This is a genomic window from Neisseria sp. MVDL19-042950, from assembly GCF_030504625.1.
Taxonomy (GTDB): domain Bacteria; phylum Pseudomonadota; class Gammaproteobacteria; order Burkholderiales; family Neisseriaceae; genus Neisseria.
Genome location: NZ_JAUKWH010000010.1, coordinates 1 through 57671 on the forward strand (window position 1 = coordinate 1; position 57671 = coordinate 57671).

Sequence of the window (57671 nt, forward strand, 5' to 3'; positions counted from 1 at the left end):
AACCCGAACCGGATCCTTGTCCTGATCCCGAACCAGAACCTGACCCCTGCCCATGGCCTGAACCAGAGCCTGAGCCAGATCCTTGCCCACCATGCTCGGAACCTGATTGGGATTGTATTATCGGCTATCATAGCGATGTAGATGGAGCGGCAGATAGCTACGGTTATGCTGCGGGCACAGCCGGCCAAGACAGTGATAACGGTTCTTACCAACTTTGGAGCAGTGCCGATTTATCCGGATCGGATAATGGTATGGGTGGTGTAGGTGTAGACTTGCAAAGTAGCGGAAGTCAAGATAACGATATCGTTATCAACGATATATTTGCAGTAGACTCATACAATATCGGAGATCTTGTTTTCACCGAAAGCGATACTACTTGGGATAACGTAGCCGCTGATCTTACTGCAAGCGGTTATGGCGTTGACAGCGGTTATGCCGCCGGCCAAGATCAAATCCAACAACAAACTCAAAATCAAGGCATCATCTGATAAATAGAGTGGTGAAGGATTGAACGGAGGCCGTCTGAAAACCATGTTTTCAGACGGCCTTTGTTTGTCTGCGTTTTGCAAACAATCCGCATCCGATAGCAGAATTCGGCTAAAATGACGGCTTTAGCAAACACCGCTTAATATTCGCAAAGAGAAAGCCATGTCAGACATCAGCCTGAAGAAAATCTATTCCGGTAAAGTCCGTGATTTATACGAAATCGACAACCAACGTATGTTGATGGTTGCATCCGACCGTCTTTCCGCGTTCGACGTGATTCTCGACGACCCCATACCCGGCAAAGGCGAAATCCTTACCCAGATTTCCAATTTCTGGTTCAAAAAACTCGCCCATATCATGCCGAGCCATTTTACCGGCGACACTGTGTATGACGTATTGCCGGAAGCCGAAGCCCGCCTGTTGGAAAAGCGCGCCGTGGTTGCCAAAAAGCTCACACCGGTGAAAGTGGAAGCCATCGTGCGCGGTTATCTGGCCGGAAGCGGTTGGAAAGATTATTGCAAAACCGGCACCGTATGCGGCATCAAACTGCCCAAAGGCATGCAGGAGGCACAGCAATTGCCCGAAGTGATTTTTACCCCGTCTACCAAAGCGGCCGTGGGCGATCACGATGAAAACATCAGCTTTGAAGAGTGCGAAAACATTATCGGCAAGGAGCTTGCCGCCGAAGTGCGCAGCAAGGCCATTCGGCTTTATACCGAGGCGGCGGAATACGCCAAAACCCGCGGCATCATCATTTGCGACACCAAATTTGAATTCGGCTTGGATGAAAACGGTACGCTGACTTTGATGGACGAAGTGCTTACCCCCGATTCCAGCCGTTTTTGGCCGGCGGACCAATATCGGGTCGGCACCAATCCGCCGTCGTTCGACAAGCAGTTCGTACGCGATTGGTTGGAGCGAAGCGGCTGGAACAAACAGGCTCCCGCACCCAAAGTGCCCGACGAGGTGATTCGCAAAACCGTTGAAAAATATCGGGAAGCATTGAATCTGCTGACTCGGTGATCAGAGTTTGTTCCCGCCGATACAGTAAGAGGCCGTCTGAAAATCTGCAAACAGGATTTTCAGACGGCCTTTTCCAAAGGGATATATGTTATATTCGGCGCATTGAAAAACAGAGAAACAAGTTGCGCTGTTAACGGCCGACCGTTTATTAAAATTTCATCATGCCGGATTTTACCGTTACCGATTGGTTGTTGTTCATTTTGTTATCGCTGCCGATATTGGCAACTTTGCTGCCCTTGGTTAACCATAACCATTGGGCGTTCCGTATTTTCGATTTCCCGCGCCTGCAAATTGCCGCATTCAGTTTGCTGTGCGTGGTTTTGAATTATGCTTTGCAGGCCAACAATCATCCGGTGTTTGTTGCGTTTGAAATCCTCAACATTCTCTGTTTTTTCTACCAATTGAAAGAAATTGCCGCCTACACGCGTTTAAGCCGGCCGGAAGTGATGCGTTACCGAGGCAAAGACGACAACCGCACCGTGTCGCTGATTACCGGCAACGTGCTGACCAGCAACCGCCGTGCCGATTTGCTGTTGGCACAAGTGCGGCAATACCGACCGGATGTGGTGTTGACTTTAGAGAGCGACGAATGGTGGGAAGGGCAGCTTGCACCGTTGGAGCATGAATACGGCTATGGATACACGGTGAAGATTCCGCTTGATAACCTCTACGGCATGCATTTATACAGCCGCCTGCCGTTACGCAATGTCGAAATACGCCATTGGGTAGCCGAAGATATTCCGTCGATTGTCGCCGAAATGCAGTTGCATTCGGGCGAGTGGATACGCATTTACTGCCTCCACCCGATGCCGCCCAGCCCCACCGAGGCCGATACCTCCACTGACAGGGATGCCGAATTGCTGCTGGTGGGTAAAGAGATTGCCAAAAACAATCATTCCGTGCTGGTATTCGGCGATTTGAACGATGTGGCATGGTCGCGTACATCGCGGTTGTTCCAACAGATCAGCGGCCTGCTCGATCCGCGTAAAGGGCGTGGTTTGTACAATACCTTCCATGCCGAATATCCGCTGCTGCGCTGGCCGCTCGATCATATTTTCCACAGCAGCGATTTCATGATGAGTGAAATCAAAGTGCTGCCTTATATCGGTTCCGACCATTTCCCCGTATATGGAAAATTCCAATTCTCGCCGCCGGCCGAAGCCGTGCAGGAAAAAGAAGAAGCGGATGCAGAGGAGAAGCAGGAAGCGGAAGAGAAAATTGCTGAAGCCGAACCGATTAAAGAAGTGGTGGAAGAAAAATATAACGGCAAAAGCGAAGAATGAGAAAAAGCACGGTTGCAGGAGTGGTTTTGCCGCCGTATTCGAAAGGCAGCAAAGAGGCCGTCTGAAAAGTGTTTTCAGACGGCCTCTTTGTTATCGTACACACCTTATCTACACATTCTGTCCATAACAAATGAACTTTATTTCCGCTACGGCGTTGTTGCGCTTTAGTTTAAAAAGAATGATTTTGTAAGCTGCCGAGCGGCAACGGAATCGGTTCCGTACTATTTTGTACGGTCTGCGTCTTGCCACGTTGTAGCAAAAATAAGTTTATTTGCTATATGAAAAATAGCAAAAATATCGTTGCAGCCATCAAACTTGATCTCTCATGCCACGTTTCCTCCGTTTTAATGTGCAGATAATGATTGCAGGTTGCTGAAACAGGCATAATTTGCCGCTTGTTATGAAATTTACGCTTCGCAGTGATAACTGCCGAACGCTTCCGCCAAGTTGCCGATAATTTCCCCTGTGCTGCCGGTTTGGGCAAGCGGTGCGTTTTGTCCTGCCCATAATGATGAGAATTCATCGGATCCTTGCGTTTCGGCGGCCGCTTTTAGAGGTGCGGAAGCGGATTGGGCGAGCGGGAAAGGCGGTGCGGCATCGCTGGAGGGGCCTGCTTCGTGGATAAAGCGGTTCACGATACCGCGGGCAAAGCCGCTGCTGAACAGATTGGTTAACACGGTATCGGCGGCCTGTTCGCTTTGCAGGGCTTTGCGGTGGAAGTGCGGAGGTATCGGCTTCGTCTGCCAACATCAGAGCCGTACCGATTTGGATACCGGCGGCACCCAAAGTACGCGCCGCTCGTGCGGTGGTTGCATCGCTGATGCCGCCGGCAGCCACAACTGGCATATTCACAGCAGCACGGATTTGCGGCAACAGACTGAATAATCCTTGTTGGCGGTTTAAGTCGCGGCTGAGAAACATGCCCCGATGCCCGCCGGCTTCCAAACCTTGCGCAATGATGATGTCTGCTCCGTACGCTTCCAGCCAACGGGCTTCTTCGACGGTGGTGGCGCTCGACATTACTACGGCACCGCTGCTTTTTACTTTGTCCAACAAGGCTTGTTCCGGCAGGCCGAAATGAAAGCTGACCACGGGCGGGCGGTATTGCATAACAATTTCCGCCTGCTCGTTGCCAAACGGCTGTCGGCCGCCTTGCAGTACGTCTTGTTCCGTCAAGCCGAATTCACGGTAAAATGGCGCGAGTGCGGCAAGCCATTTTGCTTGTTGCGCTGCGTCCGCTTCAGGTTGGCGGTGGGCGAAAAAGTTGATGTTGAACGGCCGATCGGTGTGTCGGCGGATGGTTTCGATTTCGGCGCACAGTTTTTCAGACGGCAGCATGGCGGCAGGTAGCGAACCCAATGCTCCCGCTTGGCAGGCGGTAATCGCCAGGTTGCTGCTTTGAACGCCGGCCATCGGTGCTTGGATAACCGGCAGGCGGGTGCGGATAAGGCCAGCAGTTTGCTAATAGGGTTCATGATTTTTCCTCTGCGACGGATTGTGGCCGTCTGAAAAGATTCAGACGGCAGGTTGTTATATTCGCGATATAGTCTATCAGCTTAACTTTTACTACGGCGTTGTTGCCTTGTCGTACTACCTGTACTGCCTGCGGCTTGCTGCCTTGTATTAAAAATGTGTTGATTGATTACATTGGCAAATTCGGCCATCAGTATGGGCGTTTAGACTGCATAAAGCAGGCAAATTCAGGCAAAAAACAGGCTGCCGTTTAACGGGCAGCCTGTTGTGGTTAACGGCCTACATTTTCCAATGCCAACTTCTCTTGACGGTAGGCTTCGGCAGCTTCGCGCTCGCGTTTGGTGGCTTGGCGCATCATGTAGTAGTTGATGGCAATCACCAGCGTGCCGACGATGGTAATCATAATGGTTGCCAACACGTTCATCTGCGGGTCGAGGCCGAGTTTGATTTTTGAGAAAATCACCTGCGGCAGGGTGGAGGAACCCGGGCCCGACAGGAACGAAGTAATCACCAAATCATCCAGCGACAAGGTAATGCCGAGCAGGAAACCCGAAGCGATTGCCGGAGCAATCAGCGGCAGGGTAATCACGAAAAAGATTTTCAACGGCCGTGCGCCCAAATCCATAGCGGCTTCTTCGAGCGATTGGTCGAGCTCTATTAATCGTGAACGGATAATCACGGTAATGTAGGCCATGCACAATGTCGTGTGCCCCAAGAAAATCGTGAAAAAGCCGCGGTCGAAATAAAGCCAGCTCAACAATTCGCTGCTTTGCAGAAACATTTGCACCTGAATAATCAGAAGCAGCATCGACAAACCGGTAATCACATCGGGCATCACCATCGGCGCAGATACCATGCCGGCAAACAGCGTGCTGCCGCGGAAACGCTTGATGCGCGCCAGAGCGTAACCAGCCAGCGTGCCCAGTGTTACTGCAGCCAGCGAAGACACCACGGCAATGCGCAATGACAGCCATGCCGCTTCGAGAATCGTGCTGTTGTTGGCCAATGCGCCGTACCATTTGGTGGAGAATCCGCCCCAAACCGTTACCAGTTTCGATTCGTTGAAAGAATAAATAATCAAAATAACCAGCGGGATATACAGAAAGGCCAAGCCCAGCGCCAGCATCATTTTGAGAAACCAAGAAAGTTTGTATTTGGACATTATCTGGCTCCTTCTTCGATTTCACGGTTTTCATAGTGGTGGAACAGGGTAATCGGAATAACCAGCAGAATCACCATAATCACGGCAATGGCGGAAGCCAGCGGCCAGTTGTTTTGGTCGAAGAACGCCTGCCACAATACTTTACCGATCATCAGGTTATCGGAACCGCCCACCAGCTCGGGAATCACAAATTCGCCGACCGCCGGTACGAATACCAGCATCGAGCCGGCGATAATGCCGGTTTTCGATAAAGGCAGTGTAATTGAGAAAAACGCCTTAATCGGGCCGGCACCCAAGTCGGAAGCCGCTTCAAGCAGCCTGCTGTCCATTTTTACCAGTTGGGTATAGAGCGGCAGAATCATAAACGGCAGATAGGCGTAAACCATAACCAGATTCAGTGAAAAGGCATTGTAAAAAAGATCCAGCGGTTGGCTGATGATGCCGTATTTCAACAGGTAGTTGTTGATGATGCCGTTGTGCCCGAGCAATCCCATCCAAGCGTAAACGCGCAGTAGGAAAGAAGTCCAGAAAGGCAGCATGATTGCCAGCAGCAAACCGTTGCGGATAGACGGATGGGCGCGCGAAATGGCGTAGGCAATCGGGTAGCCGAGCATCAGGCAGATAAGCGTGGTGGTCAGCGCGGTTTTAATCGACAGCCAGTAAGTGAGCAGGTAGATATTGTTGCCGTTGCCGTCTGAAAACGGATTCAGCATTTGGCCCAAACTGCTCCAGAAACTTTGGAAAATATCGGCATAGTTTTGGTAATTCAATGCGATATTCAGACGGCCTAAGTCGGGATCGGTGGTAATCAGCGGCGAATAGGGTGGAATGGCCAGCTCTTGCTCGGCAAAGCTGATTTTCAGCACGATTGCAAACGGAATCAGAAACAGCACCAGCAGCCAGATATAAGGCACGGCAATCACTGCCCGCTGCCCGGGGCGGCGCAGGAGTTTGCGTTTAAACGTTTTCAGTTTCATTGCGGTTATCCTTGCGGCTTAGCTGAACAGCGGAGTGGGCTGGTTTTCGGGCCAGCTTACATATACGGTTTCGTCCCAAGTCGGCGGGGTAAGGTTGCGGACATGCCAGTAAGGGGCGGGCACTTGGCTTTTGATAACGCGGCCGTTAGCCAGTTGGACATGGTAAATGGCAAAGCTGCCCAGATAGGCAATTTCTTTAACCGTGCCTTGCTCCCAGTTGGAATCGCCGAATGCTTCCGGTTTTTCTTTGTGCAGGTCGATATCTTCGGGGCGGATGCTGATCCACAGGTTTTGTTCGGCACGACCGCCCAAACCGTGGTCGATGCGTACTTTGTTGGCCAGTTCGGGGCATTCGACGATGGAGTAGTCGGCTTGGTCTTCCAGCACGGTGCCTTCAAAGATATTGGTTTCGCCGATGAATTCGGCGGTGAAGCGGCTGTTGGGGAAGTCGTAAACGTCGCTCGGCGTGCCGACTTGTTGCAGTTGGCCTTCCGACATAATCGCCACGCGGGTAGCCATGGTCATGGCTTCTTCTTGGTCGTGCGTTACCATGATGCAGGTTACACCCACTTGCTCCAGTGTGTTGACCAATTCGAGTTGAGTTTGCTGGCGCAGTTTTTTATCGAGCGCGCCCAAGGGTTCGTCGAGCAAGAGGATTTTCGGGCGTTTGGCCAAGCTGCGGGCCAAGGCTACGCGTTGCTGTTGGCCGCCTGAAAGCTGGTGCGGTTTGCGTTTGGCAAATTTGCTCATCTGCACCAGACGCAGCATTTCTTCCACGCGCTCGATGATTTCGTCTTTGGGCATTTTGTCTTGCTTGAGGCCGAAGGCGATGTTTTGTTCCACCGTCATATGCGGGAAAAGTGCGTAGCTTTGGAACATCATGTTGATCGGACGCTCATAGGGGGCGAGTTTGGTAATGTCCTGCCCGTCGAGGATGATTTTGCCTTGGTTTGGCGTTTCCATGCCCGCCAGCATGCGCAACAGCGTGGATTTGCCGCTACCCGAGCTGCCCAAAAGGGCGAAGATTTCATGTTTTTCAATATCTAAGTCGATGTGATCGACAGCGTAATTGTCACCAAACTTTTTTACCAAGCCTTGTATTTGCAGATAGGGTTGGATGGCAGACGCAGGGGTTGCGTTCATAATGGCAATACTCCAGTTAATAACGAGTACCGGCAAAACGGATTTTCGCGGGGTGATAAAAAGCTGTTTGATTGCTGGTTTAAAGAGCGCACGGGCAGCATGAAAAATTTCTCAGGGCTGTGAGAAACCGGTGAAGGTTGCTGACAGCCCTGTTGTGAGCTCGTTATTATATTAGTCCATGTCTTGAAGGGGCAATATAAAATTGGATTTGAAGGTACATTGGGGGGAATGTGTGCGGCAAGGACAACATAAAAAGGGAGAGGCGGGCATCGAAGTGTCGGATTGTGGTGCAGATGCCGAAGTGGAGTTTATCTGCATGAATTTTCGTTATAAACACAGGCCGTCTGAAATATGTTTTCAGACGGCCTGTGTTTATAACGAAAGCTGGCGCTCAGGGGATCAGCTTGGCAATGACGTTGGCCAAAGATTTTTGCCAGTCGGCGGGGGTAATGCCTAATTCGCTGCGGATTTTATGGCAATCGAGCACGCTGTATGCGGGGCGGAGAACGGATGCGCGGTGTTCTTTCGAGGAAACGGTTTGTAATACCGGCGCTGTAAAGGAGGAATGGCCGGCAGAGGCCGTCTGAAAAATACTTTGGGTGAAATCGTACCAGCTCACGGGATGGTTGCTGCAATAGTGGTAGATGCCGCGCGGGAAGGCGGGTTTGCCGAGGATGTCGATGAGGGTTTGCGCCAGATCGCCAGCATAGGTAGGGCAGCCGGTTTGATCGTCGACGACGGATAACGATTCTTTTTCGGCGGCAAGGGTAAGCATGGTTTTGACGAAGTTGTTGCCGTATTCGCTGAATATCCATGAAGTGCGGACAATCAGGCTGTCGGGGTTGGCGGCGAGGGCAAGGAGTTCGCCGGCAAGTTTGGATTGGCCGTAGGCGTTTACCGGATCGGGCAGGGCATTTTCTTGGTAGGGCGTTTTGCTTTTTCCGTCGAATACATAATCGGTGGAAATGTGGATGAAACGGGCTTTAACCGCATGGGCGGCGGCGGCGAGATTGTGCACGGCGCTGCCGTTGACGGCAAAGGCCGTGCCGCGTTCGCGTTCGGCTTTTTCAACCGCCGTATAGGCAGCGGCATTGAGAATGGCATCGGGTTGGAAACTTTTGGCCATATTCAATACGGCTTCTGCGTCGGTAATGTCGAGTGTGGCGGAATCGGCTGCGATCAGCTCCCAGTTTTCGGGCAGGCGGTCTTTGAAACAGCGTCCGAGCTGGCCTTTGGAACCGGTTAGTAAGATTCTCATTTGTATAGTTCCTCCAGAGTTTTTCCTTGTTGGTCTTTGGCTGACAAAAGAGGATGGCTTACCGGCCAGTCGATGCCGACTGCAGGGTCGTTCCAGATCAGGCAGCCTTCGGCCTTGGGGTTATAAAAATCGGTGCATTTGTATTCGACATCGGCCACATCGCTCAAAACGGCGAAGCCGTGGGCGAAGCCGGGGGGAATCCAGCATTGTATTTGGTTGTCGTCATTGAGAACAATGCTTGTCCACCGGCCGAATGTGGGCGAATGCGGGCGGATGTCGACCACCACGTCGAATATTTCGCCGCGCACGCAACGTACCAGTTTGCCTTGTGGGTTTTCGGTTTGGAAGTGCAGGCCGCGCAATACGTTTTTGTAGGAGCGGGAATAGTTGTCTTGCACAAAATCCAAGTCGATGCCGAGCATTTTGCGGTAGCGGTTTTTTTCGAAGGTTTCCATAAAAAAGCCGCGTTCGTCGTTGAATAGGGTCGGACGGATGATTTTAACGTCGGCGATATCGGTATCGGCAATCTGCATGTCGGTGTCGGGAAGGTGTGTTCAGACGGCCTGTGCATTATAAAGCAACTGTCGGGCGGTCTGACAAACTTAATCATTATAAAACATGACCATTACGGCGGTCGGGTTGGTTACGGTTGTAACGGGGAGGGCGGGTGTTGCCGAAGCTCAGTTGTCCAGCAGGCGCTGCAAATACCGGCCGTAACCGGTTTGTGCCAGCGGCTTGATGTGTTCGGCCAGTGTTTCTTTGTCGAGCCAGCCTTTGTTGAAGGCGATTTCTTCCAAACAGGCTATCTTCAAGCCTTGCCGCTTTTCGATGGTGTGGACGAAATGGGCGGCTTCGAGCAGGCTGTCGTGGGTGCCGGTGTCGAGCCATGCGAAGCCGCGGCCCAAGAGTTCTACGTTCAGACGGCCTGTTTCCAGATACATTCGGTTGATGTCGGTAATTTCCAATTCGCCGCGTGCGGACGGTTTGATTTGTGCGGCCATTTCCACCGCATCGTTATCGTAGAAATACAAACCGGTAACGGCGTAGTGCGATTTGGGATGTTGCGGTTTTTCTTCGATGGAAACGGCTTTGAAGTTGTTGTCGAATTCGACCACGCCGAAGCGTGCGGGGTCCGATACTTGGTAGGCAAATACGGTGGCACCGTTGCGGCGCGCGGCGGCGTGTTCGAGTTTGCGGCTGAAACCCTCGCCGAAATAGATGTTGTCGCCGAGAATCAGGCATACGTTGTCGTTGCCGATAAAGGATTTTCCGATTAAAAACGCCTGCGCCAAACCGTCTGGGCGGGGTTGGGTGGCATAGCTGAGATTGATGCCGAAATTGCTGCCGTCGCCGAGCAGGCGCTGGTAGCCGTTCATGTCTTCGGGCGTGGTAATCACCAGAATGTCGCGGATGCCGGCAAGCATCAGCACGGAAAGCGGGTAATAAATCATCGGCTTGTCGTACACGGGCAGAAGCTGTTTGGATACGCCACGGGTAACGGGATAAAGCCGGGTGCCGGTACCGCCGGCGAGAACGATGCCTTTCATAAGCATGCCTTTGATTGTGGGTTTTCAGACGGCCTCTTCACGGAGCCGCAAGGGTGCGGTAGGAGCCGTTTAAGACGGCCTGCCACCAGCTTTCATTGTTCAAATACCATTCTACGGTTTTACGCAACCCGCTTTCAAAGTTTTCTTGCGGCCGCCAGCCTAAATCGCGGGTGATTTTCGAGGCATCGGTGGCGTAGCGGACATCATGGCCGGGGCGGTCGGCCACGTGGGTAATCAGTTCGGTATAAGATTGCAGGCGGCGGGCGGCGGGGTTTTGTGCGGTGGGGCGGATTTCGTCGAGAAGGGTGCAAATGGTGCGGACGACATCGATATTCCGCTGCTCGGCATTACCGCCGATATTGTAGGTTGCGCCGTTCGGGGCGCGGGTGAATACCGACCACAATGCGCGGACATGGTCGTCTACATACAGCCAGTCGCGGATTTGCCTGCCTTCGCCGTAAACCGGCAGCGGCTTGGCGGCAAGGCAGTTCAGAATCATCAGCGGAATCAGTTTTTCGGGAAACTGGCAGGGACCGTAGTTGTTGGTGCAGTTGGTCAGCACTATGGGCAGGCCGTAAGTGCGGTGCCATGCGCGGACAAGATGGTCGCTCGAGGCTTTGCTGGCGGAATAGGGGCTGCTGGGGGCGTAGGCGGTGGTTTCGGTGAAGAGGCCGTCTGAATCTTGCAGGTCGCCGTAAACTTCGTCGGTGGAAACATGATGGAAACGGAAGGTTCGCTTGATTTCGCCGTTCGACGTTTGCAGGTAGCTGCGGGCGGCTTCGAGCAGGGTATAGGTGCCGACGATGTTGGTTTCGATGAAGTCGGCGGGGCTGCCGATGCTGCGGTCGACATGGCTTTCGGCGGCCAGATGGATGATGCCGTACGGCTGATGCTCGGCAAAAAGTTTGTCCAGCGCGGCGCGGTTGCAGATGTCGGTACGGGCGAAACAATAGCGGGGATTTGCGGTAACGCCGGAGAGCGATTGCAGGTTTCCGGCGTAGGTAAGTTTGTCGATGTTGACGATACGCACGCCGGTATGTGCAATCAGATAGCGGATGAGGGCGGAGCCGATGAAACCTGCACCGCCGGTAATAAATAAAGTATTGTTTTGCATGGATAATGCCGATGCTGAGTGTAATGAAATGTAATTATATAGGCGTGTTGGGAAAAAATATAGCGGCTGTTTGTCTTAAATCCGCGCATGGTAAAAATTGTTTTTATTTTTATACTCGAACTCTTGAGGTTTGAGTAAAATTATCTGTTATACAGCTTAAAGCCGGTTTGTTTTACAGAAGTTCCAATTGATGTTTTCAGACGGCCTCACTCTAATCTTACGGCCGTTTGAGGGCTTGTTCTGATTTTTTAATAAAGGAGTAATCTTATGCTGAAAAAATGGTTGACCATTTTGGCCGTATTCACTTCCTTATTTACCTTGAACGGTTGCGGCTACAACACTATGCAGACACAGGACGAAGCAGCGAATGCGGCGTGGTCCGAAGTGCTGAACCAATACCAGCGCCGCGCGGATTTGATTCCGAATCTGGTTAACACCGTCAAAGGTTATGCCAAGCACGAGGAAAAAGTGCTGACCGACGTAACCAACGCACGCAGCAAAGTGGGCAGCATCCAGATGACGACGGAAGATGCAACCGACGAAGCCAAATTGAAACAATATGCTCAGGCTCAGGGAGAACTGAGCAGCGCGCTATCGCGTTTGCTGGTGGTGGCGGAAAACTATCCGCAGTTGAAAGCCGACCAGAATTTCCGTGATTTGCAGGCGCAGTTGGAAGGCACCGAAAACCGCGTAACATTCGCACGCAACAACTACATCAAAGCGGTGCAAACTTATAACACCACTTTGCGTCAGTTCCCGCAAAACATCACGGCCAAACTTTTCGGCATGAAAGCCCGTCCGCAGTTTACGGTTGAGAATGAAAAAGCCGTTTCCACCGCGCCTAAAGTAGAGTTTTAATTAGGGTTTTCAGACGGCCTCACGTTTCAAAAGGCCGTCTGAAATACTTCTTCCGCCTGTTATGTTGAAAACGTTGTTGCTGTTTACCGCCACCGCTTTGGCGGAGATCGTCGGCTGCTACCTGCCTTATGTATGGCTGCGGCAGAACGGATCGCCGTGGCTGCTGTTGCCCGCAGCATTGAGTTTGGCCGTATTTGCGTGGCTGCTTACTTTGCATCCGACCGCCAGCGGGCGCGTTTATGCCGCTTACGGCGGAGTGTATATCAGTACGGCCTTGCTGTGGCTGTGGGCGGTAGACGGCGTGAAGCCGCAAATTACCGATTGGATAGGCGTAGCCCTGTGCCTGAGCGGAATGGTCATGATTATGGCGGGGGCGCGGCAGGGTTGACCCGTGCCGTGCCGGATATCCATACAGGCCGTCTGAAACTTGAAATCGAAAAAGGAAGCCCATGCAATCCGCAATACAACGCTTCGGCATGTTTCTCGCCATGATGTTGGCGAGCGCATGGCTGTTTGCGGCCGACCTTACTCCCGTGCCGAAACTGACCGCCCCCGTGATGGATACGGCGGAAATGATGCAGCCTGCCGCACGGGAAGAGTTGAACGCACATCTGTTGCAGTACAGCCGCGAAAAAGGCAGCCAGATTGTTGTGCTTACCGTGCCGACCATCGATCCGGAAACGCCGTTCGATTACTCTGCCCGCGTGATGGAAGCGTGGAAACTCGGCCGTAAAGACATCAGCGATGGCGTGTTGCTGCTTTTGGTGCGCGACGAACGTAAAAGCCATCTTGCCGTCGGTCGCGGTTTGGAGGGTACGATTCCCGACATGTACGCCAAGCGCATTCTCGAAGACGTGTTGCGGCCTTACCTGAGTGCCGGCGAACCCGACAAAGGCATAGCGGTAGCCGTGGCCCAGATTGAAAAACTGATTGCGGGCGAACCGCTTCCCGAGGTAAACCCGATCGACCGATACGCCGACGACAGCGACGACGGTTGGATAATGCTGCTGATATTGCCGGTTTTCGCCAGCGGTTTTTTCAGAACGATTTTCGGACGGGCCTTCGGCAGCCTGATTACCGGCGGGCTGACATTCTTTGCCGCGTGGGTGTTGGGTTTTGGATTGATTGTGGCGGTGCTGGCGGCATTGGTCGGCACGGTAATTGCGTTTGCGGTGGGTAGCGGCGCATTTATTTCCGGCGGAAGAGGCGGTCGGGGCGGCGGTTTCGGAGGCGGCTTTGGCGGTGGTCCGGGCGGTTGGAGCAGCGGCGGCGGTTTCGGAGGGGGCGGCGGCTTCAGTGGCGGCGGAGGCAGTTTCGGTGGCGGCGGTGCGTCAGGAGGATGGTAATGGAGCAAAACAGATTCAAACGGCTATGGCAGCATTGGCTGTGCCCGCGTTTCCGTGTGGAGCGTTATTTCCCCACGGCCGACCTGCAACGCATCAGCAGCGAAATAGGGCGTTCCGAGCAAAACCATCAAGGCCAGATACGCTTCGTGATCGAGTCGCGCTATCCGAGCAGCGCCGTGTTAGGCGGTTTGAATACCCGTACCCGCGCATGGCAATGGTTCGGCGAGCTCGGTGTGTGGGATACGGAAATGAACAGCGGCGTGCTGGTGTATATATCGTTTGCCGACCACGCGGTCGAAATTGTGGCCGACAGGGGCATTGCCGGAAAAGTCGGCACGGAAGCATGGCAGCATGTTTGCGAAACCATGCGCGAAGCCTTTAAAAGCGGGGCATTCGTTGCAGGCTTGGAGAGCGGTTTGCGGGAAGTGAATACCATTCTTTCCCGCCATCTGCCGCGTGATCCCCGCGACGGAGCGGTGGATGAATTGCCGAACGAGGTGGTGTTGCGATAAATGTAAGCCTGTTTTGATAAACTCAAATTAAACAGAGGCCGTCTGAAAAGTTTTTTCAGACGGCCTCTGTTTATATTGGTATTGGAGGAGAATGTTTAAGCTGCGCTTACCGCATCCTGACGGCGCAACAAAGTAATCAGATTGCTGATGCGCTGTTTCATTTCGCGACGGTCGACGATTTGGTCAATCGCCCCTTTTTCCAGCAGAAACTCGGCACGCTGGAAGCCTTCGGGCAAGGTTTCGCGCACGGTTTGCTCAATCACGCGCGGGCCTGCGAAACCGATCAAGGCATTGGGTTCGGCCAACACAATGTCGCCTAAGAAAGCGAAACTGGCCGATACTCCGCCCATCGTCGGGTCGGTCAGCACGGAGATAAACGGCAGGTGTTTTTCGGAAAGCAGATGCAGCGACGCGCTGGTTTTGGTCATCTGCATCAGGGAATTCAAACCTTCCTGCATGCGCGCACCGCCCGAAGCCGATACGCATACGAAAGCGCAGTTGTCGGCAACGGCGCGGCGCACGCCCTGTACGAAACGCTCGCCCACAACCGAACCCATCGAACCGCCGATAAAACGGAATTCGAATGAAGCCACAACCACGGGCAGGCCGTTCATGGTGCCTTTCATAACCACCAACGCATCGTCTTCGCCGGTAGTTTTACGCGCGGCGGATAGGCGGTCGGGATATTTTTTGCTGTCTTTGAATTTCAGAATGTCGGTGGGTTTGACCTGTGCACCGATTTCTTCGCGGCCGCTTTCGTCCAACAGCATGTTCAAACGGTCGCGGGCGGATAAAGGATTGTGATGGTTACATTTGGGGCAGACTTGCAGGTTTTGCTGCAAATCGGTTGCATAAAGCGTTGCCGAGCAGGAAGGGCATTTGTGCCACAGCCCTTCGGGAATGCCTGACGCATTTTTATCTGCACGTTTGATTTTCGGGGGTAAGATTTTGTCTAGCCAGCTCATGGTAGCTCCTTGATGTTTTCAGACGGCCTGCGGTGTTTTTGTTAACGGATGGCGTCTTTTAATTCTTTTGCCAACGCGCCGACAGCTTCCGCTTCACGGCCTGCGCTGTTTTCGATTTCTTTGACAATGCGGCTGCCGACGATAACGGCATCGGCAACAGCGGCAATTTTTCGGGCGCTTTCGGCATTGCTGATGCCGAAACCTACGCCGATCGGGATGCTGATATATTTGCGCAAAATTTCAATTTTACGTGAAACGGCTTCGGTATCCAACTGCGACGAACCGGTTACGCCTTTGAGCGAAACATAATAAACAAAGCCGCCTGCGTGTTGCGCGATGGTTCGGATGCGTTCTTCGGTTGTCGTGGGGGCAATCAGGAAAATACAGTCGATACCGTTCTGCTTCAGCGCGTCGTGCAGTGTGGAAATGGTTTCGACGGGGGAATCGACTGTCAACACGCCGTCTACGCCTGCTTCGGCAGTGGCGCGGGCAAAGGTTTCGTAACCCATTTTGTGTATGGGGTTGAGATAGCCCATCAGCACGACAGGCGTGGTTCGGTCGGTTTGGCGGAATTCGCGTACGACTGCCAGTACATCGTTCAGTGATACGCCTTTTGCGAGGGCGCGCTCGGCGGCGCGCTGAATGGTGGGGCCGTCTGCCATCGGGTCGGAAAAGGGCACGCCGAGCTCAAGCAGATCGGCACCGTTGGCAACCAAACTGTGCATAACGGCCAGTGTGGTGCGGATGTCGGGGTCGCCGACGGTAATATAGGGAATCAGGGCTTTTTCGCCGTTTAAGGCTTGGAAGGTTTGCTGGATTCTGCTCATTGTTTGTTTGCGTCGGGCTTTTCAGACGGCCTGACGGTAAGTTTGAAAAAATAAGTATAACATTGCTTTGATTCGGTCTGAACGATAATTTACATTTATTGCAGATAAACGGGGGCGTTCTACGGCGTGATATCGTCTGTATTTTTATATCGCCAAATCAGTTTGTTCACTATCAATTAACCGATAAAAAAAGGCCGTCTGAAAACTTTTCAGACGGCCTCAAGCATAATGGGGAACCTGTTTGTCTCGGCATTAATCCCGTTTATGTTCGATATAGTCTTGCATGCCCGGTTCGGACGGCGTTACGGTATATTCGCCTTCAATGATATCGTCGTCATTCGGGCGGGGGCGTGCGAAAGGATTGTGTTGCGAGGTGAATGTGGCGGTGTTGATCTCTGCAATCGGTTTCCCTTTAATCGGCAACAGCAGAATCAAAGCGATAATCAGCGATACGAAACCCGGACTCATCATCAAAACGGCTGCAACGGCATAACGGATGGGCCAAAGCATTTGGTAAAACGAAACCTGCCCGCCGCCGCGCACGGCAGCCCCCGCCATCAGCAAACCTGACAAACCCGTGTGGCGCAGCATCATCGCTCCCGCCACAAAACTCAATGTCATCAGGCCGAGTGTTGCTGCCCCGCCAATCCAATCCGCCATCCATACGATGGACATGATTTCCAAAAACAGCAGTACTAGAAAACCGATACCGAAAAAACGCATTGTGTTGTTTCCTTTAATAGTCATTTTTACCCGTGCCGCTAAAATAAAGCTAACGTTGCCTGCTTTCAAGCAGTCGGGGTGTGAAAACGGGTAAAGCATAAATTGTAAAAAAAAGTAAAGGGGTTGCAGTTGGGTCGTCTGAAAGTGTGGGCTGCCGTCCAAATTTGCTATCCTTACGCCCCATGAATACACAATACTTTCCCAAACTGAAAAAAATATTTTTGAGTGCTTCTTTGATGGTATTGGCAGCCTGTGCAGGCAACCCTGCCAGCGGCCCCGTACCCGAAGGGCATTACCGCGTACAGAGCGGCGATAACCTTTACCGCATCGGCTTGCGTTTCGGACAAAGTGTGAAAACATTGGCGGAATGGAATAATCTGCACGACACATCTAAAATCGAAGTCGGCCAAGTGTTGCGCGTCCGTTCGCGGGGTGTAATAACCGCTTCTTCTCCGCACCGCGCCGCTTCCCGCACAAGCGAGTCCCAACAAGTAGCACCGGTCAACCGCCTGAATTTGCAATGGCCGGTTGAAAACGGAGTTGCCAACATCATCGAACAATACAACGGCAACTCCAATAAAGGCATTGATATCAAAGGCGAACCGGGCACGCCTGTTAAAGCCGCCGCTTCAGGAAAAGTGCTGTATGCCGGAGAGGGTTTGCGCGGATACGGTAAACTGGTGTTGGTGAGCCATAACAGCAGCACGTTGACTGCCTATGCGCATAACGATAGTATCAGTGTGCAAAAAGGCCAAACCGTTCAGCAGGGGCAAACCATTGCCACAATGGGCAGCACGGATACCGATCGCGTGAAGCTGCATTTTGAAGTACGGATTAACGGAAAAGCCGTCAATCCGATGTTGTATTTGCGTTGATTTGAAAACGGAAAATGAAGTGTTTGAGGCCGTCTGAAAACACGTTTTCAGACGGCCTCAAACATTGAAAAAATTTATTTTGCTTTTTGTTAATAACTATTTATAAAGTTGTTGTAATGTATTCCAATACCATTTAGCCATGAAAATAAACCGTTGGGCAAATATTTGAATACCCATACGGCATTTGCTTTATTCTGCAATCTCAAAAAATTAATAAGGAATACAGCTATGCGTATGAGTGTTTTTTTACTCGCAGCAGTATTGGTAGGTGGAACGTATTATTTACAAGAAAGCCCTGAACTCAAACAAAGCATTAAGCAGACTTTTAGTCGCGAAAACTTGTTTGAAGTAAAATTTAAGGATGCTGAAAAGCAAAAAGAATACGAAAAGAACAAATCATCATTGTTCTACTCATCTTCACAATCATAATCAGCCAAGAGCATGTAAAAAGGCCGTCTGAAAACTTTCAGACGGCCTTTTTAATATCAGGTTTTAGGCAGAGTTACGCCTGTTTGCCCCATGTATTTGCCTTTTCGGTCTTTGTAAGAGGTTTCGCAAATTTCATCACTTTCAAAAAACAATACTTGTGCTACACCTTCGCCGGCATATATTTTTGCAGGCAGCGGTGTGGTGTTGGAGAACTCAAGCGTAACGTAACCTTCCCATTCCGGTTCGAACGGAGTTACATTCACGATAATGCCGCAGCGTGCATAAGTGGACTTACCCAAACATACGGTTAATACGTTGCGCGGAATACGGAAATATTCCACCGTACGGGCCAGAGCGAAAGAATTCGGCGGAATAATGCAATAATCGTCTTCAACGGTTACAAAGTTGCGGGTATCGAAATTTTTCGGGTCGACAATCGTGCTATTGATGTTGGTAAAAATTTTGAATTCATTGGCACAACGGATATCGTAACCATAGCTTGATGTGCCGTAAGAAATGATTTTTTTTCCGTCGATTTCCTTAATCTGGTTCGGTTCGAACGGTTCGATCATGCCGTGTTGTTCGCTCATCCGGCGTATCCATTTGTCGGATTTAATGCTCATAATGTTTCCTTGTTTTCATCAATATACCGTCGCGTTACATTTCAGACGGCCTGTATTCGATGGGTTTAAATCGTATGGTTCTGTCAAATCGGTGGCAGGGAAGGTTTATTCCTGCCAGCCGCCCAAATAGCCTACCAGTTCTTCCAGCATAGTGCTTAAGGCTTCCGTCATCAGAATTTGTGAAGCAAAAGTAAGGCTGGCCGCATCATCGCCGTGGCCTTCGGCTTCTTCTTGCAGAATATCAAGATACTGGATGCGTTTTAAGGTAAAGTCTTGGGTAAGGATAAAAGCAATTTGTTCACGCCATACGAGGCCGAGTTGGGTAACGGTTTTGCCGTTTTTGACGTGCTGGATCACCTCATCGGCGGTCAGATCTTGTTTGGATACTTTTACAACAGGAGCAACATCGCCGGTACCTTTCAGTTCGCAGTCGCTATCCAGCTCGAAACCGCCTTCCGCTGCACCACGTAATAACCATTCGGTCATCAGGCTGCCCGGAGATTGTTTGGTGTTGGGAAGATGGGCTTCAAGGCCGCCTAAAGCCTCGCGAAGTTTGGTTAGCATGCCCTCGGCTTTGCTTGAAGAGGCATTATTTATAAACAAATAGCCGTGTTTGGTATCGAAAATGGCTTGCGTGCGGCTGCTACGGGTAAAGGCGCGTGGTAGCAAATCGTCGGTAATTTGTTCTTTTAATTCTTGTTTTTCTTTACGGCCTACATTGCGGGCTTCAGCATTTTGTATTTCGACAATACGTTCATCCAGAATGTCGCGAATAACGCCGGCAGGCAACACTTTCTCTTCTTTTTTCAATGCAATGCGCCATGTGTAGTCGGCAGGGAATACGGTTTCGGGTGAAAAAGGAACCGGTGCGGCAAAGCCTTCGCTAAACCAGTCCAAACCCATGCACGGGGTGAATTCTGCTTCGGTAAGTTTGGCTGCCAGCGTTTCCAGCTCGGGCAGTTTGTTTTTGTTCAGAGGGTAAAAGCTGATTTGTTTGAACCACATGGCATTTCTTTCATTTTAAACCGGTGCATTATACAGCAGCCAAAGAGCGTCTGAAAGGTAATATGCCTTCGTTTTATTGACAAGCCGGTTCTATATCGGTATAGTGCCCGACTCGGTTACGCGCCCATCGTCTAGAGGCCTAGGACACTGCCCTTTCACGGCGGCAACCGGGGTTCGAATCCCCGTGGGCGTGCCAGATTTTTAAAAGCCTCTTTAAGAAGAATTTCTTAAGAGGCTTTTTTCATAAGCCATTCATTTTTGGATTACTTTGTTTCTGAAACATTCTTTTCTAAATTTAAGTTTGGACATCAAGCAAATAACCTATTAAACCGGTGCTTGCGAGTGCGACCGTACCCCATAGTAATACGCGTATTAATGCCGGTTTTGTGGGAGCTCCTCCTAATTTTGCCGATAAATAACCCAGTATTCCCAATCCTGTCAGCGTGCTGGCGGCCAGTATCGGCATCATGATGAAAGTAGGGCTGAGAACGGCTACCAATACCGGTAAAACTGCTCCGATACAAAATGCAAAGGCCGAGGCTGCTGCTGCCTGTAAAGGCTTGGCTTTCATTTCTTCGATAATGCCGATTTCGTCGCGTGCATGAGCTTCTAAAGCATTATGTGCGGTAAGTGCGCAGGCCACTTGGTAAGCGAGGGTTTTGTCCAGCCCCCGACTTTGGTAAATATCGGCTAGCTCGGTTAATTCTTTGTCGGGATTATGGGTGAGTTCGTGGGTTTCTTTGACAAGATCTGCTTTTTCGGTATCTGCTTGACTGGAAACGGATACATATTCTCCCGCAGCCATTGATACGGCACCTCCAACCAATGCGGCAATACCGGTAATGAGTAAAGTTGATGAATCGGGCTTGGTGGCGGCTAGCCCCATTAGCAGGCTGGCGGTGGAAATCAATCCGTCGTTAGCACCTAGTACGCTAGCCCGTAGCCAGTTATTACGTTGGCTGAAGTGTGGTTCGATATGCCAAGAACGACTCATGGTTTTGTCTCTCCGCGGATGTTAAGGTTAGATGATAAGAGGCCGTCTGAAAAACATTGAATGGTAAGGGAAAGCAGTTGGCCTATGGATAATTATATTTTTGATAACAGGGGTTTACTGTTTTTATGTTGCGTTAGAGTGTTATGGTGCTGTTTAAATTCACAATGATTGCGGCTGTTGTCTGAAGGTTGATTGTTTGTTTATGAGGCCGTCTGAAAAGTTTCAGACGGCCTCGTTTGTGTGTGGCGGTACATCGGTTGGTACGATAATAGGCTGATGTGTCGGATGATTGCCGGAAATGTTCCGAATCATGCAAAATCGTTTTTCAATACGATGCGGTATCGTACCTTGCCATCACGCAAGCGTTGTAAAGCGTCGTTGATTTTTGACATTGGAAATTCTTCTGCAATTGGTTTGATGTTTTTACGGGCGGCAAAATCCATCATCATGCGCAATTGTATCGGTGAACCGGTAGAAGAGCCGGTTAAAGATCTGGCACCGTTGATTAAGGAAAAAGCATGAATTTCAAGTGGTTCGAGCACTGCGCCGACAATATGCAACTTACCTTCAAGTTTCAATAAATTCATGTAAGCACTCCAGTTTAACGGCACATTTACGGTAGAAACGATTAAGTCCAAACTGCCTTTGGCAGAATCGAGAGAGGCTGGATCGGTGGAATCAAGAATATGGTGTGCTCCCATCGCTCTGATCTCATCGTATTTGGCAGGATTTGAGCTGAATGCGGTTACTTCGCAGCCCCAAGCATTAAAAAAAGCCAGAGCCAGATGTCCTAAACCGCCTATACCGATAACGCCGATTTTGTATCCTGCATGGATGCCGTGTTGCAATAGCGGTTCAAACACCGTAATTCCACCGCATAGCAAAGGCCCTGCTTTGGCAATATCCATACCTTCGGGGATGGGAATGACCCATTGCCATTGGGCGCGCACTTTATCGGCAAAGCCGCCCATGTGTACTATCGTAGGTACGGCTTCATTGCAATAGCCTGCATTGCCTCCGATACAGGGATTGCAATGTTGGCATGAAGCCGCCGTCCAACCCACCCCTACTGTTTGGCCTATATGCAGTCCTTTGGTATTGCTGCCGAGGCGCACGATTTTACCGATAATTTCATGGCCGGCCACCAGCGGGTAGCTGCTGTAACCCCATGCGTTATCGATCATTGAAATATCGGAATGGCAGATGCCGCAGTAATGCACTTTGATTTCAACTTCATCGGCTTTTAAGTTGCCTGCATCATAATCGTAGCGCGTTAAAGTGGAGTGGGGTGAGGTTGCTGCATAGGCACGGATGATATTTTCTGACATGGGATATCCTTTCGTTAGATTCCGATAGGAGGCCGTCTGAAATACTTTAATTGCACAGAAACCGATCTTTAAGACGGCCTGTATATCTGGATTGGTTTATTGCTTGAGGAATGTAGGGTGCAAGTGCGGCGGTTTGGAACGTTCTTGTGTTCTGATTGGAATTATAGACACTTTTAGGGATGGTAAGTTGTGTAGGACGATACTTCTTTAATTCCTGAATATTAAAGTATAGATTGTCGCTTGATAGTGGCAGACTAGAGTCGAGGAAGGCTGATACTAAAAAGTAAGAAAAACAACACTTGGAAAAATTTATGGGAGTGAATTTGTGTGAAGTGAATATAGTAAATATAATTTAACAATCGTAATATTAGAACAGTAACTAAAAAAATAATGTGAGCAAAATAGTAAATTAGGTAGTAGTATCATTGTTTAATTACTTTGAGTAGTCAATATTTACCTTTTATCTGAGAATAATCGAGAACTCTCAAAGAAAATGTTATGCTGATGCACCTTGCATATGGCTGCTTGTTTGGCGAAGCAGGCCGAATTGCCATTATTTTTTAGATACATTACGAATATACCGATCATACAAAAGCTATAAAAACATGCAAAATCTTACGCCCACGTCCCCTATCAAAGGTTGGCTGAAATATTCAGTAGCCTCCCTCATTCTGTTTTTCAGTGTTCAGCCCGCTTATGCGCAGGAACTGAAAGATATCCTTCGTAGAGCATTGGTTTCTGATCCCATCCTGCAAGAAGCAAAAGCAAATGAAAATGCGGCCAAAAGTATAACCAAGGCAACTCGGGCAAGGCATTATCCCGTACTTGCTTTAACCGGCACTCAAGTTCTCAAACAAAAAAACAAATATACGAGCAGTAACAGAGATAATGGCTTGGGCGTGCGCGGCAGTTTGAACCTGTATTCGTGGGGCGCGATTAATGCGGCCGTTAAAAGAGAAAAAAATAAAGAAACTTACCACCACTATAAATATTTCGAAACACAAGAACAGTTGGGTAGTGAGATTGGGAAGTTATATTTAACGGCTCTTCGCGCAAAAGAATCTTTGGCAGTTAGTCAACAAAGCTTGAATAGACACAATAACCTGTTAAAAGATTTAGATATTATTGTGAAATATGATGCAGGCCGCCGTTCCGAACTGGTTGAAGCCCAGGCACGGCGGCTGCAAGTGGAAACCACAATATCTCAATTAAATAGAACAATGGAATTGGCTTTGAGCCGTTTATCAAAATATACTGCGTCTCCTATATCCGCTAAAGATTTGAAAGACCCGTTCCGAAATTACACTGCGTCTTCGTTGATTAAGCAATATAAAAGCAATGATAAAGGCCTTAATCCTTCTTATTTGGCACAACAAGCCGAACGGGAAAGTGTTAATGCCGACTTGGCTGTAGCCAAGGCAGAACGCTTACCTGCTCTCAATTTGGAAGGTAGTGCAACGCAAGATAACAAAGAGCTATATTTAAATTTGTCTTGGAACGTTTTGGATATGGCAGCCCGCCATAATGTGGAGAGAAATGCTCATGCCCTGATTGCTGCCGATGCCAAATCGGAGCAGATTTTACGTGAAGTAACAGAGAAAGCGCGTACCACCGAAATTGATATGGTGCAAAGTGAGCAACGTGCAGAGATTACCGCGCAGCATATTGTGGCGCAAAAAGAAGTGGTTAAATCATATGAGCTGCAATTCAAAATTGCCCGCCGTACCTTAACGGATGTTTTGGGTTCATATAATGAGCTTGCCGGTATTGAGCAGGAGAATATCAATGCCCGTAACGACTTCAGAGATGCCGCACTTGAGTATTTGGTGGCTCAGTCTCAGGTTGCTAGCTGGTCAGGTATCAACCACTAATATTAAAAAGAATTTATACATTATTTACGTGAAAACATTACCATGAAATCAATTATCGAACACATCGCTTTAGCAACCCGTTTATTGGGTGCTCCGGTTTCTGAGGCGGCTCTTTCAGCAGAAGTTGTGCGGGATAAAAAGCTGAATGTTAATTTTCATTCTCTTACCGAAGTATTAAGAAGCCACGGTTTTGAAAATACACTCTCTAAGCGGAATCTGGAGGATATCCCTTCGTTAGCTGTGCCGGTCGTTATTATCTTGCATAATGAAGAAGCTGCGGTAATCACTAAGATCGAAGGTTCGGGGCGGGAGCGCAAATATCATGTGCGCCAGGCAGACGGATTGGCACAAGAGTTGGGTCAAGAGCAATTATCCATCTTGTATTTAGGCTACTGTTGGTTTATCAAACCCAAAATGGTTTCTGATACACGGTCCGAGTTGCCTGAATATCATTTGCCGAAATCATGGTTCTGGAAAGTTATCTGGCGTTTCCGCAGTTATTACTACCAAGTTATTTTGGCAACCTTTATTATCAATTTTTTGGCTTTGGTCAGCTCATTGTATGTTATGAACGTATATGACCGAGTTATTCCAAACCAAGCTTATGAAACATTATGGGTGCTGAGTATAGGGGTAATTTTAGCTATTACGTTTGAATTCGCAGCCAAAATGATACGGGGTCATTTAACCGATATCGCCGGAAAAAAAGCGGATTTGATTATCAGCTCGGCATTGTTCAGACGAGTGATGGCTTTGCGTTTGGCAGATCGACCGGCCTCATCAGGTTCTTATGCCAATAACCTGCGCGAGTTCGAAGCTGTGCGTGAATTTATGACCAGTGCCAGTTTGTTAACTTTGGTGGATTTACCTTTCCTACTCTTGTTTATTACCGTTATCGGTATTGTGGGCGGTAAATTGGCATTGGTGCCCTTAACGATCATCCCGATTGTTGTGGTTGTCGGTTTATTGGTGCAACGGCCATTATCACGCCATATCAATGAGTCGATGAAAGAGTCTTCACAACGTTCCGGTTTGGCGGTGGAAGCGATAGAAGGTATTGAAACTTTAAAAACCAATAATGCTACGACTTGGGCACAGCAACGTTGGGACGAATATACTGCCAAGACATCTGCTTCATCTATCAAAGTAAAAGACACCAGCAACTTCATGGTAAATTTTGCCGTCAGCATGCAGCAGTTGAATACAGTATTTTTGGTATTGTTAGGTACTTATCTGATTCATGCTGATAATCCTGCTGACCGAATTACCATGGGTGCGTTGATTGCGTCCGTCATTCTTTCCGGACGTGCCTTGGCTCCATTGGCTCAGATTGCAGGCTTGGCAACCCGTTTCCAACAAGCTAAGTTGGCTTTGGAAGGCGTGAATAATATTGTAGAACGGCCTATTGAGCGTAATCCGGAACGTAAATATATTACTCTTGACCATGTACAAGGCAATATTACATTTGAGAATGTGTCATTCAAGTACAAACAAGAAGGAAGTGCCGCAGTTAGTGATTTGCGCTTAAATATTCGCCCGGGTGAGAAAGTGGGTATTCTGGGACGGATCGGTAGCGGTAAGAGTACCATGCTCAAATTGGCGAGTGGATTGTATGATGCAGAATCAGGCAATGTTATGTTAGATGGCGTTGATATGCGTCAGCTCGATCCTAATTTTCTCCGTAATCAGGTAATGCTGTTAAGCCAATCTCCCCGTTTATTCTTGGGTACGTTGCGGGAAAATTTAGACTTGGCAAGGGTTGACGGTTATTCCAGTGATCAAGATTTGTTAATTGCTCTGAAACGTTTCGGCCTTGACCGAATCATCCGCAGCCATCCACGCGGATTGGATATGCCTTTAGGTGAGGATGGTTTGGGGTTATCTGGAGGGCAAAAACAGATCATTGCTCTGGCTCGTATGACCTTGCGTAATCCCAAAGTTGTGTTACTCGATGAACCGACGACAGGTTTGGATCAAGCAACTGAACGTATGGCGCTGAATGCCGTGGCTCAGTGGGGTAAGGACCGTACACTGGTTGTGGTTACCCATCGTCCGCAAGTATTGCAAATCGTTAATCGCATTATCGTGATGGATAACGGCAAGGTTGTGATGGATGGTCCTCGTGATTTAGTTTTGCAGAAACTGATGCAAAATGAAAGTAACAAAGAAGAAAAACAGCTTCAAGCGACCAAACAACGCGAAGCTGTAGCTGCAGCCAATTAATATCAAAATACCAAATATAATAAAAAGCCTTTCAGACGGCCTATAACCATACTGTGAAAGTATCATCATTATGAGTAGTGAAAACAACATCAAATCCAAAGACTTAAATCTAGTCAATGACTTAAATGCCGCGTTGCAGAAAGAAAAGCATAGCGGCCAGTTTTGGGTCATTATCTTATTTTTTGTTTTCTTGGTTGTATTTGTTATTTGGGCATACAACAGCCCTATCGAAGAAGTTACGCGCGGACAAGGCAATGTCATTCCCAGTAGCCGCGAACAAATTGTACAAAGCCTTGATCCCGGAATCATTACCGAAATGTTGGTAAAAGAGGGCGATGTTGTGGAAAAAGGTCAAGTGCTGTTAAGACTTGATGATACCCGCAGTTCAGCTATTTTGCGTGAGAGTGAAGCAAAAGTACAAAATCTTGAAGCCATGGTTGCTCGCTTGAAGGCAGAAGCTCATGGTACCGAGCTTCAATTTCCGGAAGGTATCAGTAATGACTTGAAACAGCGCGAACAGGCGGCATTTGCTGCTCGCCGTCGAGCGGTTACTGATGCAATTCAGAATTTGAAGATCAGCAAAGCAACTTTAGATAAAGAAATCAGCATTACCGCACCTATGGTAAAACACGGAGTGGTATCCGAAGTGGAGCTTCTGCGTATGCAACGTGAGTCGAGTGAGCTTGCATTGCAAATTTCTGAGCGCAAAAACCGTTATATGGCTGATGCAAATAATGAGCTGGTACAGGCAGAATCTGAGTTGGCTCAAGCAAAAGAAAATATGGCTATGCGCGCCGATCCGGTTGAGCGTTCGCAAATCCGTGCACCGATGCGCGGTATTGTAAAAAATATTCAGATTAATACTGTTGGCGGCGTGGTAAACGTAGGTCAGGATATCTTGCAAATTGTACCGCTGGACGACAAATTATTGGTTGAAGCTTATATTCGTCCTCAAGATGTTGCCTTCATGCGCCCGGGGTTGCCTGCGGTAGTGAAAGTAAGTGCTTATGATTACGCTATTTATGGCGGATTAGACGGAAAAGTTACCTTAATCAGCCCTGATACTGTAAGCAATACTAATCAAGCACGTGCGAATGATTTGAAACTTGATCCCAATCAAGTGTATTACCGGATTCTGGTACAAACAGACAGCAACAGTTTGAAAGATAAAAACGGTAAAGATATGCCGATTATTCCGGGTATGGTGGCAACAGTAGATGTGAAAACCGGCGAAAAAACAGTTTTCCAATACTTAATCAAACCGATTACCCGTATGAAACAGGCTTTGCGTGAAAGATAATTTTATTTCGCTGTATTGACATTACCCCTTGATTTGTGAATTTTAAATTTATATTTAAATAACAAATCAAGGGGTTGTTATTTTTTGTATGTTGTAATAACGTCAGATTTTTATCTTCAATATCTCCAAGACATTTCAAAACTGCTCGTCAGAGCCTAGATAACGCCATTTTCCAGGCGGTAAGCGCCCCAGCTTTACCTTACCCATACGAATGCGTTTAAGGCCGACAACGCTCAGACCGACCAGTTCGCACATGCGGCGGATTTGGCGTTTTTTTCCTTGTTTCAGAATAAAACGCAGCTGATCTTCGTTTTGCCATTCTACTTTGGCAGGCTTGAGTTTTTCTCCATCCAAGCTGAGACCATGATTAAGCAAACGCAGGCCTTCTTCATCGAGTGCGCCTTCCACGCGTACAAGGTATTCTTTTTCACTGCTGCTGTTTTCGCCGATAAGTTGTTTGGCAATACGTCCGTCTTGCGTGAGTACCAGCAAGCCTACCGAGTCGATATCCAAACGCCCGGCAGGGGCCAAGCCGAATCTGTGTTTTTTGCTAAATTCGATACGGCTGGTGTCACCTTCCCAGTGGTTTTCGGGCGTAATCAGTTCAGCAGCCGATTTGTAGCCTTTTTCAGCTTGTGCACTCACATAGCCTACTGGCTTGTTGAGCAAAATCGTTACCCGTTGTGCCTGCTTTTCATGTGCTTGTTTATTTAAGTCTATGCGGTCGGAAAGCAAAACTTTTTGGCCTAGGACGGCTGTTCGACCGTTCACTTTTACCCAGCCTTGTTCGATATAGCTGTCGGCTTCGCGGCGGGAACATAAGCCCAGTTGTGCCATGCGTTTGGAAAGGCGCATGGGCTCGTTAGATTGATCTTGCATGATGAAAAGCCTTTCAGACGGCCTGAGAAGTTTAACAAAAGCATCATTTGCAGGGCATTGCCGAGGTTTACGTCGTTATGCCTTGCAATACATCTTTCTATTCGGCACTTCTGGAAAAATTTCGGCCAGTATTGGAAATAGAAGGATTATATACGTTTCAGCAGAATGCAGGCCGTCTGAAAATAAGCTGATGGGCTGCGTGAAGTTTTTCAGACGACCTCTATGTCGCAGCGACATGCTTGCAGCCGTCCACCTTTTTACGACGTTATCGGCTATAATCAGCCAGTTCATTTTTACCAAATCTAGTAAGGACAGCAATATGCACCGTTTTTATCCTCATCCGGTCATCGCCCGCGAAGGTTGGCCGTTTATTATTGCCGGATTGGTTTTAAGCATTATTGTTACAGCTTTTGCAGGTTGGTGGTCGCTGCCGTTTTGGGTGTTTACCGTGTTTGCCCTGCAATTTTTCCGTGATCCGTCACGTCCGATTCCGCAAGATGCCGATGCCGTGTTGTGCCCGGCAGACGGCCGTATCGTTGTGGTAGAGCGTGCACTTGATCCTTACCGCGAAATAGAGGCTCTGAAAATCAGCGTGTTTATGAATGTGTTTAATGTGCATTCGCAACGTTCCCCTATCGACGGTACCGTTACTGCCGTTGAATATAATGCGGGCAAATTCGTAAATGCAGCGCTGGATAAAGCCAGCACTGAAAACGAACGCAATGCCGTATTAGTAACCACGCGCAGCGGCCGTGAAATTACTTTTGTGCAAGTTGCCGGTTTGGTGGCGCGACGTATTCTGTGCTATGCCAAAGTGGGTGATTCTCTGGTGCGTGGCGAACGTTACGGCTTTATCCGTTTTGGTTCCCGTGTTGATGTTTACTTGCCTATAGATGCGCAAGCGCAGGTATCCATTGGTGATAAGGTTAGCGCTTCCAGCACTATTCTGGCGCGTTTACCACTGGCTGCACCTGAGAAAACATCGGAAACGGCAACGGTTGAAGCGACGGAAGCTATTGATGCTGCACCTGTTCGAGACATGGGGCAAACAGAAATCGAAGCATCTGCGGAAAAGGTGCGTCAAGCAGTAGAAAAGGAACTCAATAAAGATTCCTAATAGACTCTGTGATGATATTGAGAGGCCGTCTGAAAAGTTTCAGACGGCCTTTTGATTTCAAGTCGGGCAGCGAGTAAGAGAAAGCGGAAAGACGCTTAATATTTTACCGAATCGCTGCCTGTATTTTTCTGAATGAACTCGATTTTATAGCCGTCGGGGTCTTCGACGAAAGCAATCACCGTCGTGCCGTGCTTCATCGGGCCTGCTTCGCGGACAACTTTTCCGCCTTTGGCACGCACCGCATCGCAAGCGGCATAGGCGTCGTCCACTTCGATGGCGATGTGGCCGTAGGCATTGCCCAAATCGTAGCTTTCCGTATCCCAGTTGTGGGTCAGCTCAAGCACGGTGGTATCGGATTCTTCGCCGTAGCCCACAAAGGCCAAGGTAAATTTACCGTCGGGATAGTCTTTTTTGCGTAAGAGTTTCATGCCTAAAACGTCTTGATAAAATGCTAACGATTTGTCGAGGTTGCCGACGCGGAGCATGGTATGGAGCATTCTCATGGTGGTTCCTTGATATAGATATAAACCGCAGATGCGGCAGGGTTGTTTATTTTAGCATAATCCCGTTTTCTCCAATCGGCGGCAACGGTTTGATATGTATTGAAATACTGTTTTTTTCAGACGGCCTTGCTGATAAATATGTGTTGCCGTCGTAGAAATTGTTGACATTCTTTGGTTGTATTTACGCTTGAAATTCGTTATAAAGCGATTGTTAATTTATATTTAACCGTATTTTTAATGTGACTAACGTGTTTATGAGGAAAATGAGATGAGGATTGGTATTCCGAAGGAATCTCTGCCCGGTGAAACCCGTGTAGCGTGTACTCCCGCAACCGTAACCCAGTTGCAAAAACTGGGTTTTGATGTAGTGGTGGAGCACGGTGCCGGTTTGGCGGCGAGCTTGGATGATGCGGCATACGAAGCTGCCGGTGCGCTTGTGGCGGATGCGGCGGAAGTTTGGTCTAGCCCGCTGATTTATAAAGTCAACGCACCTTCTGAAAGCGAAACAGGCCGTCTGAATGCGGGCCAAACGCTGGTGAGCTTCTTGTGGCCTGCACAAAATCCCGAGTTGGTGCAAAAACTCACCGATCAAAAAGTGAACGTGCTGGCGATGGATATGGTGCCGCGTATTTCGCGCGCGCAGGCTTTGGATGCGCTGTCGTCTATGGCGAACATCAGCGGCTACCGTGCCGTCATTGAGGCGGCGAATGCGTTCGGTCGTTTCTTTACCGGCCAGATTACCGCTGCGGGCAAAGTGCCGCCGGCGCAAGTGCTGGTGATTGGTGCGGGCGTGGCCGGTTTGGCGGCGATTGGTACGGCAAACTCGTTGGGCGCGGTGGTTAAAGCATTTGATACCCGTTTGGAAGTGGCCGAACAAATCGAATCAATGGGCGGCCAATTCCTGAAGCTCGATTTTCCGCAAGAAGCAGGCGGCAGCGGCGACGGTTACGCCAAAGTGATGAGTGAAGAGTTTATCGCGGCGGAAATGAAACTGTTTGCCGAGCAAGCCCAACAAGTGGACATCATCATCACGACTGCGGCCATTCCGGGCAAACCTGCACCGAAACTGATTACCAAAGAAATGGTGGAAAGCATGAAGCCGGGTTCGGTGATTGTCGATTTGGCGGCAGCTACCGGCGGTAACTGCGAATTGACCAAACCGGGCGAGCTGTTCGTTACCGATAACGGCGTGAAAATCATCGGCTACACCGATATGGCCAACCGTTTGGCCGGCCAGTCTTCACAGCTTTACGCCACCAACCTCGTGAACTTGAGCAAGCTGTTAAGCCCGAATAAAGACGGCGAAATTACGCTTGATTTTGAAGATGTGATTATCCGCAACATGACCGTTACCCGCGACGGCGAAATCACTTTCCCGCCGCCCGCGATTCAAGTATCCACCGCGCCGCAACAGCAAGCGCAGGCCGCACCTGTGGCGAAACCCGAGCCGAAACCCGTTCCGACATGGAAAAAACTGGCTCCTGCCGTAATCGGTGCGGTATTGGTATTGTGGATGGGTGCCGTTGCGCCTGCTGAGTTCTTAAACCACTTTATCGTATTCGTGCTGGCTTGCGTGATCGGCTATTATGTGGTGTGGAACGTGAGCCATTCGCTGCACACGCCGCTGATGTCGGTAACCAATGCCATTTCCGGCATTATCGTAGTGGGTGCGCTGCTGCAAATCGGGCAGGACAACGGCGTGGTGTCGCTCCTCGCCTTTATTGCCGTGCTGATTGCCAGCATCAATATCTTCGGCGGCTTCTACGTTACCCGCCGCATGTTGAATATGTTCCGTAAAGGTTAAGGAGGCGAGAATGTCATCTGGATTAGTTACCGCGGCATATATCGTCGCCGCAATCTTATTTATTTTTTCATTGGCCGGCCTGTCGAAACAGGAAACCGCCAAAAACGGCTGCTATTACGGCATTGCCGGCATGATTATCGCCCTGATTGCCACCGTGTTCGGCGAACAAACCTCAGGTTTGGGCTGGATCATCATCGCTATGGCTATCGGTGCGGCCATCGGCGTTTACAAAGCCCAAAAAGTGGAAATGACCGAAATGCCCGAACTGATTGCCTTGCTGCACAGCTTCGTGGGTTTGGCTGCCGTGTTGGTGGGTTTCAACAGTTTTATCGAATCGGGCAATGTATCTTCCGATATGCACACCATTCATTTGGTGGAAGTGTTCCTCGGCATTTTCATCGGTGCCGTAACCTTTACCGGCTCGATTGTGGCGTTCGGCAAACTGAACGGCAAACTCAGCAGCGCGCCCTTGCAACTGCCGCACAAACACAAGCTGAATCTGGCTGCTTTGGTGGTGTCGTTTATCCTGATGCTGGTGTTTGTATCGGCTGACGACGGCAGCTGGTTGGCTCTGATTCTGATGACCGCTATTGCACTCGCGTTCGGTTGGCATTTGGTGGCTTCCATCGGCGGTGCAGATATGCCGGTAGTAGTTTCCATGTTGAACTCGTATTCAGGCTGGGCGGCTGCCGCAGCGGGCTTTATGCTTGCCAACGACTTGCTGATTGTTACCGGTGCGTTGGTTGGCTCAAGCGGTGCGATTCTGTCTTATATTATGTGTAAAGCCATGAACCGCTCGTTCATTTCCGTGATTGCAGGCGGTTTCGGTACCGACGGTTCTTCCGCAGCAGCAGGCGGAGAAGAAATCGGCGAATACCGTGAAGTGAAACCCGCCGAAGTGGCCGAAATGCTCAAAGGCGCAAACTCAGTGATCATCACTCCGGGGTACGGTATGGCCGTTGCCCAAGCGCAATATCCCGTTGCCGAAATCACCGATTTGCTGCGTAAGCAGGGTGTGGAAGTGCGCTTCGGTATCCACCCCGTAGCAGGCCGTCTGCCCGGACACATGAACGTATTGCTGGCCGAAGCCAAAGTGCCTTACGACATCGTGTTGGAAATGGACGAAATCAACGACGATTTCCCCGAAACCGACGTGGTGCTGGTGATCGGCGCGAACGACACCGTGAACCCCGCCGCCCAAACCGACCCGAACAGCCCGATTGCCGGCATGCCGGTATTGGAGGTGTGGAAGGCCAAAGAAGTGGTGGTGTTCAAACGCTCGATGAACACAGGCTATGCCGGCGTGCAAAACCCGCTGTTCTTCAATGAAAACAGCGTGATGTGTTTCGGTGATGCGAAAGCGACTGTGGATGAGATTCTGGCGGAATTGAAGAAATAAGGCCGTCTGAAAAATATTGTGTTTGTTTAAGCGTTTAAATCGAGGCCGTCTGAAAGTTTTTCAGACGGCCTATTATTAAATAAGGCAACATCATGACTATCTCAATCCGCCCTCTCCATGAAGAACATGCCGAAGCGTGGCGAGCTTTGTGGCAGGCATATTTGGCTTTTTACCAAACCGAACTGTCGGCCGACGTATCCGACCATACATGGCGGCAGATTGTGCGCAACGAAAACATCAAAGGGCTGGCTGCATTCGACAATCAAGGCCGGATGCTGGGTTTTGCCCATATCGTTCTGCACCCCAATACTTGGAATACCACAGACTGCTGCTATCTCGAAGATTTGTTTGTTGACAGCCGGTACCGCTGGCTCGGGGTCGCCCGTTCGTTGATTGAAGCGGTTTACCGCTTGGCGGAACAACACAACTGCAACCGCGTTTATTGGGTAACGGCTCAAGACAATCATGCGGCTCAAGCCCTGTATCATCAGGTGGCGCGCCAAACCGGCATGGTGCAATACCGCAAAGATTTCCAATAAATAAGGCCGTCTGAAAAGGATTTTATGTTTATCCAAGATTTGGGGGGACAGTTCATTTTTTTCAGACGGCCTCTATGATTACTCGAACAGCGGAACGGTTATTTCTTATTCATCGGCTTCCAATTCGCTGACTTTCTGAACAACCCGATATTTCAAACCGGTACATTCTGCAAAATATTTTTTGGCAAAACCGATTTTCAGTTCTTCCTCAAGGTGCAGTTTGCTTTCGTCCACACCGCTCTGTATGCCTTTGCCGGTATTTTTGGTTTCCGCCACAAAATAGACTTTCTCGGCCTGCTCCATCACCACCGCCCAATCGGGATTGTAGTTTCCAATCGGTGTCGGTACTTTGAACCAAGAAGGCAGTTTGAAATAAAAAGCGATTTTGCCGGCGGCTTCGTCGTTGTAGTTTTCGCAATCGCGGGCGAAGCGGTTTTCCGTATCGGAATCCAGCGGGATAAAGTCGGCATAGATGGTTTTTTCAGGATTGCCCACCTTGAATGTGAAGGAATTGGCATAGAATTCCATGCCGCTTTTTTCCATTTCTTGCAGTTTTCCGATCAGACTTTGGCTATAACGGCTGTCTTCAACAATTTGATAGCGGATTCCTTCCACCATCACGCTTTGCAATGCTTGGTTGATTTTTTCGGCGGTAAGGTCGATAAAACGCTGCGGGTTGTTGGCGGCATCATTCAGACGGCCTGATTGTTTGATGATTTCAAATACTGTGCGCCGCGTTAAACCGGTTTTCTTTTGAATTTCGCCGAGTATGTCGGGTATCGCCCACTGCACATCTATATCATGGCTTCTGCTGGCGGTTTCCGTGGTTTCAATACCGTAGGTCGTGGATTGGTGTATATCGGCTTTCTGCCAGCGGATTTTTGGCTTTTGGATTGCAGGCAGCTTTTTTACGGCTTCGGAGGCCGTCTGAATCAGGCAGGCCGTGTCGTATTGCACGCGGTAGCGGGTTTTGTGTTGCAGCTTGTTCCAGATTTCAAGGAATTTCGGGTCTAAGCTGAAATTTTTGCGGTAGGTAAGTTTTGTGCGTTTGTCGGCGGATTTGATGTTGTCGCAGGAAAATGTGATGCCGCATTCGTCTTCATATTCTTTTTGCAGCGTGGCGGCAAATAATTCGTAGCTTTCGTTGGGAATCACGGTAAGGATATTCACTTTTTCATCGCGCACCCGCCTGCCGTTCCGGTTGACCGCCAGCCGCAACCCGCGGCCGATTTCCTGCCGTTTTTTGAGGGGAGAACGGGTTTCGTTCAGCGTGCAGATTTGAAACACGTTCGGGTTGTCCCAGCCTTCTTTCAGGGCGGAATGTGAAAAGATAAAGCGCAAAGGGCTGTCGAACGAAAGCAATGTTTCTTTATCGCGCATAATCAGATGGTAAGTGTCGTTGTCGGCCTGTGTTGTGCCGTCGGTGTTTTTCAGACGGCCTGTTTTTTTATCTTGCGAGAAATAGCCGTTATGCACGCCTTCGGTATTCAGGCCGTCTGAAAGCTCGCGATAAATCTCTTCAAACCACAGCGCGAATTTGCCTGCTTTGCCCTCTGCCGTGCGGTAGTTTTCCACTTTGTCGATAAAAAACAGCGACAGCACTTTAATGCCTTGCGAGTTCAGGCGTTTTTCTTTATGCAGATGCTCTTCTATGGTGCGGCGTATCTGCATTTTCATTACTTCGTCGCGCACGGCATCGCCGTTATTGTCGCGGCCGATGATGTGGCCATATGAAAAGGCGATTTTCTGAGCATCCATATCCAAACCGTCAACCATATAACCGTGGCGGTATGCTTCGTTGCCGCCCGATATTTCAAACAAATCATCACCCGATTGCACGGTAACGGTTTTTTTCTTGGTTTCTTTCTTATCTTGATAATGAATGCTTAACTTCGCTTTCAGACGGCCTCTTTGCTGCAACACTTCCAGCAATTCCACAAACGCACCGTTCACATCGTTTTCAGCCAGCACCGACAACACTTCAATCTGCTTCACCAGCTTCAAGTTATAAGCCTGCACGGGGTTTAAGCTGTATATTTTGTGGCGGCCTTCTTTGTGGGTGGCCGAATAACGCAATGTAAACAGCGGATTGAGCGATTCCAAAGCTTTCAGACGGCCTTCCGTTTCCATATTCTGCGGTTCGTCGATAATAACTACGGGGCAGGTTTGGCTGATTTGTGTGATGGGTGCTTCGCCGCTTTCGTTTTCTTTGTTAATCACATTCAAATCTTTTTCAAACGACTGGATATTGATCACCAAAATTTCAATATTGTCATTAACGGCAAAGGAGCGCAAAGCCGACAAACGGCTGCTGCTGTACTCTGCGTAATTCATCACCGGTTTATCAAACATTTCGGCAAAATGCGTGCGCGTGCTGCGCAAAGTCTGCAACACCCCCTCGCGGATGGCCACGCTCGGTACGACGATCACGAATTTTGTCCAGCCGTATTGCCGGTTCAGCTCGAAAATCGTGCGCAAATACACATAGGTTTTGCCCGTGCCGGTTTCCATTTCCACCGAAAAATTCAAACCGTGCATGCCGATGTCGGTTTCAGGTAGCCCCTTTTCGGTCTGTACCGTATTCAGGTTGCGACCTATGGTTTCCCAATCCAAAACCAACTCATTTGCCACAAAGCGGCCGGTCGAACCGCTTTGCAATTCAAAATCCCGTTTGCGGTTCGGTTGCCCTTCAAACAGGCGCAAAACCGCGTTGACCGCATCAAGCTGGTAATTCAGCGTTTCAAATTTCAGTTCCATATCGTTTTCTCTTCAAATCATCTGTTGCGCCGTACGGAGCCGGTAGGTCGGATATTTGTATCCGACGGTTTGATGGGCAGGCATTGTTGGATTCGAGAATCCGACCTATGCGCTTATATGCACATAAACACAATATCGGCTTCCTGCATCTGCAATACGGTATTGGTTTTCAGCGCATCGTTGCCGTCAAACAAACGGTCGAGTGCAACAGCTTTGGCGGGTTGTTTGGCAATCACTGCATCTATCAAATGCTCGTCGGCACGGGTAAGCAGCAGGGCAATGCGTTTGCCTGTGTCTTGATCGTCCACCCAAAACACATCATCTTCATGCGTAACGGAACAGGTGGGTTTCAAGCCCAAACGCAGCATCAGTTCGTAAGCCATATTCAGCGGTTCGGCATGTTCGGCAACGGGGTCGATAAACATGGCCAGTTGCGCCTCGAGGCCGTCTGAACCGTTTTCAGACGGCCTCCACTGTTTGAAATGGCTTTCGGCCAGCTTGAATACTTTAAAACCGGTATCAACGGTTTTTTCGGGGTGTTGTTCGCGGATTTGTTTACCTGCGCGGCGGATACGTTCTTTGGCGATTTCGGCGATGGTGTCGAAACCGGCTTTGCGTGCTTCGGATTTTTCGTCGGTTTCTTCGGGAAGTTGCACGCAGATATAGCGGCGGTTGCCTCCGTCTTCGGCGTTAAGCTGCATTACGGCGTGGGCGGTGGTACCGGAGCCGGAGAAGAAGTCGAGGATTAGGTCGTTCGGGGTTGTTGTAAGCTTTGTCATTTTTGTCAAATATGGAATTGGCTTTGGGGTATCAAAGTAAGTTTTTTTATCAAAAAGAAGTTTAAGTTCATCTGCAGCATTTGCTGTATTACTTGTATCAAGCCAAATTGTTTCGGGTACAGAGCCTGCAACTTCCGAAAGAAATAATTTTCTATAAAGCTTATCTCCATTTTCAATTAAGCGTTTTTCATCATCTAGTTTTTTCATAGTATCTAAACCGACCAACCACTCTCGTTCCGGATAATAAGTGCCGTTATTTGTTGTATATTCATATCTACTGCCACCTTGATTTCCTCTAGCCCACAGTCCGAGTATGCGGTAACTCCCTCTGCTATCATTGTCTGGATTTTTATATGCTTTTAATGTTTCAGCTTCTATTTCTAATTTATTAAATTGAACCAATTGGATATTTTTTGAATATGCAATTAGATATTCATGAACTCTGCTCAAATTCGGTGCACTATTATCTTTGCCACGTTTTCTGTGCCAAGTGATTTGACTAACAAAATTCTCCGCCCCAAACACCTCATCGCACAACAGTTTCAATTGAGCCTGTTCGTTATCGTCGATTGAGATAAAAATCACGCCGTCGTCGCGCAGCAGGGTTTTCGCCAGATGCAGGCGCGGCAGCATCATGGAGAGCCAGTTGCTGTGGTAATGGCCGCTTTCTTTGCTGTTTTTGCGCCATGCGCCTTGGAATACGCCGTCGCGTTTCAGGTAGCCTTCGTCGTCTTTGTCGCCGACGCGGCGGGCGTATTCTTCGCGGGTTTCGCTGAATTTGTCGGGATAGATAAAGGAATCGCTGCCGGTGTTGTAGGGCGGGTCGATATAAATCATCTTCACGCTGCCGGCATAGGCTTTTTGCAGGATTTTCAGGGCTTCGAGGTTTTCGGCTTCGATAAAGAGATTGTTTGTGCCGTCGAAATCCACCGATTCGCCTCGGCAGGGAATCAGGGTATTGGATGTGGGCGTTTGCAGCGTGCGGTAGGCTTCGCTTTTGCCGGCCCAGTTGAGCTGGTAGCGTTCGTTGTGGTGGGCGAGGTTCTCTTCACCGAAGATGAGCCTGAGTTTTTCCCAGTCGATTTGGTCTTCGCAAAAGGCTTCGGGGAAGAGGGATTTTAGTTTTAAAATGTTGTTTTCAATGTAATTATGCTGTATAATTTCGGTTCGGTTCGGTTCGGTTCGGTTCGGTTCGGTTCGGTTCGGTTCGGTTCGGTTCGGTTCGCCATTCTTTTGTCCTCTGTATTTGAAAAATATAATAATAACAGTTTAGCCAATGTGTTATCAAAGGCCGTCTGAAAGTTTTCAGACGGCCTTTTACTATTTATTAATAATTATTAATCAGTAAATCGCTTTGCCGTTTACTGCCAGCGTTTCTGCAATATCGTCGGCCAGTGTTTTGCAGTCTGCTAGGGTTAGGTTGCCGATGGTGATGCGTACGGCGGGTTTTTTGCCGAAGTTGAATGAAGCGCCGCTTTGTACGGCCCAGCCTTTGGCGGCGAGGAATTGGATGATTTGGGATTCGTTGGGGACGGGCAGCCAGATGTGCTGACCTTCACCTGTGCTGCCGGGAACATAGATGCCGTGTTGTTTGAGATGGGTAATCAGGCTGTCCCGACGGCTTTGATAGCTTTCGGCGATGTTGGGGAGGCCGTCTGAGTCCAGTTGCTGCCAAAGGTACAGGGTGATGTGTTGGAGAAGTTTGCTTATCCAGCGCGGGCCGAGTGAGAAACGTTTTTTCATGGCTCGCAGGGTAGGGCCGTTGCTGGCGGCAATGGCGATGCGGGCATCGGTGCCGAGAAATTTGCTGGTGGAGGTGCTGTAAATCCATTCGTTGGTAAAGCCTTCCATGCCGTGGAAGGGTTTGCGGCTAAGGGCCGCCCAATGGTCGTCGATAATCAGGAGCGGATTGTGGCGGCTGAGCCATTGTTGCCATTGCTGCCAGCGGTTTTTGCTGTAACAGATACCGGTCGGGCTGTGGGCGCGGGCGGTCAGGATAACGGCGGAAACGTCATCGGGCGATAGGTCGGAAGGGATGAGGGCTCCTTCTTCGTCCATTTCCGCTGCTACGGCTTCCAGACGCAGATGCGAGAGCAAGGCGGGCAGAGGCAGCCAACAGGGAGACTCTATCAACACTTTGGCTCCCGGCATGCAGCGTTGAGTGAGGGCGCGCTCGATAATTTCGAGGCTGCTGGAAAGCAACATGGTTTCGGTATGTATGCCGGTGTTTCGGTCGAGCCAGTTTTGGATAAACGCCATCAGTTCGGGGCTGTCGCCGTGGCAGCCTACATCGGTGGAAAGTCGGTAGCTTTCCAGAATATCGGGATTAAGTTCGGGCAGCAGCCGGTGGTCGATGTTGCCGGAAGCCAAGTCGACGAGATTGGGAGGAACGGCGGTTTCGGTGTGCAGGATTTCGGTTTTGGGCGGGACAAAGCTGCCGCGTCTGCCGTCGGTTTCGATAATGCCGGCATCGCGCAGTTGTTTGTAGGCGGCGGACACGGTGTTGGCATTAACATGTAAATCTTCGGCCAATGTGCGTACGGTGGGCAAGCGGTAGCCTGCTGGCCAGCTTTCGTTGCGGATAAGTTGTTCGATGGAGCGGGCGATATTGACAGCGGTATTCCCTTTGGGTTTTAATTCACTCATACAAAGTCCATTTTGTATTAATACATAAACTTTAAATAGGTTTTGCATATTTGGCAAGTGCTTTCAGACGGTTTGCTAAGGTTTATCAGGCCGTCTGAAAGTTTTATAATGCTCGGATAAAAAAAGCTTGTGAATAAATATTAAGGAACACCGTCATGTCAACTGAATCACGGGAACAACAGTCTAATCCGCCGAAAGAGCAGGTCATCCATCTTTATCAAGGCAGCAAGCGTATTCATCCGAAGTTGGCAAAAGGGCGTTTTGCCAACTTGCGTGTATTGGCGATTTTTGCGACGCAATTTGTGTTTTATGTGCTGCCGTGGTTTAACTGGTCGGGGCGGCAGGCGGTTTTGTTTGATATTCCCGAGCGGCATTTTTATATTTTCGGTTTGTCGTTGGGAACGGGGGATTTGATTTATCTGGCCGGCTTGCTGATGATTTCGGCATTCGGCCTGTTTTGGTGGACGACCATCGCGGGCCGCCTGTGGTGCGGTTATGCCTGCCCGCAAACGATTTACACCGAAATGATGCTGTGGATTGATCATTTGGTAGAGGGCGACCGCAATAAACGGTTGAAGTTGGAAAAAGAGTCGTGGAATTTCCGCAAAATCCGCATTAAGGCGGTTAAATACTTATTGATTTTTGCGGTCAGTGCGTGGACGGGTATTACGTTTGCGGGATGGTTTACGCCGATTCGAGAGTTGGTGCCGAGTATTTTCAACTTTACCGTTGGCGGCGGTGTGCTGTTCGCGGCGGTGTTTTACGGCTTTATGACTTGGCTGATGGGCCACATGATGCGCGAGCAGGTGTGCAAATACATGTGCCCGTATGCGCGTTTCCAAAGTGCGATGTTCGATCGTGATACGTTGATTATTTCTTATGATGAAGAGCGCGGCGAACCGCGCGGTGCCCGTAAGAAAAATGTGAGCAGGGAAGAAAGCCCTCTTGGCGACTGTATCAACTGTACGATGTGTGTGCAGGTGTGTCCGGTGGGTATCGATATCCGCAACGGATTGCAATACGAATGTATCGGTTGCGCGGCTTGTATTGATGCCTGCGATGAAATCATGGATAAGATGAATTACCCGCGCGGTTTGATCCGTTACACCACCGAGGCCGCGTTGGAGCATCAATACCCTGAAAACGCCATTAAAAAACGCCTGCTCCGCCCGCGTGTGCTGGGTTACGGCATTGTGTTGCTGTTGGTGGTTGCGGCATGGATTACCGGCATCGCAACACGCGAAACGCTGGAAGTGGATATTATTAAAGACCGCGGTGTGATGGTGCGCGAAAATTCTAAGGGCTGGTTGGAAAATGCCTATAATCTGCGCGTGATTAATGCCAGCGAGCAGGAGCAGATTCTCACGGCCAAGGTAAGCGGTTTTGAAGAAATCGCACTTACCGGTCTGCCTGCCGAGGGCTTGAAAGTGCCGGGTGGCGAAACCATTACCATTCCGGTACAGGTTTCGACGATTCCCGAATACGCCGGTAAAGGCAGCCATCCGATTGAGTTTGAATTCAACTATCGCGAAGTGGACGATCCTGCCGCCGAAACACGTACCATCAGCAGTAAAGCATCATTTATTGGAGAGTAATATTGGCAAATCCGCAAAAGTCTAAAGTTTGGTACAAAGAGCCGTGGCCGTGGATTCTGATGGCCGGCCCTGCCATTGTGGTTGTGGCGGCATTCGTTACGTTCTATCTGGCGCAGAAAAACGCAGCCGATTTGGTGTCGGATGATTACTATAAAGACGGTAAACATATCGACATCCAATTGCACCGAGATGAAGAGGCTTTAAAGCGTAACATCCATGCGCAAGTGTTGATCAGCCCCGACCATAATGCGGCCAAAGTGTTCGTAAGCGGAGATTTTGATCCGAAAGAAGCGGTTAATCTGGTGTTGCTGCATCCGGCTAAAAAAGCCGGCGATCAAACGGTGAAATTGCAGGCGGCTCAGGGTGGGGTTACGTCGGGCGGTAAATCGGAATACAACGCCGTATTCAAACCGCTGCCCGATACAAACCACTGGTATATTCGTGTGGAAGATGCGGCCGGCAAGTGGCGTGTGGAAGATAGATGGATCGTGAGTCAGGGTAATGCGGTTGACCTGAAGCCGATGGAAAAATTGCTTGCTCCGGCAAGTGCGGCACAATAATAAGGGTTTCGGTTAAAGAGGCCGTCTGAAAAGTTTCAGACGGCCTCTTTTTTCTTGTCTTTAAGAAAGGTTGGGAGAAGGGCTTAAGCCGGTTCCGCCATGCTCAAAGCCTGCTGGATATCCACCGCCACAATCCGCGATACGCCTTTTTCCTGCATGGTTACGCCGATAAGCTGTTCGGCCATTTCCATGGTGAGGCGGTTGTGCGAGATGTAGAGAAACTGGGTTTGTGCCGACATTTCTTTCACCAGATTACAGAAGCGGCCGGTGTTGGCATCGTCGAGCGGGGCGTCCACTTCATCGAGCAGGCAGAAGGGGGCGGGGTTGAGGCTGAACAGGGCAAACACCAAGCTCATGGCGGTGAGGGCTTTTTCGCCGCCGCTCAAGAGGTGGATGGTGCTGTTTTTCTTGCCGGGCGGACGGGCCATAATGGATACGCCCGAAGTGAGCAGGTCGTCGCCGATCATGTGTAATTTGGCTTCGCCGCCGCCGAATAGGGTGGGGAAGAAGGTTTGTACTTTCTCGTTAACGGCATCGAAGGTTTCTTTAAACCGCGATTTGGTTTTGTTGTCGATTTGTTCGATGGCTTCTTCGAGCAGGTTGATGGCGGCCTGCACGTCTTCGCTTTGGCCGCGGTAGTAGCCGTCGCGTTCGCGGGCTTCTTCCAACTCTTGCAGGGCGGCGAGGTTGACGGCGCCGAGGGCTTCGATTTGTTGGGCGAGGCTGCCGATGTCGCTGTTGAGATTTTTTAAGCTGCCGGACTCAGCAGCCAGCGATTCGAGTGCGTCGAAATCGGCTTGGCGTTCGGCAAGGTTTTGGTGGAAGCGTTTGGCGTTCAGCAGGGCTTCTTGTTGTTGCAGCAAAGCGGTTTGGGTGGCGGCCTGTAATTGCGGCAGTTTGGCCGACAGGGTTTGTTGGCGGGCGTATTGTTCGCGGCCTTTTTCTTGGGTAGAGGCGAGTTGCTCCTGCATGGCGGCGTATTGCTCGTCGAGGTTTTGTACGGATTCGGTCAGTTCGCTGAGTTTGGCTTGTTGCTCGTCGTTTTGGGTTTCGGTTTCATAGGCAAGGGCCAATTCGGATTGGCGTTCCTGCCAGTCGAAAGTTTGCTGCTCAAGTTGGATCAATTGTTGCTGGAAGTGCTGTTTTTGCTGTTGCAGTTTGTGCACGGCCACTTCTGCCAAACCGTATTGGCGGTTGGCTTCGAGAAGGGCGAGTTGGGCTTGTTTCAGACGGCCTTGTTGCTCTTGACGGCTGCCGCCGGTGTTTTGTTGTTGGTGTTCGAGTTCGGCTGCTGCTTCGGTAAGTGTGGCGATATCGTCTTCGAGGCCGTCTGAAGTTTGTTCGAGAATGATTTGTTCTTCTTCGAGTTGTGCCAGTTCGCGTTCGATATGCTCGCGGCGGATTTGGCCCTGATTGGTGCGGGCGAGCAGTTCGGCGGCGCGGTTTTGTGCCGACTGGTATTGTTGGCTGTGCTGCTTTTGCTGCTGATGCAGGTTTTTGTAGTGCTGTTCGGCGGCATTTAAAGCGGTTTGGGTTTGGGCGGATTGTTGTTCCGCTGCGGCCAGTTTAGGCGTGAGTTGTTCCAGTTCGGCGGTTAATTCGTCCAAACGGGCTTTGCGCGCCATGAGGTTTTCTTGTGCGGCTTGGGCGTACAGCACCACGCTGATGCGGTCGACTTGATGGCCTTCGGGGGTCAGCCAGATTTGGTTATTTTGCAAGTCGGCTTGGTGCCGGATGGCGTAATCCAAATCGGGCGCGCATAAAACGCCGTCCAGCCAATGGTGTAAGGCCGTCTGAAAAGGAGCTTTGGCTTGAATTTGATTCAGCAGCGCCTGAGCGGGCAGGGTTTTCTTGAGGCCGCCTGAAAGATTGTCGGCCAACCAAGCGGCGCTGCCTTCGGGCAGGGGCGAGGGCGGTTGGAAGGCGGCGGGTACGGCGCGGGCGTGCAAACGTGTGGCTAGAACCACGCTTAAGGCGTGTTGCCAATCAGCGGGCGCGGTGATGTGTTGCCAAAGCTGAGGCGCGTCCGCCGCCGCGGTTTGTTGCCAGAAATCGGTTTGGGCGGCCTCGTCTTGGGCGAGCAGATGGGCAAGCGCCTGCTGTTGTGCTTGCAGGGTAATGTGTTGCTGTTTCAGGCTTTGCTGGTGTTGTGAGGCCGTCTGAAATTGTTCGCGCAGGCTGTTGAGCTGCTCTTCGGCTGCGAGTATCTGTTCTTCGTAATGTTCTTGTTGGCTTTGCAGCAAGGCGGCCTGTTCTTGCGCGGCGGCGGTTTCGCTGTCATCGGGCAGGTTGAGTGCTTGGCTTTCCTGTTTCAGACGGCCTCTGCGTGCTTCGTGCTGTTGCAGGGTTTGTTGCGAATGGGCGAGTTGCTGCTGTTTCAAGGCCAGCTCGCGTTTGATGCGGTTGTGTTCGTCTTGCTGGTTTTGGTAGGCGGTGTTCAGCACGGACTGTGCTTCTTCGAGTTCGGGCAGGCGTTCTTCGTATTCGGCAACCTGCATGGCCAGTTCGGCCAATTCAACCTGCTTTTCTTCTATGTGAATGTCTGCTTCTTCCAGTTGCTCTTTGATTTGCCGCTGCTCTTGGTGGATGCGCGAAAGCTGCACCTGCGCGGCGGCTTTGTCGCGCTCGATGCGTTGGTGCAGGGTTTGCTGATGGCGGATTTGTTCTTCCAAGCGGGCAATCTGTTCTCGCAATACGCCGCGTTGATTGCTGATGTCGTGCACGCTTTGCTGCTGCGCTTGCTCGGTGGCTTGCAGGGCGTGGATTTCTTCGGTTAGGGCTTGAACTTGGGCGGCGGTTTCGTCTTGCTGCTGCTGGAATGTTTGGTGTTGCGCAGTGGCTTTGTCGGCGGTGGCCAGCGATTGCTGCCATTGCACATAGTCGAGCAAGTCTTGCTGTTGCGAAAGCTGGCGGGTAAGCGTTTGATAGCGTTCGGCAGTTTCGGCCTGCTTTTCAAGTTTTTCTACTTGGCGGGCGAGTTCGCTTTGTAAGTCAGACAGCCGTTGCAGATGCTCGCGGGTGTCTTTCAGACGGCCTTCCGTTTCTTTGCGGCGTTCTTTGTATTTGGATACGCCCGCCGCTTCTTCTATATATGCCCGCAATTCTTCCGGCCGCGCTTCGATGATGCGCGAAATCATGCCTTGTTCAATCACGGCATAACCGCGCGCGCCTACGCCGGTGCCGAGAAAGAGATCGGTGATGTCGCGGCGGCGTACCACTTGGTTGTTAATAAAGTAAGTGGATTCACCCTGCCGCGTAAGCTGTCGCTTGATGCTTACCTCGGCATATTGCCCCCATGCGCCCTGCAAGCTGTGATCACTGTTGTCGAAAACCAATTCCACCGAAGCGCGCGGAGCGGGGCGGCGTGTGGCGGCACCGTTGAAAATCACGTCCTGCATGCTCTCGCCGCGCAGTTGTTTGGCCGATGCTTCCCCCAATACCCAACGAACGGCATCAATCACGTTTGATTTTCCGCAGCCGTTCGGCCCGATAACGGCAACGAGCTGTCCGGGTACATGAATGGTGGTGGGGTCGGTAAACGATTTGAAGCCGGCAAGTTTGATATGGGTGAGGCGCATAAGAAAAGTGAAGAAAGTAAAAATAAAACATTCTAGCTTAAATCAAGTAAGAGTGCCGTATTGCTTCGGAAAACCAAGCAAATGAAGAAAATAAGTGAAGTGAATATTGTTTGTTGTAAAAATGATAATGGGAAATAATTTAGGTATTTCGATATTATTTCAGTAACATAATCGTTTTTAAAATACTGTTTATTTACAATTGTATAGTAATTTTATTGTAAAAAGAGATTAATCCAAAGATAATTGTGAAAAATTGTAAAAAATGTACCTGTCATCTTTAAAAAATACCGTTGGTATTGCCATGCGAAAGGCATTTGTAGATGCGTTTATCATTTAAATATCTTTATGTATTAAGCAATCAGAAGAATCGGCGTTGCCGGAAGAACAGCATATCAAATCAATATATTCAATCTTTAAAACAGGCCGTTCCGGATTGGTTTTCAAAGCGAGCGGCATTATTAAATCAGGAGCTATAAATCATGTTTCAGTATCGTAAATTATTATGGGTGTTGCTTCCATTAACAGCAGTGGGATGTGCACATCATCCTAAAGAAAGCTGGGTGGATACCAAGCAGGCTGCATACAGTACTTCTGTTCCGGATAATCGCTCCTCAGTAGTGTTTTACCGTCAGGCCAATGCTGTAAACGGGCCCACCGTGAATATTTACGTTAACGGTCAATACTCCGGTTCATTGCAACCGAACGCTTACCGTCAGGAAGTCGTTTGTGCGCAAAACCAACGATTCCATGCTGAATTTACAAAACGTGATGCAGGTTATCTCAATAAGGCCAATGCAGGTGATTACTACAATCTGCCTGATTCCGCAGTGTCATTCTTCAAAATCATAGACGATGGGGCGGGAAACCCCGTGTTGCAGGCTGTTTCTCCTGAGCAAGCCGAAGTCGAGATGAAGGGTGTCAAACGTCAAAATCATACCTTGTCGCGCGTGGTAAGCAAAGAACAATGTGCCGTTATCTTGAAAAAATACAGCTTGCAAGCCTCTGCATTATTTGAATTTGACCGTTCTGATTTCAGCAGCGTCTTACCCAAAGGCAAGCAGGAGCTGGCAGTGATCTCCGAAGATATCAAACAAAATCCGGATCACATCAGCGGTATTGCAGTAGTGGGCCATGCCGACCCGGAAGGTTCTCCCGAATACAACCGAAAATTATCAGTTGAACGTGCGGCTACCGTGAAAACAGCTCTTTCTGAGAGTGGTTTGGATCGAAAACTGATTAGTGCGGAAGGACGCGGAGAACGAGAATTGGTTATCAAAAACTGCCGCAAAAAATACCCGAATAACGCCAAAGCACGCCAAGAGTGCGACCAACCTAACCGTCGTGTAGAAGTGATTTTGCACGGTGAGAAAAAATAAATAAGGCTAACAGTATAAGGTGAATGAAATGTCTAAAAATATTACTTTAAATATCAATAATACAAAAGAAACTTTAGAAACCGTTAAATTTCAGACGGCATCTGGTCAGCCTTTGCGTATTCCGGCACAAGCTGAGGTGAATTATCAGTTGGTTGATGAAGCAACGAATTTTGCTCCTGAAAATATTATGACCAAACGCGTGGGCGATAACTTGGAAATTGCCTTTGAAGGTTCGGATATCAATAATCCTGATCTGATTTTGGAAGGTTATTATTCCAACGAAACCGGTGCGTCCAAAACCAGTTTGCTGATTGGCCAGCATGAAAACGGCAATGTATATCCGTATGTTCCGGAAAGCACAGAACCTTCTGAAGCCGTAACCATGTTGGCTTCGGAAGTGGTAGCCGGTCAAGCTTTGGGTGGCGAGATTATCAGCACTTTGTGGATGCCGAATCCTCTTTGGTTGCTCGCATTAGCCCCATTGGCAGGTCTTGCCGGTTTGGGGGGTAAAGATGGTGATTCAGAGAAGCCTGTAACTATTACTGTAGATGCGCCTGATCACATCAATGACAATACACCTGAGATCCGTGGTGTAGTGAGCAATGCCGAGCCGGGTAGCGTGGTTACAGTAGTTGTAGTTGATAGTAAAGGTGTGAGCCAAACTGTAACTACAACAATTGGTAAAGATGGCGTTTATGTTGTAGAAGTGCCTGCTCCTATGGCGGATGGCAACTATACCGCAACTGCTACGGTTAAAACGCCTTCTGATAAAACTGCAACCGCTACCGATCCGGGCAGCATTGATACAACTGCCAAAATTACAGTTGATGCCCCTGATTTAAGCAATGACAACACGCCAATCATCACCGGTAAAACTACCGATGTAGAAGAAGGCCAAACCGTTACCGTAGTGATTACTGGTTCAGACGGCCAAACACAAACCGTTACCACCACCGTTAAAGCCGACGGCACTTACAGCGTTGAAGTGCCGAAAGCCTTACCTGATGGCAAATATGATGTAACCGTTACTGTTAAAGATAAATTAGGCAATGAAGGCAAGGCAACTGATCCGGGATTGATTGACACTAAAGCGACCATTACCGTAGATGCAGCTGATAACAGCAAGGACAATACTCCGACTATCGTTGGTAAAACTACCGATGTAGAAGAAGGCCAGACTGTTACCGTAGTGATTACCGGTTCAGACGGCCAAACGCAAACCGTTACCACCACTGTTAAAGCCGACGGCACTTACAGCGTTGAAGTGCCAAAAGCCTTACCGGAGGGCAACTACAGCGTTACCGCAACCGTTACCGATAAAGCCGGCAACACTGCTACTGCTGAAGATAAAGAAGGTAATGTGATCGATACTGCCGCACCGTCAATCAGTGTCGACGCACCGGATAACAGCAACGACAACACCCCGACCATCACCGGTAAAACCGATGCGCCGGCCGGTTCGACCGTAACCGTAGTGATTACCGCTGCCGACGGCAGCAAACAAACCGTAACCGCTACCGTTCAAGACAACGGCAGCTACAGCGTTGAAGTGCCGAAAGCATTGCCGGACGGCGGCTACACTGCCGAGGCCAGCGTTAAAGATAAGGCGGGCAACGAAGCGACGGCGAAAGATGACGGTTCGATCGATACCAAAGCAACCATTACCGTAGACGCACCAGCATTGACCAACGACGATACTCCGACCATCGTCGGCACCACCACCGATGTAGAAGCCGGTCAAACCGTTACTGTGGTGATTACCGGTTCGGATGGCAAAACACAAACCGTAACCACCACCGTCAAAGCCGACGGTACTTACAGCGTTGAAGTACCGAAAGCATTGCCGGACGGCAACTACAGCGTTGAAGCGACCGTTACCGACAAAGCCGGCAATACCGCGACCGCTACGGACAAAGAAGGCAATGTGATTGACACCACCTGTCCGAACATCAGTGTGGAGGCACCGGACAACAGCAGCGACAACACTCCGACCATCACCGGAGAAACCGATGCACCGGCCGGTTCGATCGTAACCATCGTGATTACGGCATCGGACGGCAGCAAACAAACGATTACCACCCCGGTTAAAGCCGACGGCACTTACAGTGTTGACGTACCGAAAGCCTTACCGGAAGGCCCGTATACTGCGGAAGCATCGGTGAAAGATCCGGCCGGTAACGAAGGCACGGATAAAGATGACGGTTCGATTGATGTTTATGCACCGATGGTAGAAGCTCAGGACCAACAGGTTGAAGAAGCCAGCAGCTCTAAAGTAAATGGGGTGATTAAAGTAAGTGATACATCTGATTTACATGCTATTAATGTAGCTGGTAAGGATGTGATGTCTGCTACAGCCGTTAATCCGATTGTGATCAATACGGATAAAGGCCGATTGATTGTGACAGGTTATGACGCAAACAAGGGAGAGGTATCTTACACTTACCTTGAAAATGGTGAGCGGAAAGATCACAGTAAAGGTGATAATTCTGTAGCTGACAGCTTTATCGTTACTGTAAAAGATAAAGCAGGCAATATCTCTATGGATAGCTTGGACATTAAGATTACTGATACCGAACCGTCGGCTGTCAATGATGTCAATAGAATTGGTGAAAAAGACAATTCGGTTAGCGGTAATGTACTGGCTAATGATGGAATCGGCGCAGACCCCGTAATAGTAGAAGTGGGTGACCGTAGTGGTCATTATGGTAAGTTGGTAATTGACCATAATGGTAATTACACTTACCAACTGGATAGCAATAATCCGGCTGTTAAGGCTTTGAATAATGGCCAAACACTTACAGATAAATTCATTTACGAAGTAAAAGATGCTGACGGCGATGTTTCAAAAGCTGAGTTGAAAATTACTATTAATGGAGCCGATAACGATAAAATTAAAATTGGTACAAATGATCCCGATCCTGATATTAAAGGAGGTTCCGGTAATGATGTGTTAATCGGTGATACAGGTGGTACTCAGACTATTATCACCAAAGGTGCCAATTACAATATTGCAATTTTATTAGACACCTCTAACAGTATGTCTAATTTCAGAACAGAAAGCGGCTATTCTTATCTTCAAATGGCTAAAGCATCGTTATTGAAATTAGCACATGACCTTGCAGGCCATGATGGAAAAGTAAATGTCGCCTTTATGACCTTTAATCATGAAGCTCATAAAGTAATCGATATTAGAGATTTGAATGAATCGAATGTAGACAGGTTGCTGGATAGTATTTCTGCGCAGAGAAGCAAAGGAGCAACAAACTATGAAGATGCATTTAAAGATGCTACCTCATGGTTTAAGAATGTTTCGGGTAATGGTTACAAAAATGTAACTTATTTCCTGACAGATGGTGAGCCAACTACTTATGGCCGTCATGGAGAAAAACAAAGCGGTGCATATGTAACCCAATCTTCAGTAGATGCTGGCTTGAAGAGCTTCAAAGCATTGGGTGATATATCCGATGTACATGCAATTGGTTTTGCACAAGGTGTTCAGCAAAAAACATTGAAATACTTTGATACCACATCCAGCGAGCCTTTGTCATATACCGAAGATGTAGTTAAACACCATAACGGACATAAAACCACTAAAGTAATTTATCACGGAGAAGCTGGAGAAGCCTCTATCGTAAATACTCCCGATGAGCTGGATGCCGCTTTGGAAAAAGGTTCCGTTACTAAAGTTTTACACAAAGTATCTGACGATGCTCTCTTTGGTGGCGAAGGCAACGACATTCTGTTTGGCGATTCCATCAAGACCGATCATTTGGAATGGACCAATGGCCATACCGGTAAAGTTTTCAAAGCCGGAAATCATGATGGCATGGGTTCCGAAGCCTTGAATGAATTTATCAAATGGAGTGAAAACGGCGGTGCGGCCGCGACTCAACAGCAAAAAGTTGATTATGTCCAAAAACATTGGGATGAGTTGCTGGATAACCGTGTTGATGGCGGCAATGACCAACTGTATGGCGGCAAAGGTGATGATATTCTGTTCGGCGGTGCGGGAAATGACGTATTGTCCGGCGGAGAAGGTGCCGACAAGTTTGTATTCTTGGCTAAGAGCAACAGCGGCCATGACAAAATCTTGGATTTCCAAGCCGGTACCGATAAAGTGGTGTTTGCCGATTTGGTAAGCCCTGATCAACTGAAAGGTGCGGTATGGAATGATCACACCCACACCTTGAGCTTTACCGGTGTAGGTCAAGACGGTGCCACTTATAAAAACAGCATCACGTTTACCAATATGTCGGCAGGTGAAACCTTAGACAGTATTTTGGAAAAACATGTTGAGTTTCTTGGTTAAGTAAACAGCCGATTGAAAAGGCTCTGCCGAAAGGCAGAGCCTTTTTGTTTTCAGACGGCCTAAACCATTAGACCGCTATATGATTTTCCTGTGGTTCGGTTAAAATAGGGGAAAATCGATGGGAAATTTAAGTTGGATTATCCGCCAGTATTTTCAGTTTTATCGTACATCAGCCTTATTTTAGATTCGCATTTTACATGCGGTAATCATCATTTGGTTGATCTATTGAATTAGTGTATGGTGATACGGCTTGTTGTTTCATCAGATAATCTTTTATCGAATTGAACATCCAAATCAAATGGCTATGCATATTTGATATGATTTGGTTTTACGGTATTAAAAAATAAAGTCAGGATTGTTTTTCAGACGGCTTTAAAGATTATATAGGCCGTCTGAAAATATTATTTATCGTTAAAGAGAAAATTATGAGCCAATACGTTTATTCCATGCTGCGCGTGAGCAAAGTGGTGCCGCCGCAAAAAACCATCATCAAAGATATTTCATTGTCGTTTGTTCCGGGCGCGAAAATCGGCCTGCTCGGTTTGAACGGCGCGGGCAAATCCACTGTGTTGCGCATTATGGCGGGTGTGGATAAAGAGTTTGAAGGCGAAGCCGTGCCGATGAGCGGCATCAAAATCGGCTATCTGCCGCAAGAGCCGGAGCTGGATCCTGAAAAAACCGTGCGTGAAGAAGTGGAAAGCGGCTTGGGTGAAGTGGTGGCTGCACAGAAGCGTTTGGAAGAAGTTTATGCTGCATATGCCGATCCGGATGCCGACTTTGATGCGCTAGCGGAAGAGCAGGGCCGTTTGGAAGCGATTATCGCCGCAGGTTCTTCAAGCGGCGGCGGTATGGAGCATGAATTGGAAATTGCCGCCGATGCGCTGCGCCTGCCCGAATGGGATGCCAAAATCGGCAATCTTTCCGGTGGTGAAAAACGCCGCGTGGCCTTGTGCAAACTGTTGTTGAGCAAGCCGGATATGCTGCTGTTGGACGAGCCGACCAACCACTTGGATGCCGAATCGGTGGAGTGGCTCGAGCAGTTTTTGGTGCGCTTCCCCGGCACCGTAGTGGCCGTTACGCACGACCGTTATTTCTTGGATAACGCCGCCGAATGGATTCTCGAGCTTGACCGTGGCCACGGCATTCCGTGGAAAGGCAATTACTCTTCTTGGCTGGAGCAGAAAGAAAAACGCTTGGAAAACGAAGCTAAAACCGAAGCCGCCCGCCTGAAAGCCATGAAGCAGGAGTTGGAATGGGTGCGCCAAAATGCCAAAGGCCGCCAAGCCAAATCCAAAGCGCGTTTGGCCCGCTTTGAAGAAATGTCCAACTACGAATACCAAAAACGCAATGAAACGCAGGAAATCTTTATTCCCGTGGCCGAGCGTTTGGGTAATGAAGTGATCGAGTTTGTGAACGTGAGCAAGTCGTTCGGCGACAAGCTCTTAATCGACGATTTGAGCTTCAAAGTGCCGCCCGGTGCGATTGTCGGCATCATCGGCCCCAACGGTGCGGGTAAATCGACCCTGTTTAAAATGATTGCCGGTAAAGAACAGCCGGACAGCGGCGAAGTGAAAATCGGCCAAACCGTGAAAATGTCGCTGATTGACCAAAGCCGCGAAGGTTTGCAAAACGACAAAACCGTGTTCGACAACATCACCGAAGGCCGCGATATTCTGCAAGTCGGCCAGTTTGAAATCCCCGCCCGCGCTTACTTGGGCCGTTTCAACTTCAAAGGCAGCGACCAAAGCAAGATTGCCGGCAACCTTTCCGGCGGCGAACGCGGCCGTCTGCATTTGGCGAAAACTTTGCTGTCGGGCGGCAACGTGCTGCTGCTGGACGAACCTTCCAACGATTTGGATGTGGAAACCCTGCGTGCGCTGGAAGATGCTTTGCTGGAATTCGCCGGCAGCGTGATGGTGATTTCGCACGACCGCTGGTTCCTCGACCGCATCGCCACCCACATTCTGGCTTGCGAAGGTGATTCGAAATGGGTGTTCTTCGACGGCAACTATCAGGAATACGAAGCCGATAAAAAACGCCGTTTGGGTGAAGAGGGTGCCAAACCGAAACGGATTCGCTATAAACCGGTAACGCGTTGATTAAGAGTTTGAAAAGGCCGTCTGAAAAGTTTCAGACGGCCTTTGTTTTGATAGCAAGGATATTTTCAGGCGGCCTTATCCGATGATAAAGCTGCTTTGGCTCAGCTCCAGATTTTTATCTAAAGTGGCAAAATGAATGGCATCTGCACCGCCGACACCGTCGCTATCGTAGCTCAGATGGCCTGTTTTGGCGTTGTAGGTGATGTAGTTCATGAAATCGGTCATGGTTGTATTCACATTGCCGAAAATGGCCGATGACAGTTCGATGGTGTCTGTGCCGACCAAAAAGTCGGTAATGGTATCAACGCTTCCATCTAACGGGGAATCGAATACAAAGGTGTCTTTTCCTTCGCCGCCGGTTAGAGTGTCGCTACCGCCGCCGCCGATAATTCGGTCGTTGCCCGCCATGCCGTTTAGGATGTTGTCGGCATTGTTGCCTTGCAAGGTATTATCCAGAGCGTTGCCCGTGCCTTTGATGGTGGTGGAACCGAGCAGGGTCAGGTGTTCGACATTATCGGTTAAGGTGTAATCAATGTGGCTGTGCACGTGATCGGTGCCTTCGTTTGCTTGTTCGATTACTTTGTCGTCTTGATGGTCGACAACATAAGTATCGTTACCGCTGCCGCCTTCCATAGTATCGGCTCCGGCTCCGCCGTCGATGTAATCGTTGCCGGCCGCCCCGTTGATTTGGTCGTCTCCTTTACCACCGTAGATAACGTTATCGGCCTTATTGCCGTGCAGTGTATCGTTGTGGGCGGAACCGATCAGGTTTTCGATTTGGGTGTCGTATCCGATAAAGGCTTGCTTGTCGGTAAAATCGTTGTAAGTGATTTGTCCGGTTACTCCTCGAATTTCTGTCGCAGGATCCAAGTCGAAATAGGTGTTTCGGTTCCAAACGGTTTTTCCACGCACGGCGAAATGTTCCACGCCGTCTTTATTGGTGGATTTTTCACCTGCATAAATCCATGAGCCGGGTGTCAAGTCAACGTTTACACCTTGGGTTTCGTTGGAAGCATCAAATGTGTCTATTCCTGCACCGTCCCAGATGTAGATATCGGCATCGGCGGATAAGGCGTTAAAGGTTTTGAATGTATAGGTGTCGTTTCCTTTGCGGGCATTGGGGTTGACACCGTAGCGGTAGTGCAGGAAAGCCAAATCATACAGGCGCAAATCATCGGTGCCGGAAAAATCGTTATACATTTTGTATGACATATTGGATACGCCGAGGCTGTCTTCGTCTTCGCTGAGAACGACTTTGCCGCCGTCATGGGTATGTTTCGCGCCCAGCGAGTGCATAATTTCATGGGTGGAAATGTAATAGCGGAAACGGTCTCCGGTGTTTTGGAAATAGCCCTTGCTCCAGTAAACATCGCCGCCGATATAGGCGAAGCCGGAGTTGTGTTTGAAACTTTCAGGCATATCGCCCATGTAGAAATTGATATCCGTTTTTTGATTGGTATCTTTCTCGGTAAAAGTAATGTCTACATATTTGCTAATGGTGTCCAAAGCATTTTTAACGACAGTGCGGGCATGATCCGAATAGGTAATCTGATTGGTTACACCGGCGCGGCTGGGCTCGGCTTGGATTTCTTCTGTCGTTGCAAAGTGATAGGTAAGATTGGCGCCTCCTTTGCCGGTGGGGTTTTTGTGCATATGCCCCCAGTTGCCTTGCATGTCGATCGCGTTGATGAAGTAGGGTAGTTTATCAGGCGATAACGCACCATGTTGGCTGACGAATTCGCCGGTTGTCGCATGCGGTGCCGTGTAGCCCATGCTGTTTGTAACGGTAATGTTGTTACCGGTGTTGTCTTGGGTGGCAAGTGTTGCGGTAACGGTGTGGCCGGCATTGGCCGCCAATTTTTCCGCAGGAATGGCTGTGCTGAAGGTTTTGTCTGCTTGAACGACAGCTTCATAGTGCTCTTTACCAACGGCAATCTGCACTTTATCCCCTTCTTTAGCGCTGCCGTCTGCAATACCGCGTATGGTAACGGTTGGTATGGCCTCGGTTTGGGCTACGGTATAAGTGCCGTTATCGTTTTTAGTCAAAGCATTGCCGCTTAATTCGACATGTTGTGCATCCAGTTTGGGTGTTTCTATCTTATGAATAAGGTAAACAGGTTTGTTTTGCTGGTTAGTGGTTTGTGTGAGCGAGAAAATATGGCTTTCGGTGTGAAAGTCGTAGTGGATTTCTTTGCCGCTCAACTTGGCCCATTCTTCAGACGGCACATCAAGGTGAAAGGTTTGGTCGTCTTCATTGATAGGCAGGCGGTATGATTTCTCACCGATTTTTAAGGTGATGCCGTTCAAGCGTTCGGGATTGCGCCCTTGTGCGAAGTCGCCGGAAAGGTTGACCTTGCCGTTGATGCGGATAAGCGGCTGGCTTTGGTCGGAAATCAAGGTATGGCCGTTTTCGATGGCGGTAATTTTTACCGATGCTGCGGCTTCGGCGCTTACTTTATACGCGTGCGAAGCCTCGGCATTCAATGAGTTGCCTGCCCGGTCTTTACTGTTTAAGACGGCCTGAACGGTATAGTTTTTATCTGCAACCAGATCGCTGCCGGCTACTTCGGTGCTGAAAGTTTTATCGGTGTTAACTGTTGCGGTGTACGTTTTATGATTAACGGTCAGCACAACATTTTGGCCGATTACGGCATCATCACCTGCCACGCGGCCGGTGAGCGTAACGGATTTTTTCGCTTCGCCCGCATTGATTAAGTTATCGGCGGTAAGGGCATTCAGTTCAATTTGAATATGATTTTCGGTTTTGACACTGTATGAAGTGCTGGTTTGGGCCTTGCCCGCATTACCTGCCGAATCATGGGCATCAATGCTGGCATGTACCGTCGGTGATTTGTTTTCGGACAGCAGTGAACCCGAAACCGTGGTGCTGAATCTGCCTTCGGCATCAACCGCGGTTTGGTGCGTTTGATTGTCGACGGTCAGCGTTACGTTGTCGCCTTGCCGGAATTCTCCGTCCACTTTGCCGGAAATGGTTACATTGTCGGCAGATTCTGCACGGTTGATGACGTTGTCGGCCGTGATGTCATCCAAACGGATAGACGTTTCGGGCGGCGTGAGGTCGGTGGTGTAGTTTTTGTGGGTTTCGGCGGTGGCTTGATTGCCTGCATCATCGGTAGCGGTAACTTGGGCGGTAACGGTCGTACGGCCGACCAAGTCGCTGCCGTTGAAATCAATGCTAAATGTGCCGTTCATTACTTTGGTATACAGCTCGATCCACATCGGGTTGCCCGCACAATTGGAGCAGGAGCAAGTAACCAGCACTTCTTGCCCGTCTTGCACATTTTCCGCTTGGCCGGTAATGGTAATTTTGCCTTTCGACTCTTCAATATTGATGACGTTGTCTTCGGTAATATTATTGATGGTTAAAACCGGCGTGGCTATTTCGGTATCGACGCGATAGCGGTGGATACTGGTGCTTTGAACGGCATTGCCTGCCTCGTCGCGCACGGTAATGTCGGCGGTAATGCTGTTGTTGGCGGCCAGTATGCCGCCGCTGACGTTGGCGCGGAATGAACCTCCGCTAACCAAAGCGTTGACGGTGTCGTTACCGATGGTAAGCGTGAGCAGGCTGCCGTCGGGAGCGTTGCTTACTTGGCCGGACAAGGTAATTTCATGCTCCGATTCGGTTTTATTGACGATATTGTCTTCGGTAACCGAATCGAAAGTGATCACGGGTTTTTCCATTGCGGTATCGGCTTTGTAGCTGTGTACGGCATTGCCTGCCGCCACGCCGCCCGAACTTACCGTTGCGCTGATTTCTTGGTGTACGGCCAGAGTTTTTCCGTCTACTTCGACTTCGAAGGTTCCGTTATGTACTTTACCCAGATATTCGGCATCGCCGATGCGCAGTGTAATCGTGTCTCCCTCGCCGGCATGGGATACCGTGCCTGAAACCATAACGGCACGTTTGGATTCGCTGAGGTTGATCACATTATCGGCGGTAATCGAATTGAATGTGATTACCGGAGCGGGTTTGGATTCGGAGCCGGATCGGCTTTCCGTATTGCCGCCTTTACCTCCGCCGCCGCCGCTGGCCGCCAGACCGAGGGCGGCTGCGCCTAAAAGGGCGGCTGCCCCCATGCCTACTTGCAAACCGCTTAATGAACCGCCGATGGTGATTTCTTGCGCAGTTACCGCTTCTTCGGGAATAATCATATCATCGGCGGCGGTAATGAATGTGCTGTTCAGACGGCCTAAGTATTGGCTGTCTTGCACCGGGAAGTTTGATTGATAGTTTTTCAGAATCAAACGGGGCGTTTCACTTGAATGCTCGTCAAGAAAAACCCATAAATCCTGATTGACCAGTTTCGAATCCGGCTCTGCAACCACAATACCTTGCTCGTCCAACAATTGGTAGCGGGTGTT

The 57671-nt window shown here is 49.5% G+C and carries 44 protein-coding genes and 1 tRNA gene (1 of these 45 running past the window's edge); 22 read left to right on the forward strand and 23 right to left on the reverse strand.

Annotated elements, in window-relative coordinates; genetic code table 11:
* The 3 genes from Q0X97_RS09075 to Q0X97_RS09085 all read left to right on the forward strand — a co-directional run.
* Positions 1-488, forward strand: a 488-nt coding sequence (locus Q0X97_RS09075; RefSeq protein ID WP_302067715.1) for a hypothetical protein, incomplete at its 5' end; no start/stop codon positions are given.
* A 160-nt stretch (positions 489-648) separates the two neighbouring features.
* Complete coding sequence (locus Q0X97_RS09080; protein ID WP_302066648.1) at positions 649-1509, forward strand: phosphoribosylaminoimidazolesuccinocarboxamide synthase; 861 nt, start codon at positions 649-651, stop codon at positions 1507-1509.
* Positions 1510-1670: 161 nt separating this feature from the next.
* Entirely contained in the window at positions 1671-2792 is a 1122-nt protein-coding gene (locus tag Q0X97_RS09085; protein ID WP_302066649.1) for an endonuclease/exonuclease/phosphatase family protein, read from the forward strand.
* A 407-nt stretch (positions 2793-3199) separates the two neighbouring features.
* On the opposite strand, the gene Q0X97_RS11905 is transcribed toward Q0X97_RS09085, so the two are convergent.
* From Q0X97_RS11905 to rfbB, 9 genes are all read right to left on the reverse strand, one after another.
* Positions 3200-3415, reverse strand: coding sequence for a hypothetical protein (locus Q0X97_RS11905; protein WP_367881752.1), 216 nt, complete (start codon positions 3413-3415; stop codon positions 3200-3202).
* Positions 3312-4205 (reverse strand): nitronate monooxygenase, encoded by an 894-nt coding sequence (locus Q0X97_RS09090; RefSeq protein WP_367881748.1) that lies wholly within the window; start codon positions 4203-4205, stop codon positions 3312-3314. Before Q0X97_RS09090 ends, Q0X97_RS11905 begins: the two co-directional genes overlap by 104 nt.
* 331 nt (positions 4206-4536) lie before the next feature.
* Positions 4537-5427 (reverse strand): ABC transporter permease subunit, encoded by an 891-nt coding sequence (locus Q0X97_RS09095; RefSeq protein WP_302066650.1) that lies wholly within the window; start codon positions 5425-5427, stop codon positions 4537-4539.
* Entirely contained in the window at positions 5427-6404 is a 978-nt protein-coding gene (locus Q0X97_RS09100) for an ABC transporter permease subunit (RefSeq protein WP_302066651.1), read from the reverse strand. The genes Q0X97_RS09095 and Q0X97_RS09100 overlap by 1 nt, the downstream gene beginning before the upstream one ends.
* Before the next feature lie 18 nt (positions 6405-6422).
* The gene (potA, locus tag Q0X97_RS09105) at positions 6423-7547 is read right to left on the reverse strand and encodes an ABC transporter ATP-binding protein (protein ID WP_302066652.1); all 1125 of its coding nucleotides are present in this window, start codon (positions 7545-7547) and stop codon (positions 6423-6425) included.
* 391 nt (positions 7548-7938) lie between these two features.
* The gene (gene rfbD / locus Q0X97_RS09110) at positions 7939-8805 is read right to left on the reverse strand and encodes a dTDP-4-dehydrorhamnose reductase (RefSeq protein ID WP_302066653.1); all 867 of its coding nucleotides are present in this window, start codon (positions 8803-8805) and stop codon (positions 7939-7941) included.
* Positions 8802-9338 (reverse strand): dTDP-4-dehydrorhamnose 3,5-epimerase, encoded by a 537-nt coding sequence (rfbC, locus tag Q0X97_RS09115; protein ID WP_302066654.1) that lies wholly within the window; start codon positions 9336-9338, stop codon positions 8802-8804. The genes rfbD and rfbC overlap by 4 nt, the downstream gene beginning before the upstream one ends.
* Before the next feature lie 147 nt (positions 9339-9485).
* The gene (rfbA, locus tag Q0X97_RS09120; protein WP_302066655.1) at positions 9486-10352 is read right to left on the reverse strand and encodes a glucose-1-phosphate thymidylyltransferase RfbA; all 867 of its coding nucleotides are present in this window, start codon (positions 10350-10352) and stop codon (positions 9486-9488) included.
* 37 nt (positions 10353-10389) lie between these two features.
* Positions 10390-11466: a dTDP-glucose 4,6-dehydratase gene (rfbB, locus tag Q0X97_RS09125; RefSeq protein ID WP_302066656.1), complete on the reverse strand. Its 1077-nt coding sequence runs from the start codon at positions 11464-11466 to the stop codon at positions 10390-10392.
* A gap of 267 nt (positions 11467-11733) precedes the next feature.
* Between rfbB and Q0X97_RS09130 the strand changes: the two genes are divergently transcribed.
* The 4 genes from Q0X97_RS09130 (at position 11734) to Q0X97_RS09145 (ending at position 14182) form a co-directional block, all read left to right on the forward strand.
* Positions 11734-12324 carry a LemA family protein gene (locus Q0X97_RS09130; RefSeq protein WP_302066657.1) on the forward strand — a complete coding sequence of 197 codons (591 nt, stop codon included), beginning with the start codon at positions 11734-11736 and terminating at the stop codon, positions 12322-12324.
* Between the two features lie 61 nt (positions 12325-12385).
* Positions 12386-12712 carry a YnfA family protein gene (locus tag Q0X97_RS09135; RefSeq protein ID WP_302066658.1) on the forward strand — a complete coding sequence of 109 codons (327 nt, stop codon included), beginning with the start codon at positions 12386-12388 and terminating at the stop codon, positions 12710-12712.
* A 61-nt stretch (positions 12713-12773) separates the two neighbouring features.
* Complete coding sequence (locus Q0X97_RS09140; protein WP_302066659.1) at positions 12774-13670, forward strand: YgcG family protein; 897 nt, start codon at positions 12774-12776, stop codon at positions 13668-13670.
* Complete coding sequence (locus Q0X97_RS09145) at positions 13670-14182, forward strand: TPM domain-containing protein (RefSeq protein WP_302066660.1); 513 nt, start codon at positions 13670-13672, stop codon at positions 14180-14182. Before Q0X97_RS09140 ends, Q0X97_RS09145 begins: the two co-directional genes overlap by 1 nt.
* A gap of 95 nt (positions 14183-14277) precedes the next feature.
* On the opposite strand, the gene accD is transcribed toward Q0X97_RS09145, so the two are convergent.
* The 3 genes from accD to Q0X97_RS09160 all read right to left on the reverse strand — a co-directional run bounded on the left by accD (position 14278) and on the right by Q0X97_RS09160 (position 16697).
* Positions 14278-15147, reverse strand: a complete 870-nt coding sequence (gene accD / locus Q0X97_RS09150) for an acetyl-CoA carboxylase, carboxyltransferase subunit beta (RefSeq protein WP_302066661.1) — start codon at positions 15145-15147, stop codon at positions 14278-14280.
* Positions 15148-15188: 41 nt separating this feature from the next.
* Positions 15189-15974 (reverse strand): tryptophan synthase subunit alpha, encoded by a 786-nt coding sequence (trpA, locus tag Q0X97_RS09155; RefSeq protein ID WP_302066662.1) that lies wholly within the window; start codon positions 15972-15974, stop codon positions 15189-15191.
* Between the two features lie 252 nt (positions 15975-16226).
* Positions 16227-16697, reverse strand: coding sequence for an FxsA family protein (locus Q0X97_RS09160; protein WP_302066663.1), 471 nt, complete (start codon positions 16695-16697; stop codon positions 16227-16229).
* Between the two features lie 182 nt (positions 16698-16879).
* On the opposite strand from Q0X97_RS09160, the gene Q0X97_RS09165 reads away from it, so the two are divergent.
* Complete coding sequence (locus Q0X97_RS09165; protein WP_302066664.1) at positions 16880-17572, forward strand: M23 family metallopeptidase; 693 nt, start codon at positions 16880-16882, stop codon at positions 17570-17572.
* Positions 17573-17800: 228 nt separating this feature from the next.
* Positions 17801-18001 (forward strand): hypothetical protein, encoded by a 201-nt coding sequence (locus Q0X97_RS09170; protein ID WP_302066665.1) that lies wholly within the window; start codon positions 17801-17803, stop codon positions 17999-18001.
* A 56-nt stretch (positions 18002-18057) separates the two neighbouring features.
* On the opposite strand, the gene dcd is transcribed toward Q0X97_RS09170, so the two are convergent.
* Together dcd and Q0X97_RS09180 are read right to left on the reverse strand one after the other, a co-directional pair.
* Positions 18058-18624, reverse strand: coding sequence for a dCTP deaminase (dcd, locus tag Q0X97_RS09175; RefSeq protein ID WP_085390331.1), 567 nt, complete (start codon positions 18622-18624; stop codon positions 18058-18060).
* Between the two features lie 105 nt (positions 18625-18729).
* Positions 18730-19629: a recombination-associated protein RdgC gene (locus Q0X97_RS09180; protein ID WP_302066666.1), complete on the reverse strand. Its 900-nt coding sequence runs from the start codon at positions 19627-19629 to the stop codon at positions 18730-18732.
* Between the two features lie 120 nt (positions 19630-19749).
* On the opposite strand from Q0X97_RS09180, the gene Q0X97_RS09185 reads away from it, so the two are divergent.
* Positions 19750-19825 (forward strand) — tRNA-Glu (locus tag Q0X97_RS09185).
* 99 nt (positions 19826-19924) lie between these two features.
* Here Q0X97_RS09185 and Q0X97_RS09190 read toward each other — a convergent pair.
* Together Q0X97_RS09190 and Q0X97_RS09195 are read right to left on the reverse strand one after the other, a co-directional pair.
* Positions 19925-20623 carry a VIT family protein gene (locus Q0X97_RS09190; RefSeq protein ID WP_302066667.1) on the reverse strand — a complete coding sequence of 233 codons (699 nt, stop codon included), beginning with the start codon at positions 20621-20623 and terminating at the stop codon, positions 19925-19927.
* 308 nt (positions 20624-20931) lie between these two features.
* A complete protein-coding gene (locus tag Q0X97_RS09195; protein WP_302066668.1) occupies positions 20932-21951 on the reverse strand; it encodes an NAD(P)-dependent alcohol dehydrogenase in 1020 nt (339 codons plus the stop codon).
* Between the two features lie 605 nt (positions 21952-22556).
* Here Q0X97_RS09195 and Q0X97_RS09200 point away from each other — a divergent pair.
* From Q0X97_RS09200 to Q0X97_RS09210, 3 genes are all read left to right on the forward strand, one after another.
* Positions 22557-23822 carry a TolC family protein gene (locus Q0X97_RS09200; RefSeq protein ID WP_302066669.1) on the forward strand — a complete coding sequence of 422 codons (1266 nt, stop codon included), beginning with the start codon at positions 22557-22559 and terminating at the stop codon, positions 23820-23822.
* Between the two features lie 42 nt (positions 23823-23864).
* Complete coding sequence (locus Q0X97_RS09205; RefSeq protein ID WP_302066670.1) at positions 23865-26045, forward strand: type I secretion system permease/ATPase; 2181 nt, start codon at positions 23865-23867, stop codon at positions 26043-26045.
* A 70-nt stretch (positions 26046-26115) separates the two neighbouring features.
* A complete protein-coding gene (locus tag Q0X97_RS09210) occupies positions 26116-27345 on the forward strand; it encodes an HlyD family type I secretion periplasmic adaptor subunit (RefSeq protein WP_302066671.1) in 1230 nt (409 codons plus the stop codon).
* Positions 27346-27480: 135 nt separating this feature from the next.
* Here Q0X97_RS09210 and Q0X97_RS09215 read toward each other — a convergent pair whose 3' ends face one another.
* A complete protein-coding gene (locus tag Q0X97_RS09215; RefSeq protein WP_302066672.1) occupies positions 27481-28224 on the reverse strand; it encodes a pseudouridine synthase in 744 nt (247 codons plus the stop codon).
* Between the two features lie 319 nt (positions 28225-28543).
* Here Q0X97_RS09215 and Q0X97_RS09220 point away from each other — a divergent pair, with 319 nt between their 5' ends.
* Positions 28544-29341, forward strand: a complete 798-nt coding sequence (locus Q0X97_RS09220; protein ID WP_302066673.1) for a phosphatidylserine decarboxylase — start codon at positions 28544-28546, stop codon at positions 29339-29341.
* A gap of 95 nt (positions 29342-29436) precedes the next feature.
* Here Q0X97_RS09220 and gloA read toward each other — a convergent pair whose 3' ends face one another.
* Entirely contained in the window at positions 29437-29844 is a 408-nt protein-coding gene (gene gloA, locus Q0X97_RS09225; RefSeq protein WP_302066674.1) for a lactoylglutathione lyase, read from the reverse strand.
* Positions 29845-30112: 268 nt separating this feature from the next.
* On the opposite strand from gloA, the gene Q0X97_RS09230 reads away from it, so the two are divergent.
* From Q0X97_RS09230 to Q0X97_RS09240, 3 genes are all read left to right on the forward strand, one after another.
* Positions 30113-31648 carry a Re/Si-specific NAD(P)(+) transhydrogenase subunit alpha gene (locus tag Q0X97_RS09230; protein ID WP_302066675.1) on the forward strand — a complete coding sequence of 512 codons (1536 nt, stop codon included), beginning with the start codon at positions 30113-30115 and terminating at the stop codon, positions 31646-31648.
* A gap of 10 nt (positions 31649-31658) precedes the next feature.
* Positions 31659-33047, forward strand: a complete 1389-nt coding sequence (gene pntB, locus Q0X97_RS09235; RefSeq protein ID WP_302066676.1) for a Re/Si-specific NAD(P)(+) transhydrogenase subunit beta — start codon at positions 31659-31661, stop codon at positions 33045-33047.
* A 92-nt stretch (positions 33048-33139) separates the two neighbouring features.
* Positions 33140-33586 (forward strand): GNAT family N-acetyltransferase, encoded by a 447-nt coding sequence (locus Q0X97_RS09240; RefSeq protein ID WP_302066677.1) that lies wholly within the window; start codon positions 33140-33142, stop codon positions 33584-33586.
* 105 nt (positions 33587-33691) lie between these two features.
* Here the strand turns inward: Q0X97_RS09240 and Q0X97_RS09245 are convergent, their stop codons facing one another.
* From Q0X97_RS09245 to Q0X97_RS09255, 3 genes are all read right to left on the reverse strand, one after another.
* Positions 33692-36343 (reverse strand): DEAD/DEAH box helicase family protein, encoded by a 2652-nt coding sequence (locus Q0X97_RS09245; protein ID WP_302066678.1) that lies wholly within the window; start codon positions 36341-36343, stop codon positions 33692-33694.
* Positions 36344-36456: 113 nt separating this feature from the next.
* A complete protein-coding gene (locus Q0X97_RS09250) occupies positions 36457-38052 on the reverse strand; it encodes a site-specific DNA-methyltransferase (RefSeq protein WP_302066679.1) in 1596 nt (531 codons plus the stop codon).
* 411 nt (positions 38053-38463) lie between these two features.
* Positions 38464-39768 (reverse strand): aminotransferase class I/II-fold pyridoxal phosphate-dependent enzyme, encoded by a 1305-nt coding sequence (locus Q0X97_RS09255; protein WP_302066680.1) that lies wholly within the window; start codon positions 39766-39768, stop codon positions 38464-38466.
* A 155-nt stretch (positions 39769-39923) separates the two neighbouring features.
* On the opposite strand from Q0X97_RS09255, the gene ccoG reads away from it, so the two are divergent.
* Positions 39924-41363 (forward strand): cytochrome c oxidase accessory protein CcoG, encoded by a 1440-nt coding sequence (gene ccoG / locus Q0X97_RS09260; protein ID WP_302066681.1) that lies wholly within the window; start codon positions 39924-39926, stop codon positions 41361-41363.
* A 2-nt stretch (positions 41364-41365) separates the two neighbouring features.
* A complete protein-coding gene (locus Q0X97_RS09265) occupies positions 41366-41923 on the forward strand; it encodes a FixH family protein (protein WP_302066682.1) in 558 nt (185 codons plus the stop codon).
* 83 nt (positions 41924-42006) lie between these two features.
* On the opposite strand, the gene smc is transcribed toward Q0X97_RS09265, so the two are convergent.
* Complete coding sequence (gene smc, locus Q0X97_RS09270) at positions 42007-45501, reverse strand: chromosome segregation protein SMC (protein WP_302066683.1); 3495 nt, start codon at positions 45499-45501, stop codon at positions 42007-42009.
* Positions 45502-45980: 479 nt separating this feature from the next.
* Here smc and Q0X97_RS09275 point away from each other — a divergent pair, with 479 nt between their 5' ends.
* The 3 genes from Q0X97_RS09275 to ettA all read left to right on the forward strand — a co-directional run bounded on the left by Q0X97_RS09275 (position 45981) and on the right by ettA (position 53285).
* Positions 45981-46877 (forward strand): OmpA family protein, encoded by an 897-nt coding sequence (locus tag Q0X97_RS09275; protein WP_302066684.1) that lies wholly within the window; start codon positions 45981-45983, stop codon positions 46875-46877.
* A gap of 28 nt (positions 46878-46905) precedes the next feature.
* Positions 46906-51186: an Ig-like domain-containing protein gene (locus Q0X97_RS09280; RefSeq protein WP_302066685.1), complete on the forward strand. Its 4281-nt coding sequence runs from the start codon at positions 46906-46908 to the stop codon at positions 51184-51186.
* Between the two features lie 422 nt (positions 51187-51608).
* On the forward strand, positions 51609-53285 hold the full coding sequence (gene ettA, locus Q0X97_RS09285) for an energy-dependent translational throttle protein EttA (protein ID WP_302066712.1): 1677 nt from the start codon (positions 51609-51611) through the stop codon (positions 53283-53285).
* A 75-nt stretch (positions 53286-53360) separates the two neighbouring features.
* Here the strand turns inward: ettA and Q0X97_RS09290 are convergent, their stop codons facing one another.
* Positions 53361-57671, reverse strand: the 3' portion of a protein-coding gene (locus tag Q0X97_RS09290; protein ID WP_302066686.1) for an Ig-like domain-containing protein. 93 nt of this gene lie beyond the right edge of the window; 4311 of the gene's 4404 nt are visible here — the last part of the coding sequence; its start codon lies off the right edge, out of view — the gene reads right to left on this strand; the stop codon is at positions 53361-53363.

What these genes read in the sequence shown, in the direction of transcription:
- Q0X97_RS09080 (WP_302066648.1), top strand. Translation starts at nt 649, where the DNA reads ATGTCAGACATCAGCCTGAAGAAAATCTATTCCGGTAAAGTCCGTGAT.
- Q0X97_RS09085 (WP_302066649.1), top strand. Translation starts at nt 1,671, where the DNA reads ATGCCGGATTTTACCGTTACCGATTGGTTGTTGTTCATTTTGTTATCG.
- Q0X97_RS09090 (WP_367881748.1), bottom strand. Translation starts at nt 4,205, where the DNA reads ATGGCCGGCGTTCAAAGCAGCAACCTGGCGATTACCGCCTGCCAAGCG.
- Q0X97_RS09095 (WP_302066650.1), bottom strand. Translation starts at nt 5,427, where the DNA reads ATGTCCAAATACAAACTTTCTTGGTTTCTCAAAATGATGCTGGCGCTG.
- Q0X97_RS09100 (WP_302066651.1), bottom strand. Translation starts at nt 6,404, where the DNA reads ATGAAACTGAAAACGTTTAAACGCAAACTCCTGCGCCGCCCCGGGCAG.
- potA (WP_302066652.1), bottom strand. Translation starts at nt 7,547, where the DNA reads ATGAACGCAACCCCTGCGTCTGCCATCCAACCCTATCTGCAAATACAA.
- rfbD (WP_302066653.1), bottom strand. Translation starts at nt 8,805, where the DNA reads ATGAGAATCTTACTAACCGGTTCCAAAGGCCAGCTCGGACGCTGTTTC.
- rfbC (WP_302066654.1), bottom strand. Translation starts at nt 9,338, where the DNA reads ATGCAGATTGCCGATACCGATATCGCCGACGTTAAAATCATCCGTCCG.
- rfbA (WP_302066655.1), bottom strand. Translation starts at nt 10,352, where the DNA reads ATGAAAGGCATCGTTCTCGCCGGCGGTACCGGCACCCGGCTTTATCCC.
- rfbB (WP_302066656.1), bottom strand. Translation starts at nt 11,466, where the DNA reads ATGCAAAACAATACTTTATTTATTACCGGCGGTGCAGGTTTCATCGGC.
- Q0X97_RS09130 (WP_302066657.1), top strand. Translation starts at nt 11,734, where the DNA reads ATGCTGAAAAAATGGTTGACCATTTTGGCCGTATTCACTTCCTTATTT.
- Q0X97_RS09135 (WP_302066658.1), top strand. Translation starts at nt 12,386, where the DNA reads ATGTTGAAAACGTTGTTGCTGTTTACCGCCACCGCTTTGGCGGAGATC.
- Q0X97_RS09140 (WP_302066659.1), top strand. Translation starts at nt 12,774, where the DNA reads ATGCAATCCGCAATACAACGCTTCGGCATGTTTCTCGCCATGATGTTG.
- Q0X97_RS09145 (WP_302066660.1), top strand. Translation starts at nt 13,670, where the DNA reads ATGGAGCAAAACAGATTCAAACGGCTATGGCAGCATTGGCTGTGCCCG.
- accD (WP_302066661.1), bottom strand. Translation starts at nt 15,147, where the DNA reads ATGAGCTGGCTAGACAAAATCTTACCCCCGAAAATCAAACGTGCAGAT.
- trpA (WP_302066662.1), bottom strand. Translation starts at nt 15,974, where the DNA reads ATGAGCAGAATCCAGCAAACCTTCCAAGCCTTAAACGGCGAAAAAGCC.
- Q0X97_RS09160 (WP_302066663.1), bottom strand. Translation starts at nt 16,697, where the DNA reads ATGCGTTTTTTCGGTATCGGTTTTCTAGTACTGCTGTTTTTGGAAATC.
- Q0X97_RS09165 (WP_302066664.1), top strand. Translation starts at nt 16,880, where the DNA reads ATGAATACACAATACTTTCCCAAACTGAAAAAAATATTTTTGAGTGCT.
- Q0X97_RS09170 (WP_302066665.1), top strand. Translation starts at nt 17,801, where the DNA reads ATGCGTATGAGTGTTTTTTTACTCGCAGCAGTATTGGTAGGTGGAACG.
- dcd (WP_085390331.1), bottom strand. Translation starts at nt 18,624, where the DNA reads ATGAGCATTAAATCCGACAAATGGATACGCCGGATGAGCGAACAACAC.
- Q0X97_RS09180 (WP_302066666.1), bottom strand. Translation starts at nt 19,629, where the DNA reads ATGTGGTTCAAACAAATCAGCTTTTACCCTCTGAACAAAAACAAACTG.
- Q0X97_RS09190 (WP_302066667.1), bottom strand. Translation starts at nt 20,623, where the DNA reads ATGAGTCGTTCTTGGCATATCGAACCACACTTCAGCCAACGTAATAAC.
- Q0X97_RS09195 (WP_302066668.1), bottom strand. Translation starts at nt 21,951, where the DNA reads ATGTCAGAAAATATCATCCGTGCCTATGCAGCAACCTCACCCCACTCC.
- Q0X97_RS09200 (WP_302066669.1), top strand. Translation starts at nt 22,557, where the DNA reads ATGCAAAATCTTACGCCCACGTCCCCTATCAAAGGTTGGCTGAAATAT.
- Q0X97_RS09205 (WP_302066670.1), top strand. Translation starts at nt 23,865, where the DNA reads ATGAAATCAATTATCGAACACATCGCTTTAGCAACCCGTTTATTGGGT.
- Q0X97_RS09210 (WP_302066671.1), top strand. Translation starts at nt 26,116, where the DNA reads ATGAGTAGTGAAAACAACATCAAATCCAAAGACTTAAATCTAGTCAAT.
- Q0X97_RS09215 (WP_302066672.1), bottom strand. Translation starts at nt 28,224, where the DNA reads ATGCAAGATCAATCTAACGAGCCCATGCGCCTTTCCAAACGCATGGCA.
- Q0X97_RS09220 (WP_302066673.1), top strand. Translation starts at nt 28,544, where the DNA reads ATGCACCGTTTTTATCCTCATCCGGTCATCGCCCGCGAAGGTTGGCCG.
- gloA (WP_302066674.1), bottom strand. Translation starts at nt 29,844, where the DNA reads ATGAGAATGCTCCATACCATGCTCCGCGTCGGCAACCTCGACAAATCG.
- Q0X97_RS09230 (WP_302066675.1), top strand. Translation starts at nt 30,113, where the DNA reads ATGAGGATTGGTATTCCGAAGGAATCTCTGCCCGGTGAAACCCGTGTA.
- pntB (WP_302066676.1), top strand. Translation starts at nt 31,659, where the DNA reads ATGTCATCTGGATTAGTTACCGCGGCATATATCGTCGCCGCAATCTTA.
- Q0X97_RS09240 (WP_302066677.1), top strand. Translation starts at nt 33,140, where the DNA reads ATGACTATCTCAATCCGCCCTCTCCATGAAGAACATGCCGAAGCGTGG.
- Q0X97_RS09245 (WP_302066678.1), bottom strand. Translation starts at nt 36,343, where the DNA reads ATGGAACTGAAATTTGAAACGCTGAATTACCAGCTTGATGCGGTCAAC.
- Q0X97_RS09255 (WP_302066680.1), bottom strand. Translation starts at nt 39,768, where the DNA reads ATGAGTGAATTAAAACCCAAAGGGAATACCGCTGTCAATATCGCCCGC.
- ccoG (WP_302066681.1), top strand. Translation starts at nt 39,924, where the DNA reads ATGTCAACTGAATCACGGGAACAACAGTCTAATCCGCCGAAAGAGCAG.
- smc (WP_302066683.1), bottom strand. Translation starts at nt 45,501, where the DNA reads ATGCGCCTCACCCATATCAAACTTGCCGGCTTCAAATCGTTTACCGAC.
- Q0X97_RS09275 (WP_302066684.1), top strand. Translation starts at nt 45,981, where the DNA reads ATGTTTCAGTATCGTAAATTATTATGGGTGTTGCTTCCATTAACAGCA.
- Q0X97_RS09280 (WP_302066685.1), top strand. Translation starts at nt 46,906, where the DNA reads ATGTCTAAAAATATTACTTTAAATATCAATAATACAAAAGAAACTTTA.